Raw genomic sequence first — 53,285 nt, 5'->3', positions numbered from 1 at the left:
CAGGCCGAGCCCCGTACCGCCGGTGGCGCGGGAGCGGGCCGGGTCGACGCGGTAGAAGCGCTCGAAGACGCGCTCCTTGTCCTTGTCGGGGATGCCGATGCCCTGGTCGGTGACGGCTATCTCGATGAGGTCGCCGCCGGGCGCGGCGACCTTGCGGGCCGCGATGCCGACGCGGGTGTGGGCCGGTGAGTAGTTGACGGCGTTCTCGACGAGGTTGCCGAGGGCGGCGGCGAGCTGGCCGCGGCTGCCCCAGACCCGCAGGTCGGCGGTCCCACCGGACGCCATGGTGATCTGCTTGGTGGTAGCGGTGTGCCGGGAGCGGTCGATCGCCTCGGCGACGAGCTCGTCCACGGACACCGGCTCGGAGTCCTCCAGCGGGTCGTCGTTCTGCACGCGGGAGAGGTCGATGAGCTCCTGTACGAGGTTGGTGAGGCGGGTCGCCTCGATCTGCATGCGGCCGGCGAAGCGGGTGACCGCCTCGGGGTCGTCCGAGGCGTCCATGACCGCCTCGGAGAGCAGGGAGAGCGCGCCGACGGGGGTCTTGAGCTCATGGCTCACGTTGGCGACGAAGTCGCGCCGTACCGCTTCGATGCGGCGGGCCTCGGTGAGGTCCTCGACCAGGAGCAGCACCAGTCGCGAGCCCAGCGGGGCGACCCGGGCGGAGACGGCCAGGGCCTCGCCGCGTCCGGTGCCGCGCCGGGCGAGATCCAGTTCGACCTGTCGTATCTCTCCGTCGCGGCGGGTGTCGCGGGCCATGTTGAGCATGGGCTCGACGGCCAGCTTCCCGCCCCGGACCAGTCCGAGCGCGTACGCGGCCGAGCTGGCCTTCACCACCGAGTCGCTCTCGTCGAGGACGACCGCGGAGGAGCGCAGCACGGACAGCACGGTGTCGACGCCGGGCGGGAGCACGGCGTCGGTGTGCAGGGAGGTACGAGTGGGTCGCGCCTGGTCGCGTTCGCTCCAGCGGAACGCCAGCATGGCGATCACGCCGGTGCACACGCCGGCGATCGCGGCCAATGCGGCGACCGCCGCGTTCACGTCCATGCCCTCAAGGTTATGCGGGGCGACGGACACTCTCCCAGCCGTCCGAGTGGCTGCTCGAACAGTCGTCGCCCAGAGTTCACCGTGGAGACGGGGCTGGTTCATTTGCCCCGGTGGCCGTGGAGGCGGGCGACGCCCAGAGTTCACCTGGGGGAAAGTGCCGGTTCATGTCAGGTGTCGGAACCGGACGCGTAGGGGGCCGAACGTGGCAACGTGGGGGTCCGAAGCCCCACCCGGACCCCGGAGCATTGCGTAGAGAGGGACACCATGCGGGACGCGTACCACGAGGAACTCGACTCGATCGGCGAGAGCCTGGTCGAGATGGCCCGGCTCGTCGGGTCGGCGATCGGGCGCGCCACGACGGCGATGCTCGACGCGGATCTGAAGCTCGCGGAGAGCGTGATCGCCGCGGACCAGAAGGTCGACGACCTCCAGCACGACCTGGAGGCGCGGGCGATAGCGCTGCTCGCCCGCCAGCAGCCGGTCGCGACCGACCTGCGGATCGTGGTGACCTCGCTGCGGATGAGCGCCGACCTGGAGCGCTCGGGCGACCTCGCCCAGCACGTCGCCAAGCTGGCCCGGCTGCGGTTCCCGGACACGGCGGTGCCGCGGGACCTGCACGCCACGATCCTGGAGATGGGCCAGCTCGCGCAGCGCCTGATGGCGAAGGCGGCCGAGGTCATCATCACCAAGGACGTCGACCTCGCGCTCCAGCTGGAGCAGGACGACGACGAGATGGACCTGCTGCACCGGACGCTCTTCCAGCACCTCATGGACGACCGCTGGAAGCACGGCATCGAGACCGCCGTCGACGTCACCCTCCTCGGCCGCTACTACGAGCGCTTCGCCGACCACGCCGTCTCGGTCGCCAAGCGCGTCGTCTACCTCGTCACGGGCGAGCACGCCGACGAGCTGCAGGCCGCGGACTCGCCGGTCGAGGGCGCGTAAGGCGATCGGGGAGTGAACCGCACGGATGTGCGGGCTCCTATGCGCCGTTGATGCGCCCGCGCGGGTGGGCATGCAATGAGGGGAGGCGACGCACGCCTCGAAAGGGAGGGACCCTCATGGCCGAATCCCCGATGTCCCCGATGACGACCGAGTCCGCCGCGGAGGCACCGCGCGGGGTGGAGTTCCTGCCGGTGCTCGGCGCCTGCGGCTGCGGCTCGGGCTGCGGCTGCGGCTGCCAGTCCGGCTCCCCGTGCCAGTGCGGAGGCTGCTCGGGCTGACGGTGTGGTGGGGGGGGGGGGGGGGGGGGGGGGGGGGCCCCCCCCCCCCCCCCCCCCCCCCCACCCACCCGTCGGCTTCGGGTCAGTCGATGTCGAGGACGCCGACCGTCTGGGTGCCGCTGAGTTCGCCGGTCGGGCGGAAGCCGAGTCGGCGGTAGAACTCGCCGGGGCCGTCCTCGCCGGGTTCCCAGGTGACGTACAGGTGGTGTGCGCCGCGCCGGCGCAGTTCGTCGCGTACGGCTTCCACGGCGAAGCGGCCGTAGCCCTTGCCCTGGCCCTCGGCGGCGATGTTGAGGCGCCAGAGGCCGCTGCGGCGGTCGGTGGGGTCCTTCTCCTCGTTCCACGGGATGTCGAGGAAGGCCATGAGGAAGCCGACGAGCTTGTCGCCGTCGAAGACGAGGCGCGGCCAGGCCGTCTCGCCGAAGGCGTACGCCTCCGCCAGGGAGCGGGCGACGGGGGCGACGTTGCGCTCCTGGTGGGGGTGGACGCGCAGGTCGAGGGCGGCGTCGACGTTGGCGGGGGTGACTTGCTCCAGGCGGAGGGACGTACTCATGCGCCGGACGGTAGCGGGCTCTCGCGCTCTTCGCCCGCGTTTATCGGACCGGCCCGGACGGCGCGAAGGGGCCGAGGTCACACCTCGGCCCCTTCGCGCGAGCAGGACGCGTCCTAGCGGACGAACACCACCGAGCGGAGCTTGAGGCGGTCCGTGGCCGGGCGGCCGTGGGGGCGCAGGGTCCAGGAGTCGCCGGTGCAGTCGGGGCCGGTGAAGACGATCGCGAAGTCGTCGGTGTCGTTGTGCGGGGCGAAGGCCGGCTCGGAGGAGCCGGGGTCGGCGGCCTCGGGGATCGTGACGCACACGTCGCTCGCCGGGTCGTGGAGCGTGACCTGCTGCGGGTCGCCGCTGATGCCGACGAACCAGTAGCCGAAGTCGCCGGTGGTGGCGTGCGCGGGCGTGGCGAGGGCGGCGGTGAGGGCGAGTGCGCCGCAGACGGCGGCGGCGGAACGGCGGAGACGCACGGGGGTTCTCGTTTCGGTGTGGAGACGACCAGGTCACCCCACCCCTAACCCCCTCGTCCGCCCGCCAAGCGGCGCACCGCAGCCGGAAGGTTTCGCCCTCACCCGTCCGGCCGACGGCCCACACCGCTACGGCGTGAAGACCTCTTCGAGGTGGTGGATCGCGCCGTCGTCACCCGTGTCGTACCGGAAGACGAGACCGGAGTCCGGGTGCGCCTTCACCCAGTCGATGAGCTCCTGGACGCCGATGCGCTGGTTCTCGGTGCTGGTGACGATCGGGTTGGTCGCGGTGACGTACGCGGCCTGGTCGAGGGCGATCCGGCTCTCCTCGCCGCTCACCAGGAACGGCCCCCCGTCGGTGTCCACGCCGCCGCACCCCCAGGCACCGTGCTGGACGACGAGGTTGATCTTCCCGGTGCTGCCCGGGAGCTCCTCGATCCGGTACAGCGCGAACTCGTCGGGGTCGTACGCGTCGGGGCCCGGCGCCGTGGCGACGCAGTCCTTGGCGGGCGCGGCGGTCGTCATCCCCGGCTTCGGCTTGGGCTTCGGCGCCCCGGGCTTCTTGCTCGGGGCCTTGCTCGGGGCCTTGCTCGGCGTCTTCCCCACCGGCGTCGCCGACCCCGTCCCCGCGGACTCGTCGGGCCCCTCGGCCGGAACCTGACCCGTCTCCTCGGCCCCAGGGGCCCCGGCGGTGGCACTCGGCCCCGTCGCCCCGCCGCCCGCGGCGGCGCCACCCCCCTGACATCCGGTCAGCACAGCGGCCATCGCGACGGCGGCCAGCGCGAGAAAAGCGGGTCTGAGACGGTCGGCGTTCATCGGGAAGTCCCCCTTTTCACGGGCGGCCATCCACCTGGCCGCGCCCCTGCCCGGAACGTAGCAACGCCGCCCCCCTCCACCACAGCCCCGCGCCCCCTATGTCACCGAGCTGGTACACCCCCAGAACACCCACCACACAACACCGAACCCCCCGCCCACCGGCGAACCGGCGAACGGGGGGCTGACGTGCGCGATGCGCGGAGGGCTACTTCTTGCCCTGGTTCTTGACGGCCTCGATGGCCGCGGCGGCGGCGTCGGGGTCGAGGTAGGTGCCGCCGGGGTTGAGGGGCTTGAAGTTCTCGTCCAGCTCGTAGGAGAGCGGGATGCCCGTGGGGATGTTGAGGCCGGCGATGTCGGCGTCGGAGATGCCGTCGAGGTGCTTGACGAGGGCGCGGAGGCTGTTGCCGTGGGCGGCGACGAGGACCGTGCGGCCGGCGAGGAGGTCCGGGACGATGTTGTCGTACCAGTACGGGAGCATGCGCTCGACGACGTCCTTGAGGCACTCGGTCTGCGGGCGCAGCTCCGGCGGGATCGTCGCGTAGCGGGCGTCGTGGGCCTGCGAGAACTCGCTGTCGTCGGCGAGCGCCGGCGGCGGGGTGTCGTAGGAGCGGCGCCACAGCATGAACTGCTCCTCGCCGAACTCGGCGAGGGTCTGGGCCTTGTCCTTGCCCTGCAGGGCGCCGTAGTGGCGCTCGTTCAGACGCCAGGAGCGGTTGACCGGGATCCAGTGGCGGTCAGCCGACTCGAGGGCGAGCTGCGCCGTGCGGATGGCGCGCTTCTGGAGGGAGGTGTGCAGCACGTCGGGGAGCAGGCCGGCGTCCTTGAGCAGCTCGCCGCCGCGCGTCGCCTCCTTCTCACCCTTCGCGGTGAGGTTCACGTCCACCCAACCGGTGAACAGATTCTTCTCGTTCCACTCGCTCTCGCCGTGGCGGAGGAGGATCAGCTTGTACGGTGCGTCGGCCATGCGTACGAGCCTAATCGACCGCTGACGATTGACGCGCGTCGTCAATTCGTTGGCGTCCGGCGTATGAGATGCGTAAGTTACGAGAGCCGGACGCAGGGCTTACGCACAGCAGGGGACCGCACACACATGACCATGGATTCGCTCAGACGATCGGCCCGTACGACGGTCAGCGGCCTCCCGCAGGGCTTCTGGTGGCTCTGGCTGTCGACCTTGGTCAATCGCACCGGGGCTTTCGTCCTGACTTTCCTCTCCCTCTATCTGACGGTCGAGCTCGGGCACTCCGCGTGGTTCGCCGGCCTCGTCGTCGCCCTACACGGCCTCGGCGGCGTCGCGGGATCCCCGCTCGGCGGCGCGCTCACCGACCGCTGGGGCCGGCGCCCCACCATGGTCACGATGCACCTCGCGGCCGCCGCCTGCGCCGCCGCCCTCGCCGTCGTCACCAGCGCCTGGGCCATCGCGGCCGTCGTCCTCCTCATGGGCGTCGCCATGCAGGCCGTCCGGCCGTCCATCAACGCCACGATCGCCGACATGGTCCCCGCCCACGACGTGCGCCGGGCGTACGCCCTCAACTACTGGGCCCTGAACCTCGGCTTCGCCATCGCCTCCATCGGCGGCGGCGCCGCGGCCTTCCTCGGCTACCGCACGCTCTTCGTCGTCGACGCCGTCGCCACCACCCTGTGCGCCGTCATCGTCTTCCTCCGGCTCCCCGAGACCCGTCCCGAGGGCCGCACCGACACGGCGGGCGAGCCGGTCGTCGAGGAGAAGGTCAGCATGCTGACCGTGCTGCGCGACGCGCCCTTCCGCACGCTCGTCCTCCTCAACCTCCTCGTCTGCCTCGTCTTCACCGCTCCCTGGATCGGTCTGCCGCTGACGATGGCCGGCCAGGGCCTCGCCCCCTCCGCGTACGGCATGGTCATCGCCGTCAACGGCATCGTGATCGTCGGCTTCCAGCTGCTCGTGAACAAGCTGACCGACAAGCGCTCCCCGGTCGTCCTGCTCTCCCTCTCCGCCCTCCTCTTCGCCCTGGGCACCGGCGCCACCGCGCTGGCCGGCTCCTCCGTCGCCTTCGCCGCGACCGTGGTCGTCTGGACCGTCGGCGAGATGATCCACGTCCCCACGAACGCCGCCGCCACCGCGCGCCTCGCCCCCGAGCACGCCCGGGGCCGCTACCAGGGCGTGATGGGCATGTCCTGGGCCGTCGCCGGTTTCGTCGCCCCGATCGGCGCCGGCGCGATCGTCGGCGGGCCCGGCCCCGACGTCCTGTGGGCGGCCTGCGCCGCCATCGGCGTCCTCGCCGCCGTCGGCTACTTCACCCGCCTGCGGAAGGCCCTCGCCGAGCAGGAGCAGGAGCAGGAGGTGGAGATAGGGACCGGGACCGCGATCGCGACCGGGACCGCGACCACGGACCTCGCCGGCCTCTCCCCGCTCGCGGACCTCGCCGAAGCCGGGGCCGCCGGGGCCGAGGGCAAGGACACCGGGAAGTCGTCCCCCGTCAGCTCCTGAGCCAGCCGGTCACGGCGAAGCCCTCGCCCTGCCGGCGCACTTCGGCGGCGCCCGCTCCGCCGAAGTGGGCGGGGACGACCAGTTCCCGCTCGTCGGCGGCCCGTTCGAGGATCCGGCGGCGGCTGGTCGCGGCCCCGGCGGGGTCCAGGCAGAAGCAGCTGGCGTGGGCCGGGTCGAGGATCTGTACGGGGCTGTGGAGGAGGTCGCCGACGAAGACCGCGCGGTCGGTGCCCGAGGCGAGGCGCAGGACGGCGGAGCCGGGGGTGTGGCCGGGCGCGGACTCCAGGACGAGGTTCTCGTCGATGCGGTGCGTCCCGTCCCAGAGGGTGACGAGGCCCGCGCGGTGCACGGGCGCCACGCTGTCCTGGTAGACGAGCCGGTCCTCCTCCTGGCCGCCGCCGTACGCGTTCCCGGGGCCGAAGTGGAAGTCGTCGGCGGCCGGGAGGAGGTAGCGGGCGTTCGGGAAGGCCGGAGCCCACTCCCCTCCCGCGTCGTACGTGTTCCAGCCGACGTGGTCCGCGTGCAGATGCGTGTTGACGACGACGTCGACGTCCTCGGGCCGGATGCCCGCCCGCTCCAGACGGCCGGGGAAGTCGTCCCGCCGCCGGTGGAAGTGCGGCGACCGCGGTCGCTCGCGCCCGTCGCCGACCCCCGTGTCCACCAGGACGGTCCGGCCCCCGCTGCGCAGCACCCAGGACTGCAGCGCCATCACCGCGTGGTCGGTGTCGGGCGCCCAGTGGTCCGGCGCCAGCCACTCCTCGTTGTCCTTCCACACCTCCGCTCCGGCGTCCGGGACGAGGGTGCGGGCGGGCGCGAACGGCCCCTGCCACTCGACGATCCGGATGATCTCGACGTCCCCCAGGACGATGCTCTGTGCGCTCTCGTTCGTCATGCGATCGACAGTAGGGAGGGGTGACCGAGCCTCTCAATGCTTCTTCCGCTCTCCTGAATACGCGAGAAGCTCACTCCGGAGGGTGTGGCCGCCGGTAGGCTCCCGGCCATGGTGGACGTGGACGTGGTGAGCGACGCGATCTCGGCCGTACGCGTCGGGCGGCCCTTCTCCGACCGGGTACGGGTCTCCGGGCGTTGGTGCGCGCGGCTCGACCCGTACGAGGGGGCCGGCTTCCACATCGTCCTGCGGGGCGGCTGCTGGCTGCTGCCCGACGGCGGCGAGCCGGTCGTGCTCGGCCCCGGCGACGCGGTGCTGCTGCCGCACGGCACCGGGCACGTCATCGCCGACGGGCCGGCGGACGCGGCGACGGTGGCACGGGCGGTGTCCTTCACCCGATGGGCCGACGAGAGCCGCCCGCGGCCGCCCCGGGCCGGCGAAGGCGGGCCCGGGGTCGAGATGCTCTGCGGCAAGTACCGGCTCGACCGCAGCCACGCGCACCCGCTGCTCGCGGAGCTCCCGCCGCTGGTCCACCTGCCGGGCCACGGCGGCGCCCCCGAGCTGCGGGCCGCCATCGGTCTGCTCGGCGGAGAGCTCGACACACGGCGGCCGGGCGCGTCCCTCGTGCTCCCCGGCCTGCTCGACCTGCTGTTCGTCTACATGATCCGGTCCTGGATGGACCTGAGCACGGCCGAGAGGTGGCCGGCGGTCCTGGGCGACCCGGTGGCCGCGGCGGCGCTGCGGGCGCTGCACTCCGACCCCGCCGCCCCGTGGACCGTGGACCGGCTCGCGGCCGAGGCGGGCGTCTCACGGCCCACCCTGGCGCGCCGGTTCACGGCCCTCGTGGGCCGGCCCCCGATGGCGTACCTGACCTGGTGGCGGCTGACCCGCGCCGCCGCACTGCTCCGGGACACCGGGGAGCCGCTGGCCGCCGTCGCGCGGCGCGTCGGCTACGCCTCGCCGTACGCGCTCTCGCACGCCTTCCGCCGTGAGTTCGGCACGACGCCGGGCCGGTACCGGAGCGGGCTCGCCGTCTCGGGGTGAGCCCGGGGTCAGCCGGTGGGCTTCTGCGTGAGGTTCTTGAAGGCGTCGAGGTTGCGGGTGGACTCGCCGCGCGAGACCCGCCACGCGTACTCGCGGCGGATCGCGGAGGCGAAGCCGAGTTCGAGGAGGGTGTTGAAGTCGCCGTCCGCCGCCTCCAGGACGGAGCCGAGGAGCCGGTCGAGTTCCTCGGGGGTGACGGCGGCGAGCGGGAGCTTGCCGGCGAGGTAGACGTCGCCGAGGCCGTCGACCGCGTAACTCACCCCGTACAGCCTGAGGTTGCGTTCGAGGAGCCAGCGGTGGACGCCGGCCTCGTTCTCGTCGGGGTGGCGGATGACGAAGGCGTTGAGCGAGAGGGAGTGACGGCCGACGCGCAGGGACAGCGTGGTGAAGAGCTTGCGCGTGCCGGGGAGCTTCACGACGTAGGAGCCCGGTTCGGGGGACTCCCACTCCAGCTCCGCGTCCTTGAGCGTGTCCTCGACGACCCGCCGGATGTCCTCGGTCTCAGCCATGGTGCGAGCGTACGCGACGGCGGTTCTCGCGCAGCCGGTGGTCGTGCATGGCGGCCGTGTACACGTCCGCCGTGCCCGAGGCCGCCGTGTCCCAGCCGAAGGACCCGGCGTGCAGGGCGGCCGCCGCGCCCATCCGGACCGAGAGCTCCGGGTCGGCCACGAAACGGCCGAGCGCCCTGGCGTAGTCCGCCGGGTCGTGGCCCTGGACGAGGAAGCCGGTCACGTCGTCCCGTACGGCGACGGGCAGACCGCCGACCGCCGCCGCGACGACCGGGGTGCCGGCCGCCTGCGCCTCGATCGCTACCAGGCCGAAGGACTCGCTGTACGAGGGCATGACGAGGACGCTCGCCGCGCGGAACCAGTCCGCGAGCCGGTCCTGCCCCACCGGCGGGTGGAAGCGCACGACGTCCGCGATGCCGAGCCGCGCCGCCAGCTTCTGCAGCTGCTCCGGCTTCGCCAGACCGCTGCCGCTCGGCCCGCCGACCACCGGGACGACCATCCGGGAGCGCAGCGACGGGTCCCGGTCCAGGAGCTGCGCGGCCGCGCGCAGCAGGATGTCCGGGGCCTTCAGGGGCTGTATGCGCCCGGCGAAGACGGGGATGAAGGCGTCCTGCGGGAGGCCGAGGCGGGCGCGGGCGGCGGCGCGGCCGTCGGCGGGGCGGAAGTGGTCGAGGTTCACGCCCGGGTGGACGACCGCGATCTTGCCGGGGTCGGCGTCGTAGAAGCGGGCGAGCTCGTCGGCCTCCTCGGAGGTGTTGGCGATCAGCCGGTCGGCGGCGGAGACGATCTGCGTCTCGCCGATGACCCGGGCGGCGGGCTCGGGGGTGTCGCCCTCGGCGAGCGCCGCGTTCTTGACCTTGGCCATGGTGTGCATGGCGTGGACGAGCGGCACGCCCCAGCGCTCGGCGGCGAGCCAGCCGACGTGGCCGGAGAGCCAGTAGTGGGAGTGGACGAGGTCGTAGTGGCCGGGGCGGTGGCCGGCCCACGCCTGCATGACGCCGTGCGTGAAGGCGCAGAGCTGTGCCGGCAGCTCCTCCTTCGCCAGCCCCTCGTACGGGCCGGCGTCCACGTGGCGCACGAGCACGCCGGGGGTGAGCTCGACGACCGGCGGGAGGCCGCCGGTGGTGGCCCTGGTGAAGATCTCCACCTCGATGTCGATGGCGGCGAGGCGCTTGGCCAGCTCGACGATGTAGACGTTCATGCCGCCCGCGTCGCCGGTGCCGGGCTGGTGCAGCGGCGAGGTGTGGACGCTGAGCATCGCCACCCGCCGCGGGACGCGGTTGCGGCCGGGAAGCCGGAGCCTGGCCGGCGCCGGGTGCCGGTGCCGGGTGCCGGCGAACCGGGACACGTACTGGCTCACGTCGGCGGTCCTTCCGCTCGGGGACTGAGCTGGGGCGGTGCGGGGTCATGCCTGGTCCTGCGGGGCGTCGAGCCCTTCTCGGGCACGACTCAAGGAGGGCGTGGTACGTCCTCCACGCGCGACAACACCGGAATGGCCCCTTTCATTTCCTCCGGCGGGGGCGTTTTGCCAATTCGTTGCCGGGGCGGGCCGGACGTGCCCCACCCCTTAGGCTCAGGGCATGGCCCCGCGCACCACCCGCCCCGTCGGCACCCCGACCCGCGGGACCACCAATCCGAACCGGCTGCGGCGCATGGACCGCTGGATCGCCGCCGTCCACGGCCCCGCGCTGCGCCGCTCGCCCGAGCCGCCGCTGGCCGTCGACCTCGGGTACGGGGCCGCCCCCTGGACCGCCGTGGAGCTGCTCGCCCGGCTGCGCACCGCCGAGCCCCGCACGCGGCTGTACGGCATCGAGATCGAGCCCGCGAGGGTCGAGGCCGCGAAGCCGTACGAGCACGAGGGCCTGAGGTTCGTGCACGGCGGCTTCGAGGTGCCGGTGCCCGGCGAGGTCGCCCTGATCCGGGCGGCGAACGTGCTGCGCCAGTACGACGAGGAGCAGGTCGCGGCCGTGTGGGCGCGGCTGTGCGGGCGGCTCGCCCCGGGCGGGCTGCTCGTGGAGGGGACCTGCGACGAGATCGGGCGCCGGCACGTGTGGGTGGCGCTCGACGCGGACGGGCCCCGCACGGTGACCTTCGCGACCCGGCTCGGCTCGCTCGACCGGCCGTCGGACCTGGCGGAGCGGCTGCCGAAGGCGCTGATCCACCGCAATGTGCCGGGCGAGCCGGTGCACGCCTTCCTGCGGGACTTCGACCGCGCGTGGGCCGCCGCCGCCCCGTACGCCTCCCTCGGTGCCCGGCAGCGCTGGATCCGCTCCGTCCGCGACCTGGCCGCCGACTGGCCGCTCGCCGACGGGCCGCGGCGCTGGCGCCAGGGCGAGGTGACGGTGCGCTGGGAGGCGCTGGCGCCCCGGACCTGACAGACGTGCGGGTTCCGGTCGGCGGACCGGCGGAATCGCCAACTCCCGTCGAATTTCCGGTACGAGGGGAACGCCACGGGCGCAACACCCGTCACCCATGGGGGGAACAGGCCCGACAGGCCCCGGTTTCCCCTGTTGCTTTCCGGTTTCGCATGGCACTATCGCCAAGGTCACCGACAAGTTACTGACGGTAAATCAGATTTGTTCACCTGAGGGGGAGCTCGTGAACCGACGCCGCCACGCCACTGCCGCGATCACCCTGATCTGCGCCCTGACCGTGCTGGCCTCGCCCGCGCTCACCCTCCAGGCCTCCGCCGCGCCGCTGCCGCCCCCGCCGCCGAAGAAGAGCCTGGAGGAGGTCCGCCAGGAGATAGACGGCCTCTACCGGCAGGCGGCCGCCGCCACCGACGCGTACAACCTCGCCGAGGAGAAGACGAAGGAGCAGTCGGCCGAGATCGTCCAGGTCGCCCAGCTCATCGTGGCCGGCCGCGCCCGGATCGACGCCCTCAAGGCCAGGGCCGGCGCCCAGGCGCGCGCCCAGTACCGCAACGGCGGGCTCCCCGAAGGCGCGCAGCTCGTCCTCACCGACGACCCGCAGCTCTTCCTCGACACCGCGGGCCGGCTCAAGGCCGGGGCGAAGGCCACCACCGACCTCCTCGGCGAAATGAACCGCACCCAGGCCCAGTTGGACATCTACGCCAAGGACGCCGGCGAGAACTGGACCAAGCTGGAGGCCCAGCGCGTCAAGCAGGCCAAGGCGAAGAAGGAGATCACCGACAAGATCGCCGCGGCCAAGAAGCTGGAGTCCGAGCTCGCCGCCGAGGAGCGGGAGCGGCTGCGGCTCCTGGAGGAGCAGGCGCAGTACCGCGCCCAGACGACCTGGCTCGGCACCGGCGTCCTCGCCGGCCTCAAGGGCGACACGACGCCGGAGGCCAAGAAGGCGATCGCGTTCGCGACCGCCCAGATCGGCAAGCCGTACGAGTGGGGCGCCGAGGGACCGAGCACCTTCGACTGCTCCGGTCTGACCCAGAGCGCCTGGGGCGCGGCCGGCAAGGGCATCCCGCGCACCTCCCAGGAGCAGTGGCGGCTGCTCCCCCGCGTGGACATCAAGGACATGCGGCCGGGCGACCTGATCGTCTACTTCAAGGACGCCAGCCACATCGGCATGTACGTCGGTAACGGGGCGATCGTGCACGCGCCGCGCCCCGGGCGGAACGTCACCCTCGCGGGAGCCGGCTCCATGGAGATCCTGGGCGTCGTCCGCCCGACGTGACACGAGCCACCCCCGCGCGCCGGGAGGAACGGCCCGGGAGGCGTGACCTTTCTCATGGGCCCGGAGCCCCCCTGCGGACCGTACGGGGGCAAGTACCTCCCCTTCCGCGGCATATGCCAAGGGCGGCGCGGCCTCTCACAGGGTGATCACCATTCCCCAGCGCACCGCCGTACCGCTAGGGTCCGGGACGGGCGGGACGCCACCCGGCGCCCTGCGCACCCTCGGGGGGAGGGAAGGAAACCCGGACCGATGCCCGTATCGCTACCGCGTCAGAGAATCGTCTCTGCAGCTGCGGGACCCGGTGAGGCCACCCCTATGGACGCCACCGCTATGACAGGCACAGTCACCGTCACAGGCACCGATCGCACCGATCGAACCGATCTGACCCTCCTGGTCGTCGAGGACGACCCGGCGGGCGCCCTCGCCGTACCCGAACTCCTCGACGCGGCCGGCGGCGCCGGCACCCGGGTCCGCATCCGCACCGCCCGCAACCTCACCGAGGCCGAGCGGCTCCTCACCGACGACGTCCACTGCGTCCTCGTCGACCTCTCCCTGCCCGCCCCGCGCGTGGCCGCCGGCGAGGACCCCCTCGCCCCGCTCCGCCACATCCTCCGCCTCGCCCCGCGCCACGCCGTCCTCGCCCTCGCCGCGTCGGCGGACGCCGAGCTCGCGGCCGAGGCCGTACGCGTCGGCGCCCAGGACCACCTCTTCCGCGAGGAACTCGACGGACGGCTCCTCAGCCGGGCCATCCGGTACGCGGTCGAGCGCAAGCGCGCCGACGCCGTCCAGGTGAAACTCGCCGAGTCCCGCCTCCGCGCCCAGGAGAACGCCCGCCTGGAACGCGGGCTGCTCCCCACCCCGCTCCTGGAGGGCTCCGACCTCCGCTTCGCCGCCCACTACCGGCCCGGCCGCTCCCGCGCCCTCCTCGGCGGCGACTTCTACGACGTCGTCCGCACCCCCGACGGCACCGTCCACGCCATGATCGGCGACGTCTGCGGCCACGGCCCCGACGAGGCCGCGCTCGGCGTCGAACTGCGGATCGCCTGGCGCGCCCTGACCTTCGCGGGCCTCTGCGGCGACGAACTGCTCTCCACGATGCAGCAGGTCCTGGAGCACGAGCGGGAGAGCGAGGAGATCTTCGCGACCCTCTGCACCGTCGACATCGCCCCCGACGGCCGCCGTGCAGGCCTCTGCCTCGCCGGCCACCCCTCGCCCCTCATCGCCCGCCAGGACCACACCGCCCGGCTCCTCCCCTACGAGGACGGCGGCCCCGCCCTCGGGCTGCTCCCCCGCGCCCGCTGGCCCCGCCGCCAGGTCGAGCTCGGCGGCGCCTGGAGCCTCCTCATGTACACCGACGGCCTCATCGAGGGCCGCTCCGCCGGGCCCGGCTCGCCCCGCCTCGGCCAGGACGGCATGGTCGACATGATCAACCGCCAGCTCTCCACCGGCCTCCGCGGCGACGAGCTCCTCGAAGCCGCCGTCACCGAAGTCCGCTCCCTCAACGGCGGCGAACTCACCGACGACGTCGCCGTCCTCGCCCTGGAACGCGACAGGGCCCGGGGATGACCCCCGGGCCCTGCCCACTTCCTTCGCGGCCGAGGCCGGTGCGGCTCGGCTAGGGCCTGTCCGGTGGATCAGGGCCGGATAGGGCGCGGCGTCTGGTGCGGTGCATCGCAAGGCGCCGGAGCGCCTCGATAGCGGAGCTATTGGGGCGATTCGGCAACGCGGCGAGGTGCCGTGCCAGGCGCCGCGACCCCGGCCATGATCCGCCGGGCAGGCCCTAGCGGCCGCCGTTGTACGGGCCGTAGGGGCCGTCGCTGCTGGAGCCGCCGCCGCGGCGGCCGCCTCGCCCTCCGCCGGAGACCTGGGCGAGCGCGGGGCGTACGTCCACCATGAACACGATGGCGGCGATGAGACCCGCGATCTGCAGGAACAGCATCGGCAGCAGCAGGTTCACGACGAGGTTGATGCCCAGGAGGATCAGCCAGAACTTCTTCGTCTGCTTCTCGGCCGCGCGGTAGGCGTCCTCGCGCGCCATCGCGGCGAAGACGAGCGCGGCGACGGCGAAGCCGGTGAAGACCAGGAAGATCACCAGGGAGAGAAGGGAGTCGAATCCCGCGCGCAACATGCTGAGCACCGCCTAGTGAAGATTGTGGAGAGAGCGCCTCGCGGTCAAGGTACCCGGTACAACGCGCCAGGCACCCGCATTGGTGCCCGGACCCTTACTCCTTCTCGGCGGCGGCCTTCTTGGCGGGCGCCTTGCGGGCGGTGGTCCTCTTGGCGACGGGCTTCTCGGCGGGCGCCTCCTCGGCGGCCTCGGACGGGGCTTCGGCCTTGGCCTCCGGCTCCGTCTCGGGCTCCGGCTCCACGACGACCGCGATCTCGACGATCTCCTCCGCGGCCTCGCCACGCCAGGCCTTCACGGCCTCCTCGCCGTGGGCGGCGACCTCCTCGTACTTCTCCCGCGCCTTCACCGCGTACTCGGCGGCGACGCCCACCCCGCGCAGCGCCAGGTCCTGGGCCGTCTCGCCCAGCTTCTTCAGGTCCGTGTCGAGCCCGCCCACGACCTCCGCGAACTTCGACTGCACGGTCGCCTGTGCCTCCTTCGCCTGCGAGGTCACCTTCTCCTGCACGGCCTTCGGGTCGGTCTTCCGCACGGCCTCGATCCGCGCCGGGGCCTCCGCCGCCAGCTGCTCGATCAGGCCCGGAACCTTCTTGGCCTGCTGCGCGACCAGGTCGGCGGTGCCGGCGGCGAAGTAGAGAGGGGTACGCAGTTCGTCGATGATGGCCATGCTGTGGTCCTCCCGGAGTTGCGTGTACGTACTTACTGCTTCGAGGTCGGTCCGGCATCGGGCGCCGCGGCGGCCTCGGCAGCCGCCTCAGCAGCCGCTTCGGCGGCGTTCTCCTTGCGGAACGAGTCGTAGATCTGGAGCAGCACCTGCTTCTGCCGCTCGTTGATCGAGGGATCGGCCAGGATGACGGCCCGCGTCTCCAGCTCCTCCCGCTCCTGCTCGTCGAGGATCCCCGCCCGCACGTAGAGCGTCTCGGCCGAGATCCGCAGCGCCTTCGCGACCTGCTGGAGCACCTCGGCGCTCGGCTTCCGCAGCCCCCGCTCGATCTGGCTCAGATACGGGTTCGACACGCCGGCCGCGTCGGCCAGCTGCCGCAGCGACAACTGCGCCGTCCTCCGCTGCTCGCGGAGGTACTCACCGAGGTTCCCGACGTTGAGCGATGCCATGCTCCGACCATGCCAGCTCCCGCTAACTATTGCAAGCAGCTGCTTGCAATAGTGTTTCCCCGTGGGTGTCGGAGGGGCGTGCGATGCTGATGGGGTGACGCTTGAGGACCTGATAAGGCTGCGGCGGGCGCGGGACACGATGGACCGCGACTACGCGTCGCCGCTCGACGTGCCGGCCCTCGCGCGGGTCGCCCTGATGTCCACGGGGCACTTCACGCGCAGCTTCCGGGCGGCGTACGGGGAGACCCCGTACAGCTATCTGATGACGCGGCGGGTCGAGCGCGCGAAGGCGCTGCTGCGGCGGGGCGACCTGAGCGTGACCGAGGTCTGCTTCGCGGTGGGCTGTACGTCGCTGGGGTCCTTCAGCTCCCGGTTCACCGAGCTCGTGGGCGAGACGCCCAGCGCCTACCGGGCCCGCCGGCACGAGACCGGGGCCGCGATCCCGGCGTGCGTGGCCAAGATCCTCACCCGGCCGGTGCGCCACGGGGCGCGCCTCGGACACACCGCCTGACGCGGTCCGGCGAACCGACGCGGCTCCGGCGAACCGGTCAGGATCCGAGAAGCGGAATCCGCCGGGGCGTTTTAGGTTCGACGACATGAACGTCAAACTCTCGCAGTGCTTCATCGCCGTCGACGACCACGACAAGTCGCTCGCCTTCTACCGCGACGCCCTGGGCCTCGAGGTCCGCAACGACGTCGGGTTCGAGGGCATGCGCTGGGTGACGGTCGGCTCGCCCGAACAGCCGGACGTCGAGATCGTCCTCGAACCGCCGCTGGCCGACCCGAACGCCTCCCCCGCCGACCGGCAGGCCGTGGCGGAACTGCTCGCCAAGGGCATGCTGCGCGGCGTGATCTTCGCGACCGACGACGTCGACACCACCTTCGAGAAGATCCGCGCCGCCGGCGGCGAGGTCCTCCAGGAGCCCGTCGACCAGCCCTACGGCGTCCGCGACTGCGCCTTCCGCGACCCCTCCGGCAACATGGTCCGCTTCACCCAGCCCCGCACCTGACCCACCCCCCTACGCCGCGCTCCCCGCCCACGCGAGGAGCGCGGCGTAGTCGTTCCCCCCGAGCCCCCGCCGCGCGTCGACCCGATACAACAACGCCGCCCCCGAGTGCCGCTCCGCCACCCACGCCCGGTCCGCCGCCCCGATCTCGTCATCCACCCAAGCGAACGGCCGCCCCGCCGCGTACGGCAGCGCCGCGAGCCGCACCCCCTGCGCGGGATCGAGCCGCGCGAGCAGCGACCCCGCAGGACTCGTTCGGTTGTCGATAATCCGGAACGGATCGATGGTGGGTACGCTGGGGGGTATGACGGCCATGGCACCCACGCGCACCGAACCGGATCTGTCGTATCTGCTGGACCACACGAGTCATGTGTTGAGGACGCGGATGGCGGCGGAGTTGGGGGGGATCGGGCTGACGGCGCGGATGCACTGTGTGTTGGTGCACGCGTTGGAGGAGGAGCGGACGCAGGCGCAGTTGGCGGAGATCGGGGACATGGACAAGACGACGATGGTGGTGACGGTCGACGCGCTGGAGAAGGCGGGGCTGGCGGAGCGGCGGCCGTCGAGTACGGACCGGCGGGCGCGGATCATCGCGGTGACGGAGGAGGGGGCGAAGGTGGCGCGGGAGAGCCAGAGGATCGTCGACGGGGTGCACGAGAGCGCGCTCGGGTCGCTGCCGGAGGAGGAGCGGACAGTCCTGGTCCGTGCGTTGAACCGGCTCGCGACCGGTCATCTGGAGACGCCCGTCGAGGGCCCGAGGCCGGCGCGGAGGGCGCGGCAGCGGGGATGACGGAAGGTTCGAGCGGGGCCCGGTCGCCTGGAGCGGCCGGGCCCGACGTATGTCAGGACCCGAGGTACTCCCGTAAAAAATAGTCTGCAACAAAACCTTCTGTTAATGTCTCTCCTGTTGCCTCCCTCGGACAGGAGAGACCCGCCATGCCCAGCCCTGCCACCACCACCCCCTCCCGCCGCCTCGCTCTCGGCGCCCTCGCCACCGGAATGCTGATGACCGTCCTCGACGGCAGCATCGTCACCGTGGCGATGCCCGCGATGCAGGACGACCTCGGCTTCACGCCCGTCGGGCTGAGCTGGGTCGTGAACGCCTATCTGATCGCGTTCGGTTCGCTGCTGCTGCTCGCCGGAAGACTGGGCGATCTGATCGGACGGAAGCGGATGTTCCTCGGAGGGACGGCGGTGTTCACGGCCGCGTCGCTGCTCGCCGGTGTCGCCGCGTCGCCCGGCGTGCTGATCGCCGCGAGGTTCCTGCAGGGCGTGGGCAGCGCGATGGCCTCGGCGGTGAGCCTCGGCATCCTCGTCACCCTGTTCACGGAGCCGCGCGAACGCGCCAAGGCCATCGCGGTGTTCAGCTTCACCGGCGCCGCGGGCGCCTCGATCGGCCAGGTCCTCGGCGGAGTGCTCACCGACGCCCTCACCTGGAACTGGATCTTCATCATCAACCTGCCCATCGGCGCCGCGACCCTCCTCGTCGCCCTGCGGGCACTGCCCGCGGACCAGGGGCTCGGCTTCCGGGCCGGCGCGGACGTCCTCGGCGCCCTGCTCGTCACCTCGGGCCTGATGGCCGGGATCTACGCGGTCGTCAAGATCGAGGAGTACGGGGCCGGTTCGGCGCACACCCTGGGCCTCGGCGGCCTCGCGCTCGCCCTGCTCGCCGGCTTCCTGATCCGGCAGGCCCGGACCGCGAACCCGCTCATGCCGCTGCGCATCCTCCGCTCGCGCAGCGTCGCCGGGGCCAACCTCGTGCAGATGCTGATGGTCGCCGCGCTGTTCTCCTTCCAGATCCTCGTCGCGCTCTACCTGCAGAAGGTCCTCGGGTACGGGGCCGCCGAGACGGGCCTCGCGATGCTGCCGGCCGCCGCGGTCATCGGAGTCGTCTCGCTCGGGGTGTCGACGCGGCTGATCGCCCGGTTCGGCGAGCGGAACGTGCTGCTCGCCGGGATCGTGATGCTCGTCGGCGTCCTCGGCCTGCTGGCCCGCGTGCCCGTCCACGCCTCCTACGCCACCGACCTGCTGCCCGTGATGCTGCTCGCCGCCGGCTTCGGACTCGCGCTGCCCGCCCTCACCTCGCTCGCCATGTCGGGCGCCGACGAGGCGGACGCGGGCCTCGCCTCCGGCCTCTTCAACACCACCCAGCAGATCGGCATGGCCGTCGGCGTCGCCGTCCTCTCCACCCTCGCCGCCACCCGCACCGAGTCCCTCACCACCGCCGGCCGCCCCGCCGCCGAGGCCCTCACCGGCGGCTTCCACCTCGCCTTCGCGGTCGGCACGGGCCTGCTCCTGATCGCCCTGGCCGTCGCCGCGACCGTCCTGCGCCCGGCCACCGCCCGCGCACGGCGGAGCCCGAAGATGACCATGGCGGCCTGAGAGCCGGATGACAATGGCGGCATGAGAGCCGATCGACTCGTCGCCGCCCTGCTCTTCCTCCAGACCAGGCAGCGGGTCACCGCGGCCGAACTCGCCGCCGAACTGGACGTGTCCGAACGGACCGCCCGCCGGGACCTCGAAGCGCTCGCGAGCGCCGGGGTCCCGGTCTATTCACAGGCCGGCCAGGGCGGCGGCTGGTCGCTCGTCGGCGGCGCCCGTACCGACCTGACCGGTCTGACCGCCCCCGAGATCCGCGAACTGTTCCTGCTCACCGGGCCCGACGCCGACACGAGCCCGCGGACCAGGACCGCGCTGCGGAAGCTCGTACGGGCCCTCCCCGCACCGCTCAGGGACGGCGCGGAGGCCGCGGCCCGCGCCGGGGTCGCCGACGGCACGGACTGGACGGGCGCGGACACCGAGGAGCCGCTGCTCGGCGCGGTGCAGCGGGCCGTGATCGAGGGGCGCGAGCTGAGGATCGGGTACGCAAGGCCGGGCAGGGACCCGCACGAGCGGATCGTCGGCCCGCTCGGGATCGCCGCGAAGGCAGGCGTCCGCTATCTCGTCGCCGACACCGAACGCGGCCTGCGCACCTTCCGCGTCGGCCGCGTCACCTCCGTCGCCGAGACCGGCGCCCCCGTCGTACGGCCCGAGGGCTTCGACCTCGCCACCGCCTGGCGCACCCTCGCCGCCCGCATGGAGGACCGGATGGTCGCCGCGACCGTACGGGGAAGGGCGGCGCCCGGCACCGAGACCGTCCTCGAAGGCCTCCTCGGCGGGCGCATACGGTACGGGGAACGGGACCGGGACGGCTGGACCGCCATCGAGGCCCACGGCCCCTCCCCCGAGGTGATCGCCGCCCAGCTCGCCGGCCTCGGCGCCCGCGTCGAACTCCACGACCCGCCCGAGGCCCGCACCGCCCTCGCCCGCATCGGCGCCGAACTCACCGCGCTGTACGGCCCCGCGACCGCCTCGTGAATCAGAAGATGTCCGGCGAGAACGGCCTCAGCGGCGTGCGGAACAGCAGCTCCGCGCGGACCGCGGCGCCCGCCGTCGCCTCCTCGACGCGCCCGAGGCGGGCCAGCCGCACGGCCGACTCGTCACCGAAGACGAGCGGGGCCAACTCGGCGACGTCGAGGGCGAGATCGGCCGGCTCGGAGGTGCGGACACAGGACGCGCCCGCCGGGGAGGCGTCGAGCCGGAAGCGGCCGCCGGCGAGCCCGTCGGCGTCCCGCACGTCGAGGACGAGACCGTCCGCCACCGGGTACGTCCGGCTCTCCAGGACCCGGACGACGTCGAGGACCCGGACCCACAGCATGTCGACGTACGTCAGCGTCCGCGCCGCGCGCGGGTCGGGCAGCAGCAGCGGCAGCGGGTCGTCGGGCGCGCGGTAGCCGGTGCGGACCGTGGCGATCCAGTCGATCGAGCAGAGGTAGTGCCACAGCGCGCGCTCGGCGGCCGGCGTGACGGCGATCAGGTCCCGCACGGTCGCCGTGTTCACCGGCTGCTTGGCGTCGTCCCACTTGTCGTCGGCGCCGTAGGCCACGTACCCCTCGACCTCGCCGGACTCCGACCGGTACATCGCGTAGTACGGCTCGCGCCACGGCTCGCTCTGATGACCCAGACCGGTGCCGACCTCCCAGCCGCGCGTGTCACGGTTCGTCATGCCCGCCCGGACGCCCGCGAGCCGGCGGTACACCTCGGGGCCCGTCTTGCGGATCTCCTCGGCGTCCGTCAGGTCGATCCGGCCGCCGTCCTCCGGGCGCCCCGACCGGCGCGGGTCGAGCCCCGCCCTGCGCACGTCCACGCTCCACTCGGCGGCCCAGCTCGCCGGGCCGAAGCCGTACCGGCCGTAGATCGGGTACTCGGCGGCGATCAGGGTCGCGATCGCGTCCCCGCGCTCCTTCGCGGCGGCGAGGTCCTCGGCCATCATCCGGCTGAGCAGCCCGCGCCTGCGGTGCGTCGGGGAGACCGTCACCTGGGTGATCGCGTCGGCCGTCAGACTGCCGCCGCCGACCGTGCTGACCTCCTGCCGGAACGAACGGAAGGTGGCGACGATCCGGTCCCGGTCGAAGGCCCCAAGGGTCCGCCCGAGGTCCGCGTGCGCCAGCCGGTCCGCGGCCTCCGCCTCCGACACCACGGGCGGCCGGAGGAACCCGGTCCGCAGGGCCCGCTGCCAGTCGGGGAACTCGGATTCCGTCACCGTACGCACGTCGACCGTCATCCTCCGACCCTAAGCACGCGCCCGGCACCCCGCACCCGAGTTTCCCCGGGGCTCCGCTCAGGCCAGCAGGTCGTCGACCTGGGCCTCGCCGTCGCGGTAGCGGCGGGCGATCTCGGCGCTGCAGTCGTCGGCGGTCCGCTGGAGGTGGTGGCGGCGGCGCGAGATCTGCTGCTCGTACCCCGCGAGGCGGCCCATCGCCGCGTGCAGCTCGTCGTCCGTGCGGGCCGTCAGGTCCGAGAGCTCGACCTCCGACAGCATCTCGGCCGCCAGCCGCCGGTACTCCTCGCCGCGCGGCGTCGACAGCGTCACGTGCCGGGCCGACGTGCGGTGCCGCGACGGCACGTCGGCGAGGATCTCCGACAGCCGGTCGAGGACCGGGGCCTCCGGATCGGTCCGCCGCGCCAGCTCCGCCCGCAGGATGTCGATCCGCCCCTGGAGCATCCGCCGCACATAGCTCAGGTCCGCCTCGTCGCTCTGCGCCTCGCGGCGCAGCGTGCGCAGCTCGGGCAGCCGCAGCGCGCCGAGGTCGGGCCGCGGGCCGTCCGGCAGCGCGGTCTCGGTCCGCTGAACGGGTGGGCGCGTCACGGGACCTCCGCCCGGTCCTCCGCCCGGAAATCCGGAGCGGATCAGCGGTACGGGTCCGGACGGCGTCGGCCCGGTGCCAGGTGCACTCATGAGAATCGTCCCCTCGACCGGTGCGGAGCCGCACCGCCTCTCACGCATGGTGCCACTCCTGCACGCGCGCGTGCAGGCGCTCTGCACCCGTTCGGCCCCTCGTCCTTCGGACGGCGGGCCGCTCGGTAGGTTGGTGCGCATGCGAGCAGTGGTGCAGAGGGTCGACGGCGCGAGCGTCGTCGTCGCAGGGGAGACCGTCGGAGAGATCTCCGGCGAAGGGCTGTGCGTGCTGGTCGGGGTGACCCACGACGACACCCCGGAGAAGGCCGCCCAATTGGCCAGAAAGCTCTGGTCCGTCCGGGTACTGGACGGCGAGAAGTCGTGCTCCGACGTGAACGCGCCGCTTCTCGTCATCTCCCAGTTCACGCTCTACGGCGACGCCCGCAAGGGCCGCCGCCCCACCTGGAACGCCGCCGCCCCCGGCCCGGTCGCCGAGCCCCTCGTCGACGAGGTCGTCGCCCAGCTGCGGCAGCTGGGCGCGCACGTGGAGACGGGCCGCTTCGGAGCGGACATGCGCGTCTCGCTCACGAACCACGGCCCGTTCACGGTCCTGCTCGAGGTCTGAGCCTCCGCGGCACCCCGCCCGAGACTCCCGGGGACGGCCTACGGCTCGACGACCGTCTCCTGCGCGGCCGCCGTCGTCCCGGCGATCAGCGGGGCGTCCACCGGGACGTTCCGCTTGACCAGGGCGAGGGCGATGGGGCCCAGCTCGTGGTGGCGGACGGCGGTGGTCACGAAGCCGAGCTGGCGGCCCTCCTCGCCGTCCGCGGCGAGCCGCACGGGCGTGCCGTGCGCGGGCAGCAGCACCTCGCTGCCGTCCAGGTGGAGGAAGACCAGGCGGCGCGGCGGCTTGCCGAGGTTCTGCACCCGGGCGACGGTCTCCTGACCCCGGTAGCAGCCCTTCTGGAGGTGGACGGCGCTGCCGATGAGGCCGAGCTCGTGCGGGATGGTCCGGTGGTCGGTCTCGAAACCGAGCCGGGGCCGGTGGCCCTCGACCCGCAGCGCCTCGTACGCGAGGATGCCGGCGGCCGGAGCGTGCGCGGCGGCGAAGGACTCCAGCTCGGCGCGGGGCAGGAACAGGTCGCGGCCGTGCGCGGTCTCCCGTACGGCGACGCCCTCGGGCGCCTCGGCGACGGACCCGGCCGGGAGGTGGACGACCGCGAAGTCGTCCGTACGGTCGGCGACCTCCACCCGGTAGAAGAACTTCATCGACTCCAGGTACGCGAGGAGCTCCTCGCGCGTGCCCGGCTCGACGTGCGCCCACACCGTCTCGCCGTCGTCGACGAGGTACAGGGCGTGCTCGATGTGGCCGTTCGCGGAGAGGATCAGCGCGTCGGTCGCCCGCCCGGCCGGCAGGTCGGTCATGTACTGGGTGAGGAGCAGGTGCAGCCAGCTCAGCCGGTCGTCGCCGGTGACGGTGACGACACCGCGGTGGGACAGGTCGACGAAACCGTCGCCGGCGGCGAGGGCGCGCTGCTCGCGGAACAGGTCGCCGTAGTGCGCGGCGACACCTTCGTCGCGGCCTTCGGCGGCGACGGCACCGGGCAGGGACAGCAGAGGGCTCTTCATGAAGAAAAGCCTACGACTCGGCGGCCGCGGCCTTCCCGGCGCAGTCCTCGCACCTGCCGAAGATCGCGAAGTGCTTCATGTCCGTCTCGAAGCCGAAGGTCTCCCGGAGCTTCCCGGTGAACTCGGCGGCCACCTCGACGTCCGCCTCGATCACCCGGTCGCAGTCCCGGCACACCAGGTGCAGATGGTGGTGCCGGTCGGCGAGGTGGTACGTCGGGGCTCCGTGACCCAGATGGGCGTGGCTGACCAGGCCGAGCTCCTCAAGGAGCTCCAGCGTCCGGTACACCGTCGAGATGTTCACCCCCGACGCGGTCCTGCGGACCTCCACCAGGATCTCGTCCGGCGTCGCATGCTCCAGGGCGTCGACCGCCTCAAGGACAAGCTGGCGCTGCGGCGTCAGCCGGTAACCCCGCTGCCGCAGGTCGCTCTTCCAGTCGGTGCTCACCACGCCCCCCAGTGTAGGAGGGCGCGGCGCGCCGGGGGCTTCTTGCCGGGGAACGGCTTCTAGCGGAAGAACGCGATGCCGTCGTCGGGCATGTCGGGCAGGTTGCGGGCCATCTCCGCGACCTCTTCCGGCGTGACGACCTTCTTGAGGTGGGCCGACATGTAGGGGCGGAGCGGGACCTCGGGGGTCGCCTTCTCGCCGACCCACATGAGGTCGCTCTTCACGTAGCCGTAGAGGCGCTTGCCGCCGCTGTACGGGCCGGAGGCCGCGGTGCGGGCGACGGCGTCCGTCGCCAGGTCGATCTGCGGCTTCTGGTCGGCGAGCTCGCCGTACCAGACCTCGACGACGCCGTCGTCGCGGACCATGACGACCTCGACCTTGCGGTCCTTGTCGATGCGCCAGAAGCCGCTCTCGCTCTCCAGCGGCTTGACCTTGTTGCCGTCGTTGTCCAGGACCCACGAGTGCGAGTGGTACTCGATGAAGTCCCGGCCGTCGTGGCTGAACGTCACGGTCTGGCCGAAGTTGCACTTCTCGGCGCCGGGGAAGTCGGAGACGCCCGCGCCCTCCCACGTGCCAAGGAGGAACGCGAGGGGGACGAGGCCCGGGTTGAGGTCGGAGGGGATCTCGATCATGAGCAGCTCTGGCGTTCTCTAGAAGTGGTTACCGCTGGCCCTGGTACAGCTTCTTCACGGCGAGACCGGTGAAGGCGAGCACGCCGACACAGACGAGGACAAGCAGAGCTTCGAAGAAAACGATCACGGGATGCTCCTCGGACGAGCGGTGAAGGCAGTAAGGGCCGGACCCCAGCTTAGTAGGCGGGGGCCCGGCCCACTCGGTGAGGTGGGTCTCGGGCGCCGGCGCTACCCCAGCAGCTGGTTCTGCAGCGTGACCGTCTGCTGGAACGGCACCGCGAGCGCCTCCCCCTTCCGCGTCTGCGTGATCAGCGCCAGCGTGTCCCCCGCCTGCACGTAGGCCCACCGGGTCTGCTCGGGCCCGTAGGGCTTCTGCTCCCGGTAGGCGTGCGCGCGCGTCGACGGAACGCCGATGTCGTCCGCGAACGTCTCCGCGTCCACCCGCTCCACACCGTCGGGCAGGGCCGTCGGACCGTCCGTGCTGTCCACCTCCACGGCTCCGCGCAGGTACTCCTCCGCGTACGCCACCGAGCTGAAGCGCAGCAGGTGGACGCTGGTGCGGGTGCCGTCGGGGGTCGTCCACCCGCGGGCGGCGATGTGCCGCAGGGTGGAGTCCGCGAGGGTCTTCCGCAGATCGCCGCGGAACTCCTTCCCGTAGAGCGAGAGGTACGCCTCCGTGGACACGAACCCGCCGTTCAGCTTCGGGTCCGGCGTCGCACCGGCCGGCGCGGGCAGCAGCAGCTCGCGCAGGTCGGCGTAGTGCACCTCGCCGTCGTTGCCGTCGGTGAAGGGACGCGGCTTGTCCGCCGGCAGCGCCGGCAGCTTCAGCCGCGGGTACTCCCAGCGCCCGTCGCTCTCGGTCGCGAGCCCCGGCACGTCCTCCCGGTCCAGCGCGGTGATCCCCATCGCCGTACCGGCGCCCACGCCTCCGCACACGACGACGGCGGCCGTCCAGCGGGCGACGGCCCACAGGACCCGCCGAGACCTGCGCGGAGCCGCGGACACGGCGCCGACGGCGGTCTCGGGCTGCGGCTCGGTCGGCGTGTCGGTCGGCGTGTCGGAAAGCTGCTCGGTCGGCGTCTCGGCCTGCGTCTCGGCCTGCGGCTCGGTCAGTGGCTCGGTCATACGTACTCCCCCGGAGACGCGATGTGGCGGAGCTGCTTCTCGACGAGGTCGGCCACGGCCTTCCGGTCGAAGGGCGGAGACCCGTACGCCCGGACGGTGATCATGAACTCGCCGTCGTACGCGGAGCAGACCATGTCCTGGAGGTCCGGATTCCGCTGGCCGCCCTCGCGCGCCTTGGGCTTCTCGGGCTCGGGCCCCAGGAAGCAGGCGGAGTTCTTCGCGTACTCCTTGATCTTCGGGCCCTTGCGCAGCTCCAGGAGCTCGGAGATCCTCTTCCGGACCTCGAAGAACTTGCGGACGGTGGTCTTGTCCTTCATCCGCAGGATGAGCACCTCGGCCTGGTAGGTGCCCGCGTCGTCGGCGTACGAGCGCATCGCCATGCCCTGGATGCCGAGCCGGTCGACCTCCTTCTCGTAGGCACGGCGCTCCTTGCCGTAGTAGCCGCTGCCCGTCAGCTTCAGCAGGGCCCTGGCCTGCTTCGCCGACACCTCGGCGTCGTTGCCGTAGCCCTCGATGTCCGAGCCGAGGACATGGCCCTCCGGCACCGGCAGGAGCAGCTTGCTCAGCGGCGTCGACGCCAGGCCCCGCTGGAAGCCCTCGGCGGGGTCCTTCGGGGTCGCGCTCGCGCTGGGCCCCGCCCACGCCACCGTGGGCGCGGTCCGGTCGGCGTTCTGAGCGGTGACGGCGGTGTACGCGACCCCGCCGCCGACGGCCCCGAGCACGAGCGCGGAGACCACGACGTTCTTCAGGACCCGGCGGGTGCGGCTCCCTGACTTCTCGCTCACAGGCGCCCCAGCTGCCGCTCGGCCAGAGAGCGGATCTCACTCTCGGCGATCTTGTGTGTGTCGTACAGGATGATCGTGACCGCGATGTCGCCGCGCTGGATGAACGCACGGGCCTCGTACGCGTCCAGGTATCCGGCCTCCCGGCGCACCGGGTAGACGTAGTAGCGGCCGTTCGTGGAGCCCTTCACCTCGTGCCCGAGGGAAGCGGACTTGTCGTCGCTCGCGGCGAGGCGCTGCTGTTCCGTCACGAACTCGAACGCTCCGAGCCGGGAGTCCGCCCGGTACTGCACGAGCTCGACCTGGACCCTCTTGTACTCGCCCACCCGCCACGCGCGCGTGGCGACGCGGCGGACACCCGAGGTGAGCGCGTCCTCGAGCCTCCTGTCGGGCAGGGTGAAGGAATCGGCGTACGCGTCCAGCGGCTGCCACCCGTCCCTCCCGTCGGCCCGCGCCCCCCTTCGGCTTCGGCAGCAGCAGCTTCCGCAGGTCCCCCTGCGCCTTCGACTGCAGGTCCTCCTTCGCGGAGAGCGGCTCCGGCCCCTCGCCCTTGGGCAGCGGCTTGGCCGGGTAGGCGAGGCCGACCTGGTTGAGGGCGGGAAGCGGGGTGGGTTCGCGGTCGGCCTGAATGCGGTAGCCGACGGCGGTGCCCCCGACGACACCGAGCACGGCGGCGACGGCGACGAGCCCGACGGTACGGAGGACACGGCGCCGCGGCCGGACGACGGCGTCGGCCACGGTCTCCTCCATCCCAGGATTCACGACCGGAGCCGCTGCTTCCGGATCGCCCATGCGCTCCGGCGGTGGCGCTGTTCCCTGGTTTGGGATGGTTTCTTCGTTGCTCAAGAGTCCCCCCACGAGACCTGAAGCGCGGATTCCGTCATCCGCGCATCCACCTGACACGCGAGAGGCGCATGGGGTTGCGACGGAGCGCATTACAGTTCGGTATATGGCGAAGAAGCTCGTGATCAAGGTGACCGCAGGGGCCGACGCCCCCGAACGCTGCTCCCAGGCCTTCACGGTGGCCGCCGTCGCCGTCGCCAGCGGCGTCGAGGTCTCCCTCTGGCTGACCGGCGAGTCCTCCTGGTTCGCCCTCCCCGGCCGCGCCGCGGAATTCGACCTCCCGCACGCCGCGCCCCTGCCCGACCTGATCGACTCGATCCTCGCCGCCGGCCGCATCACCCTCTGCACCCAGTGCGCCACCCGCCGACAGATCACCGAGCACGACGTCCTGAACGGCATCCGCATCGCCGGCGCCCAACTCTTCGTCCAGGAAGCCATGACCGACGACACCCAGGCCCTCGTCTACTGACCCCCGACGCACCCCGGGTCCCGCCGGACAGGCCCTAGTCCCGGTCCCGGCGCTTCTTGCCGTCCAGTTCGTCCCACCAGTCGTCGGACTGGGGGTCGCCCGATGGGTCGTCCCACCAGCGGTCGTCGGGGCCGCGGCGGTTGGCGACCATGGCGGCGATGGGGGGGATGACCATGGCGACTACGCACATGCCGATGGCTACGGGCATGGAGAAGAGGCGCACTACAGCCCAGGCGCCCACGAAGAGGACCAGGCAGGCGCCCATCATCCAGAAGTAGACGTGCCGACGCCGCGCGTACACACCTCTAGGGTACGCGCGGAGAGGGCAAGCCGGAGGGCCGTGCCTCGGTCCTGGTGTGGCGTCCAACCCCCCAGGAGGCACGGCCCTCCGGCCGTTCAGTGGTGAACGTCAGACCGCGATGGCGACGTCCGTGAGGCTGCCGGCCTCGGTGACGACGACCTTGCGGTCGGCCTGGGCACCGGGGACGAGGGCGCGGAGGGTCCACTCGCCGGTCGCCGCGTAGAAGCGGAACTGGCCGGTGGCCGAGGTGGGGACCTCGGCGGTGAACTCGCCGGAGCCGTCGAGGAGGCGCACGTAACCGCTGACGGGCTCGCCGTCCTTGGTCACCTGGCCCTGGATGGCCGTCTCACCGAGCTTGAGCGTGCTGACGTCGGGACCGCCGACCTGGGCTCCACACATGTTCGCTGTCCTGTCCTGGGGAAGAAGTGGGGTTACTTGTTGGCGCCGAGCTCGATCGGCACGCCGACGAGGGAGCCGTACTCGGTCCAGGAGCCGTCGTAGTTCTTGACGTTGGAGACCTCGAGCAGCTCGTGCAGGACGAACCAGGTCAGCGCGGAGCGCTCACCGATGCGGCAGTAGGCGATGGTGTCCTTCGCCAGGTCGACCTGCTCGTCCTCGTAGAGGGCCTTGAGCTCGTCGTCCGACTTGAAGGTGCCGTCGTCGTTGGCGTTCTTCGACCACGGGATGTTGCGGGCGCTCGGCACGTGGCCGGGGCGCTGCGACTGCTCCTGCGGGAGGTGCGCCGGGGCGAGCAGCTTGCCGGAGAACTCGTCGGGCGAGCGGACGTCGACCAGGTTCTGGGAGCCGATCGCGGCCACGACGTCGTCGCGGAAGGCGCGGATGGAGGAGTCCTGGGCCTGGGCCGTGTAGGTGGTGGCCGGGCGCTCGGTGACCTCGCTGACGAGCTCGCGGGCGTCGAGCTCCCACTTCTTGCGGCCGCCGTCGAGGAGCTTGACGTCCTGGTGGCCGTAGAGCTTGAAGTACCAGTAGGCGTAGGAGGCGAACCAGTTGTTGTTGCCGCCGTAGAGGACGACCGTGGTGTCGTTGCCGATGCCCTTGGCCGAGAGGAGCTTCTCGAAGCCGGCCTGGTCGACGAAGTCACGGCGGACCGGGTCCTGGAGGTCCTGCGTCCAGTCGATCCGGATGGCGTTGCGGATGTGGTTCTTGTCGAAGATCGACGTGTCCTCGTCGACCTCGACGATGGCGACCTGCGGGTTGTCGAGGTTGGCCTCGACCCAGTCCGCGTCGACCAGTACGTCGCTGCGAGCCATGCTGTTCTCCTCCGGGGCAGTGTGCGGCGGTGTGGTGCGGGTGGTGCGGGTGTGGTGCGGTACGCGTCGTCGCGTGCGTTCGGACATGCGGAAACGTGCGTACGGCTTGCACAGGGCGGCCCTGAACCTCGACGGGGAGGGCCTGAGGAATGGCGGGGGTGGCGAGTCCCGCTCAGACGGAGCGACAGAGCATGGCGGCGACGCGGCACAGGTCTACTGCCCGCCGCTTCGTGAGATCCGCCTGTCGCTTCATGCCCTCGATCGTAGGGACGGACAGGCGGCCGTGTCACCGGTGTGTCGTATTTTGAGACGCGATCGTCCGAGATGCGAGATGGGATCACCGTACGGAGGGGGTGCGGGCGTCTCCGTACCCAGGTGTCCGGCTTCTCCATCTACGGAGCGGACGGCCCCGTCTCACCATGTGGCCAGAGGCCCGTTCCGGGGCGGGCTCAGCCCGCGAGGACGACGTCCTTGCCGGTCACCATGACCGCGAGGCCGTCCGGGCGGGGCTCGACCTTCTCGACCTTCATGCCGGCGATCATGCCGATCGGGCGCTCGAAGTCGGTGCGGGCGCGGACCAGTTCCTCGATGCCGGGGAGGCCCTCGCCGGGCACCTCGTCGGCGCGGACGCGGATCGTGCCGCCGTCGACGACGGTCACGGTGGAGAGGACCGTACGGGTCAGGGTGCGGCCCATGATCCGGACACCGCCGGTCACCTTCACCTTGCCGTTGCCGCCGTAGGCGACGGTGGCGCCCTGGTCGGCCGCTGCGGCGGTCAGGTCCGCGTACGAGATGAGGGCGGTGCCGGAGGCGGTGCCGGCCTTCGCGCCGGCCCAGTCGCCGGTGACGGTCACGTCCCGCAGGACGGCGGTCAGTTCGCCGACCCGGATGCGCTTGGAGCCGGCCGTCGCCTGCACGCCCTTCGCGGTCACGTCGACCTCGTCGAACCGCTTGCCGGCGACCTGGGTGAGGAAGGGGAAGCCCTTGATGTCGACCTCGATCGACTCGCTCGTCGCGGCCGACAGCTTCACCCGGCTCGACGCCTCCGACTCGGCGTAGGCCACGGCGAGACGGTCGATCCCGACGAAGATCCCGCCCAGCACGACGGCCAGGATCAGCAGAATCCGCAGTGCTCGCATGGGATGTGGGTCCCCCCGGTAGAAAGCTTCGGCGTGGCGGACCCGCGACGGCGCGGGAGCCCGGTGCGGAAAGTCCTCGGCCCCCCGACACGAAGATCGACGTGTCGGGGGGCCGGATGGTTCCCGGGGCCGGGGCGGGCCCGGCCGGGCGGGGCTCAGGCCAGGGCGCGGCCGAGCAGGTAGACGGCGGGGACGGCGGCCGTCAGCGGCAGCGCAACCCCGGCGGTCATGTGGACGAAGCGGGACGGGTAGTCGTAGCTCGCCGCCCGCAGGCCGACCAGCGCGCAGACCCCGGCGCCGAGGCCGAGCAGCGCCCCGGAGGTGCCCAGGTCGGTGAGGCCGCCGGCGGCGACTCCCGCGCCGGCCGCCGCGAGCAGCGAGACCACCAGGGAGACCGGGCCGGGCAGCGGCAGCGCGCGGGCGATGACGGCGGCGGCGACGGCGACCCCGCCGACGATCACCGCGTCGGACGCGGCACCGAGGTACCCGGTGGCCACGACGGTCAGCGCGGCCGAGGCGACCGTGGCCATCAGGCCGTACATCCGCTCGTCCGGGTCCGCGTGGCTGCGCAGCTGGAGGACCAGGCAGAGCAGCACCCACGCGCCGAGCGTGCCCAGGATGGCGGGGGCAGCGTTCTCCCGGCCGGTGGCGAGCAGCGCGGCGTCCGCGACCAGTCCGCCCGCGAACGCGAGCGCGATGCCCTGCCGGGCCGGCCACATGCCGTTGAGCCGGAACCAGCCCGCGGCGGTCAGACCCTGGAGCAGCACCAGCGGGACGAGCAGGCCGTACGAACCGAGGGCCGCGCCGCCCGCGAGGAGCAGTCCGAGGACCGCCGTCAGCGCCGCCGGCCGCATGCCGGGCTCGATGATCGGCGACCGGCCCTCGGCCCGCGCCCGCTGCGCGTCGGTGATCCGGGTGTTCCCGGCCGTCGTCGGCGAGGAGTACGAGGGCCCGGCCCCGTCTCCCGCCGCGTCTCCCGTCGCGGGGGCGGGCACGGGGACGGGCGCGGGCGCCTGCTGCGGTTCGCCGTAGTGACCCGCCGGGCCGCCGTGCGAGGCGTACGGCTCGTACGGCTGGGGCTCGGCGTACGAAGGCTGCTCGGCGTACGGCTGCTGCTGGGCGTACGGCTCGTACGGCTGCGGCTCGGCGTAGGGCTGCGGCTGCGGCTGCGCGCCGCCCCGTGCGGCCTCCTCGTAGGAGACGGCCGGCTGGTACTGGGTGTCCCAGGTCTGGCCCTCCCACGTCTGCGTGACGTCGGCGGGGTGCTGGGGGGTGCCGTACGGGTCGTACTGCTGCCCGCCGTAGTACTGGTCGTTGCTCATGGTGTGGGGGTCACCCTCCTGCGAACGGGGGGAGCACTTCGACCGTGCCGCCCTCGGCGAGCCGTACCGTCTCATGGCTCCGGGTCCCGACGGGGTCGCCGTCGACGAGGAACGAGCACCGGCGGAGGACCTGGGTCAGCTCGCCCGGGTGCTTCGCGCGGGCCGCGTCGAGGGCCTCGGCCAGGTTCTCGGCGGCGTACGGCTCCTCGGCGACACCGGCGGCTGCCTTGGCCGCGGCCCAGTAGCGGATGGTTCCCGCTGCCATAGCGGCGCTCCCTTCGTTCGTGTGCGCGCCGCCCCCCATGATGGGCTATGCGCGGGTGAGCCAGTCGCCGAGCCGGGCGAGGAGACCCTCGTCCGCCGCGTTCTCCGCGTGGCCCATGCCGCGCTCCACCCAGAGCTCCGCGTCGCCGGCGCCGGCCAGCATGCGCGGATGGTCGAGCGGGAAGTACGCGTCCCGGTCGCCGTGCACGATCAGCAGGGGGGTCGGCGCGATCAGGGGCACCGCCTCCACCGGGGAGAGGGGTACGGGGTCCCAGGAGCGCCGGTCGATGCGGGTGCCGAAGCCGTAACGGCCGACGAGGCGGCCTGCGGGCCGGGTGACGAGCCAGTGGACGCGGCGCATCGGGGCCGTACCCCGGTAGTACCAGCGGGCGGGCGCGGAGACGGCGGCGACGGCGTCCGGGCCGCTGGGCGTGTCCCGCTCCAGGGCGGCGTGGCGCAGGACGACGGAGCCGCCCATCGAGAAGCCGACCGTCGCCACGCGCGCGTGGCCGAGGTCACGGGCCCAGCGGACGGCGGCGGACAGGTCGAGTACCTCGCGGTCGCCGACGGTGGAGAGGCCGCCGGAGCGGCCGTGGCCCCGGAAGGAGAAGGTGACGACGGAGGCGCCGCGCTCCTGGAGGACGCGGGCCGCGCGGCGGACGGCCGGCCGGTCCGCGGCCCCGGTGAAGCCGTGGGCGAGGACGACGGCCGTACCGGTGACGGCCGAATCGGTGACACTTGCCCATGAGGGTTCGTAAACCGCCTCGATCCGGACACCGTCATCGGTACGCAACATCGCACGCCGCGACATCCGGTGGTGGACGGAAGTGAGCGAGGAAACATCCAGGATGTGAAATCGACCCTCTGCCTCGGAACTCATGTGGGCTATTCTGCTTGCCAGAGGATCCGGGCAACGCAGCCCCCGGGTCCTTTTGTGTTTTCCGACCGTTGTTACGGACGGATGAACAAAAGCTCTCAGGCGCGAGAGAGCCAGCGTGAGCACACATAGACGTCCTCGCAGGGACCGAGGAGGAACCGACGTCATGGACGAGCGAACGACGCACTACCGACCGACGACCCATGTAGGTGGGGAGCGATGAGTTCTCTGCTGCTCCTGACCAACGCCCTCCAGCCGTCGACCGAGGTGCTGCCCGCACTCGGCCTGCTGCTGCACAACGTCCGGGTCGCCCCGGCCGAGGGCCCCGCCCTCGTGGACACCCCCGGCGCGGACGTGATCCTCGTCGACGGCCGGCGCGACCTCCCGCAGGTCCGCTCGCTCTGCCAGCTGCTGCGCTCCACGGGGCCCGGCTGTCCGCTGATCCTCGTCGTCACGGAGGGCGGTCTCGCGGCCGTCACCGCCGACTGGGGCATCGACGACGTCCTGCTCGACACGGCGGGCCCCGCCGAGGTCGAGGCGCGGCTCCGGCTCGCGATGGGCCGCCAGCAGATCGTCTCGGACGACTCCCCGATGGAGATCCGCAACGGCGACCTGTCGGTCGACGAGGCGACGTACAGCGCGAAGCTCAAGGGCCGGGTCCTGGACCTGACCTTCAAGGAGTTCGAGCTCCTCAAGTACCTGGCCCAGCACCCCGGCCGGGTCTTCACCCGCGCCCAGCTCCTCCAGGAGGTGTGGGGATACGACTACTTCGGCGGCACCCGTACGGTCGACGTCCACGTGCGGAGGCTGCGGGCGAAGCTGGGCCCGGAGCACGAGTCGCTGATCGGCACCGTCCGCAACGTCGGCTACCGCTTCGTCACCCCCGAGAAGGTGGAGCGGGCCGCAGAGGAGGCACGCGCGAAGGAAGAGGCCCGTGTGGCGGCCCGCGTCAAGGACGCCACGGGGGATGTCACCCCCATGGCGGACACGAACGTGGCGGATGCCACAGTGCGACCTGCCGGTAGGTAGGTCGCCACGCGTAGACTTCCGCGCGTGGCCAAGGTGACGCGGGATGACGTAGCGCGACTGGCGGGTACTTCTACCGCGGTCGTGAGCTACGTCATCAACAACGGACCCCGGCCGGTCGCCCCGGCCACGCGCGAGCGTGTCCTCGCAGCCATCAAGGAGCTGGGCTACCGCCCCGACCGGGTGGCCCAGGCGATGGCGTCCCGGCGCACGGACCTCATAGGCATGATCGTCCCGGACGCCCGGCAGCCGTTCTTCGCGGAGCTCGCGCACTCGGTCGAGCAGGCCGCCGCCGAGCGCGGGAAGATGGTCCTCGTCGGCAACTCCGACTACCGCACCGAGCGCGAGATCCACTATCTGCGCGCCTTCCTCGGCATGCGGGTCTCCGGACTGATCCTGGTCAGCCAGGGCATGAGCGAGCAGGCCGCGAGCGAGATCGAGGCCTGGGACGCGCGCGTGGTGCTGCTGCACGAGCGGCCCGAGGCCATCGACGACGTCGCCGTCGTGACGGACGACGTCGAGGGCGCCCAGCTCGCCACCCGGCACCTCCTGGACCACGGCCACCCCTATGTCGCCTGCCTCGGCGGCGTCCCGAACACCCCGGCCGTCGGCGACCCGGTCGCCGACCACGTCGAGGGCTGGCGGCGCGCCATGCGGGACGCCGGCCTCTCGACCGAGGGCCGGCTCTTCGAGGCGCCGTACAACCGCTACGACGCCTACCAGGTGGCCCTGAAGCTGCTCGCCGGCCCGGACAGGCCGCCGGCCATCTTCTGCTCCACCGACGACCAGGCCTTCGGCGTCCTGCGGGCCGCCCGCGAACTGCGCATCGAGGTCCCCTCGGAGCTGGCCGTCGCCGGCTTCGACGACGTGAAGGAAGCGGCCCTCACCGACCCGCCCCTCACCACCGTCGCCTCCGACCGCCCCGCCATGGCCCGCGCCGCCGTCGACCTCGTCCTGGACGACTCGCTCCGCGTCGCCGGCTCCCGACGCGAGCGCGTCAAGCTCTTCCCCTCCTCCCTGGTCGTGCGCCGCTCCTGCGGCTGCCACGAGTAGCCCCCCCCCGCTCCCGGGCCCGCCCGAGCCGTCTTTACATCGGGCATACAGGGTTCTGTCGGGCTTCTCAGCCGGTCCTCAGACGGTTCTCATGGAGCGGTCCGAGAGTCGGGGGCATGACGGACTTCCAGCAGCAGCCGCAGCAGCCCTCCTACCCGCCGAGGCCGCCGTACGAGCCGACGCAACCGATCATGACCGAGCCGGGGACGACGATCTGGCCCTCGGGCGGGCAGGTGCCGCCTCCCGTGGAGCCGCCGGTGGCGGTCGCGCCGGCCGGGGCGCCCGGGTCGCGGCGCCGGGCGAAGCGCGGGGTCGGACTGCTCGTGGCGGTGGCCATCGCCGCGGCGGCGGTCGGCGGCGGGACGGCGACGCTGGTCCAGCAGCTGGGGGCCGACGACCCGGCCACGGCCTCGTCGGCGGTGAACGGGACGAACGTGTCGGCGAGCAGCAAGGGCACGGTCGCGGGCGTGGCGGCCGCGGTGTCGCCGTCGATCGTGGAGATCTCCGCCACGTCGAACGCGGGCAAGTCGACCGGCTCGGGCGTGATCATCACGGCGGACGGCGAGATCGTCACCAACAACCACGTGATCTCGGGGGCCTCCTCGGTCACCGTGCGGCTCAGCGACGGGAAGACGTACCAGGCGAAGGTCGTCGGTACGGACCCCGACAAGGATCTGGCGCTGATCAAGCTGGAGGGCGCTTCGGGCCTCAAGGCGGCGACGCTCGGCGACTCGTCGAAGGTGCGGGTCGGCGAGGAGGTCGTGGCGATCGGCTCGCCCGAGGGCCTGACGGGCACCGTCACCAGCGGCATCGTCTCGGCGCTCGACCGGGACGTGACGGTCGCCAAGGACGACGACAGCCGGCAGCAGGAGCAGCAGCAGTACGACCCGCGGCAGGGCTGGCCGTTCGAGTTCGGCGGGCAGCAGTTCAATGGCGACACCGGCTCGTCGAAGACGACGTACAAGGCGATCCAGACCGACGCCTCGCTGAACCCGGGGAATTCCGGCGGCGCGTTGATCAATATGAACGGCGAGATCATCGGAATCAATTCGGCCATGTATTCGCCCAGTTCTTCGAGCGGTTCCACCGCGGGCAGCGTCGGTCTCGGATTCGCGATCCCGGTCGACACGGTGAAGGCCGATCTCGACGCTCTGCGCGCGGGCGGCGGGAACTGACCGCCGAACGGACGGCGTGCGACGCTGATCGCATGACGGGACAGCCCATGACGGGACAGCAGAACGAAGCCGAGCGCATCCTCGTCGTCGACGACGAGCCCGCCGTACGGGAGGCGCTGCGCCGCAGCCTCGCCTTCGAGGGGTACGGGACGGAGGTCGCCGTCGACGGTCTGGACGCGCTCGGCCGGATGGAGGCGTACGCCCCCGACCTCGTCGTCCTCGACATCCAGATGCCCCGCATGGACGGGCTGACGGCGGCCCGCCGCATCCGGGCCTCCGGGTCGACCGTGCCGATCCTGATGCTCACCGCACGGGACACCGTCGGCGACCGGGTCACCGGGCTCGACGCGGGCGCGGACGACTACCTGGTGAAGCCGTTCGAGCTGGACGAACTGTTCGCCCGGATCCGGGCGCTGCTGCGGCGCAGCTCGTACGCCTCGGCCGCGGCGCCGGGTCCCGCCGAGGGCGACGTGCTGTCCTTCGAGGACCTGCGGATGGACCTGGCGACCCGCGAGGTGACGCGGGGCGGGCGGACGGTGGAGCTGACCCGGACCGAGTTCACGCTCCTGGAGATGTTCCTGGCGCATCCGCGGCAGGTGCTGACCCGCGAGCAGATCCTGAAGGCCGTGTGGGGCTTCGACTTCGAGCCGAGTTCCAACTCGCTCGACGTGTACGTGATGTATCTGCGGCGCAAGACCGAGGCCGGCGGCGAGCCGCGCCTGGTCCACACGGTGCGGGGCGTGGGCTACGCGCTGCGCGGAGGAGGCGGGGAGTGACGGAGCACCGGACGGGGCGTCCGCGGGCGCCGCGGCCGCTGGCGTGGTTCCGCTCGCGGCCGCTGCGGTCGCGGCTCGCGCTGCTGACCGCGCTCGCGGTGGCGCTCGCGGTGGCCGGCGTGTCGCTGGCCTGCTGGTTCGTGACCCGGGCGCAGCTGGAGGCGGAGATGGACGCCTCGCTGCGCAGCACCCGACTCGACGCGAACGGCGTGCAGAGCCTCCTTGCGCTGTGCCGGCAGGGCACGACGCCGCCGCCGGTGGCGGGCTCGTACACGGTGCAGGTCATCCTGGCCAACGGCAGCGTCTGCACCTCGGGGAAGGCCGCGATCCCGGCCGGCACGGGCGACCTCGCGGTGGCACGGGGGCAGCTGGAGTACACCCTGCACACGGTGAAGGACGACGCCGGGCGGGAGATGCGGGTCTACACCTACCCGCAGGACGGCCCGATCGGCCTCGCGGTCTCGGTGGCCCGCCCGCTGGCCGAGATCGACAACTCGATGTCCACACTGCGCTGGGTGCTGCTCCTGGTCTCCGGGATCGGTGTCGTCGGCGCGGGCGCGGCCGGACTGTGGGTGGCGCGGACCGGCCTCGAGCCGGTGAACCGGCTGACGGAAGCGGTCGAGCACGTGGCCGCGACGGAGGACCTGACGGTCCGTATCCCGGTCGAGGGCGAGGACGAGATCGCGCGCCTCTCCCGCTCCTTCAACGCGATGACGGCCGCCCTCGCGACCTCCCGCGACCGGCAGGCGCGGCTGATCGCGGACGCGGGCCACGAGCTGCGGACGCCTCTGACCTCGCTGCGGACGAACGTCGAACTCCTGGCGCGCAGCGAGGAGACCGGCCGGGCGATCCCGCCGGACGACCGGCGGGCCCTGATGGCCTCGGTGAAGGCGCAGATGACGGAGCTGGCCGCGCTCATCGGCGACCTCCAGGAGCTGGCCCGCCCCGACACGGTGCGGCCGGGCCCGCTGGAGGTCGTACCGCTGCACGGCATCCTGCGGTCGGCCCTCGACCGGGCGAAACTGCGCGGTCCCGAGCTGACGTTCGTGACGGACCTGGCCCCCTGGTACGTACGGGCGGAGCCGGCGGCGCTGGAACGCGCGCTGGTCAACGTCCTCGACAACGCGGTGAAGTTCTCGCCGCCCCGGGGCGAGGTCGAGGTGACCCTGATGCGGGGCGAGCTCACGGTCCGGGACCACGGGCCCGGGATCTCCCCGGACGAGCTCCCGCACGTCTTCGAACGCTTCTGGCGCTCCCCTTCGGCCCGCAGCCTTCCCGGCTCCGGCCTCGGCCTATCGATCGTGGCGCGTACCGTGCGGCAGGCCGGCGGCACGGTGGCGCTGTCCCCGGCGGAGGGCGGCGGCACGGTGGCCCGGCTGCGCCTGCCGGGGGCACCGACGCCGCCGCCCGAGCTGTCAGTTGTGCCGGAGGAGGGCCTCGACGAGGCCTGAGCGGGTGTTCGGGTAGTCCATCGGGACGATCCCGAGCCCGGTGCGTCCGGCCAGCTCCGCGCTGTCGAGGAAGCCGTGCACCCAGGGGTTGAGCCGGTCGGAGTTCCAGCGCGGCGGCAGGTACGCGGAGGTGCTGACGAAGTTCACGTAGAGCCGGCCGGGCTGTGCGACGGCGGCGCGGAAGTGGGCCTGGATCTTCGGGTACTTGGCGTCGGGCAGCGCGTTCCAGTCGTCCTGGATCGCGAACGCGGGCCCGCCCCAGCGCAGCCCGGGCAGTCCGCCGTTGTCGGCGAGGAGCACGACCCGGCCGCGGGCCTCGCCGAGGAGGGGAAGGGTGTCCCCGATGCGGAAGAGGGAGCGCCAGCCGCGCCGGTCGAGGTAGTCGTCGAAGACGGCCCGGAAGGTGGCGTCCGACTCCTCCGAGTACTCCTGCCTGACCCGCATGAGGACGGTCTCGGAGGGGTGCGCGGCGAGGAAGGCCGCGCAGGCGACGAGGACGTCGCCGAACATCATGTTCTGGTACGAGGCGCCGTGGTGGATCGCGAACGAGCCGCCCGTCACCCGGCACCGTACGTCCAGGAAGCGGATGCCGCTGTCCAGCTGCTGGGCGATGGTCGTGTTCTGGCACTCGCTCCACGCGCCGCCGAACCGGGCTCCCGAGTCGTGCGTCCCGGGGATGGTCAGCCGCCGCAGGTCCGTCCCGTCCCCGTGCGCCCCCATCCATGCCCGTACGTCCACGGCCGAGGCACCGGGCGCCCCGGCGAACAGCGCGGCTCCGGCCCCGAGGGCCCCGAGAAGTAAGCGTCGTCGCTCCATGACCCGGCACTATGTCAGGTCCACATCAACTCCACCAGAAGGCGTACGAAGAAGGGGGCGACGGCCCGCCGAAACGGGTCCGCCGCCCCCTGCTCAGGGGTCCGCGAGGACTACTTCACAACCGTGATCCGGTCCGCCGCCGGGACCTGCAGCGGGGCGGTGGCCGAGGAGTTCTTGGCCAGGTAGGCGTTGAAGACGTCGAGGTCCGAGGCGCCGACCAGCTTGTTGGTGCCGGTGGCCAGGGCCGCGAAGCCGTCGCCGCCGCCCGCGAGGAACTCGTTCATCGCGACGCGGTAGGTCTTCGACGGGTCGATCGCCGCACCGTTCAGCTTGACCGAGCCGTCGACGACGCGGTCCGCGCCCGTCTTGGTCATGTCGAGCGTGTAGGTGAGGCCCTTCGAGACCTGAAGGATCTTGATGGAATTCAGGTTCGAGCCGCTGACCTGCTGCTTCAGCGCGGTGATCAGGTTCGCGCCGGTCAGGTCCACCACGTTCATCATGTTGGTGAAGGGCTGCACGGTGAACGACTCGCCGTAGGTCACCACGCCGTCGCCCTCGGCGCCGGACGCCTTGTAGACCAGGTCGGAGCGGATGCCGCCCGGGTTCATCAGGGCCAGCTGCGCGCCGCCCTTGTCCGCCGGGGCCAGGCCCTCCAGCTGCGCGTCGGCGATCAGGTCGCCGAGCGGCTTCTCGTACGCCGTGGAACCGCGGCCGTTGATGTCGGCGGCGATGAAGCCCTGCGGACGGTTCGCGACCGGAGCGGCGAGCGCCTTCCAGTCGGTGATCAGCTGGGTCAGGTCCGCGGCCTTCGGCACGTCACGCGAGACGACGTGGTTGGCCGAGTCCACCGCCGTACGGACGATGTCCTTGGTGGCGCGGTCGTACGTCAGCGTCGTGTCGGTGTAGAGCTTGCCGAAGGAGGACGCCGAGGTGACCAGCCGCGGGTTGCCCGCCGGGTCCGGGATGCTGCAGACGTACGCCTGGTGGGTGTGGCCCGTGACCAGCGCGTCGACCTGCGGCGAGACGTTCTTCGCGATGTCGACGATCGCGCCGGAGACGCCCTCGCCGTCACCGTCGCCGTCACCGTCGCAGTTGTAGTTGTACGAGGCCGAGGCCGGCATGCCGCCCTCGTGGACCAGGGCGACGATGGACTTGACGCCCTTGCGCTCCAGGACCTTCGTGTACTTGTTGATCGTCTCGACCTCGTCGCCGAACTTCAGGCCCTTGACGCCCTCGGCGGTGACGACGTTCGGAGTGCCCTCCAGGGTCACGCCGATGAAGCCGATCCTGACGCCGTCCTTCTCCCAGATGAAGTACGGGTCGAGCAGCGGCTTGCCGGTCTTCTCCTTCGTCACGTTGGCCGCGAGGTACGGGAAGTCGGCCCCCTCGAACTCCTCGCCCTCCACGAAACAGCCCGCCGTCGGGTGACAGCCGCCGTCCTGCATACGGGCCAGCTCGACAGCGCCCTCGTCGAACTCGTGGTTGCCCACCGAGGTGACGTCCAGGTCCAGCTTGTTCAGCGCCCCGATGGTCGGCTCGTCGTGGAACAGACCCGACAGCAGCGGCGAAGCGCCGATCAGGTCACCGGCGGCCGCCGTGATGGAGTAACGATTCCCCTGCCGCGCCTGGCGCAGGTGCGTCGCCAGGTACTCGACACCGCCCGCGTCGATCTTCTCGGTGGTGCCGTCCTCCTTGGTCCGCGTCACCTGACCCGACGAACCGGCCGGCGGCTCCAGGTTGCCGTGCAGGTCGTTGAAGGACAGCAGCTGGACGTCCACCATCCGCCCCCAGCCCTTGCCGTTCGTCCCCTGCCCCGCGGCGTACGCGTCACCCGCCGCACCGGCCGTCGGCATCGCCGCGACCAGCGCGCCGACCGTGACGAGCCCGGCCCCGGCGGCCAGAATCCGCCGTGCCGTCTTCTTCTTCCCAGTCGTCGCTGCCATCTCTCCCACTCGTCCCCTTGCCCCGTTTCGCGGCCTTGATCTACACCCCCGTTGCGCGTGCAGCCTAGAGTCAACGCGCGTAGCGCAACAGGGGGTGGCTGGTTACAAGACAGTTGCCTCTTGCTGACGAGTCGTCGCCGTAGGCTCGTAGCCATGACTTCCGACGCGGCGCCGGCCCTCGAACCAGGACGGCAGATCCACACGTATGACGAGCTCACGCCGGAGCAGGTCCAGGACGTACTGGACCTGCTCGAGGCGGCCGACCACGCCGACGGGCTGCACGCCGTGTCCGAACAGGGGCGGCTCTACCTGCGCCACGGCCGGCGCGAGGGGGTGACCCACTTCCTGCTCACCGTCGGCCCGAACCTCTACGGCTACGCGCAGCTGGAGGAGACGGACCCCATCGAGGCACCCGCCGCCGAACTCGTCGTCCACCCGGCGAACCGCGGCCGCGGCCACGGCCGGGCGCTCGGCACGGCCCTGCTCACCGCCTCCGGCAAGCGGCTGCGGGTCTGGGCACACGGCGGCAAGTCGGCCGCCCGGCACCTGGCCCAGGTCCTCGGCCTGACGCTCTTCCGCGAACTGCGCCAGCTGCGGCGGCCCCTGGTGCCGCTCGACATCCCCGAGCCGGTGCTGCCCGAGGGCGTCACCGTGCGGACCTTCACGCCCGGCCAGGACGACGCGGCCTGGATCGCCGTCAACGCCGCCGCCTTCGCCCACCACCCCGAGCAGGGCTCGCTCACCCAGCGGGACCTCGACGACCGGATGGCCGAGCCCTGGTTCGACCCGGAGGGCTTCTTCCTCGCGGAGAAGGACGGCCGCCTCATCGGCTTCCACTGGACCAAGACGCACGCCGAGGAGCAGCTCGGCGAGGTCTACGTGGTCGGCATCCTCCCCGAAGCCCAGGGCGGCGGCCTCGGCAAGGCCCTCACCGCCATCGGCCTGCGCCACCTGGCGGCCCAGGGCCTCCCGACGGCCATGCTGTACGTGGACGCCGACAACACGGCCGCGGTGCGCGTCTACGAGGGCATCGGCTTCGCCACGCACGAGGTGGACCTGATGTACCGCACGGAGTCCTGAACACACAAGTGACAGGGGGCGGTTGACACCGCCCCCTTCTTTCCACCACCCTTTCACTACTTGATTAGTGAAAGGGTGGTGGAAGGGATCGTGGTCGAGTACCGCATCGACCGGCGCAGTGGCGTCGCCACCTACCTCCAGATCGTCCAGCAGACGAAACAGGCCCTCCGGATGGGCCTCCTGGAACCAGGCGACCGACTGCCCACCGCACGCGAGGTCGTCGAAGCGACGGCCATCAACCCCAACACGGTCCTCAAGGCCTACCGCGAACTCGAACGCGAAGGCCTCGTCGAGGCCCGCCGCGGCCTCGGCACCTTCGTCCGCGCCACCCTCGGCACCGGCCCCGCCGACTCGCCCCTGCGCGGCGAACTCGCCGACTGGGCACGCCGGGCACGGGCCGAGGGCCTTGAGCGTGAGGACGTGGCCGCGCTCTTCACATCCGTACTGAAGGAACACTTCGAGGGGGACGACGAACGATGACGAAGGACACCGCCCTGGAGGCGGACCTCCTGGGCCTGCGGTACGGGGGAAGAGGCCGCGGCTGGGCCCTGCGCGAGTGCGACTTCACGCTCCCCGCCGGCCGGATCTGCGCCCTCGTCGGCCCCAACGGCGCCGGCAAGTCCACCCTCCTCGCCCTCGCCGCCGGCCTCCTCCGCCCCACCGAGGGCACCCTCAAGGCCCCCGCACGCGAGCGCGTGGCGTACGTCGCCCAGGACAAGCCCCTGCACCCCCGGCTCACCGTCGCCGACACCCTGCGCATGGGACGCGAACTCAACCCCGACCGCTGGGACGAGACCGCCGCCGAACGGGTCATCGCCGGCACGCTCGACCCGCACTCCCTCGTCCGCGACCTCTCCGGCGGCCGGCGCACCCGCGTCGCCCTCGCGCTCGCCCTCGGCAAACGGGCCGAACTCCTGCTCCTCGACGAGCCGATGGCCGACCTCGACCCGCTCGCCCGCCACCAGCTGATGGGCCTGCTCATGGCCGACGCCGCCGACCACGGCACCACCGTCGTCATGTCGTCGCACATCCTCACCGAGCTCGAAGGCGCCTGCGACCACCTGATCCTCCTGCACGGCGGCAAGGTCCGCCTCGAAGGCTCCGTCGACGACCTCCTCGCCGCCCACACCCTCCTCACCGGCCCCATCGCCGACCTCGCCCCCCACACCGTCGTCGAATCCCGCACGACAGGCCGTCAACTCACCGCCCTCATCCGCCCCCAAGGCCCCCTCGAAGGCCCCTGGCAGACCACCACCCCCACCCTCGAAGACCTCCTCCTCGCCCACCTCCGCACCCCCGAAGGAACCCCGGCATGACCAGCCTCGCCCTCAAGGGCCCCTACTGGGTGACGATCCGGCAGTACCGGCGCAGCCTGTGGCTGGCGGTCGCGGCGGTGGTCGCGTCCCTCGCCGTGATGGGCGGACTGCGCTACCTGGACGGCGTGACCGTCGGCACCAACCAGGACAACGGCCACGCGGTCCTGCGCTTCGCCGTCGAGGCGGCCTCCGGCGCCATGGGGCTCCTGCCCCTGCTCGTCGGCGCGTTCGTCGCGGGACCGATGGTCGCCCGCGAGCTGGAATCAGGGACGTACAAGGTCGCCCTGACCCAGTCCGTGAGCCCCGCCCGCTGGCTCGGGACGAAGCTCCTGGTCGCCGGTGCCGTCACCGTCGTCGGCACGCTCGGGCTGATCGGCGCCTACCGGCTCGGCTGGGCGAACTTCGCCGACAGCTGGTCCTTCCTCTGGTACGAGCCCGGCACGTACGCCGCCACCGGCCCCGTCCTGGTCGCCCAGGCGCTGCTCGCCCTCGCACTGGGCGCCCTGATCGGCCTGCTGGCGCGCCGTACCGTTCCCGCCATGGCCCTCACCGGCCTCGTCACCGGCATCACCCTGCTCCTGAGCGGCGGGCTCCGCTGGTCGCTCATGCCGGTCGAGACCCTGACGCGGCCGGTCTCCCCGGGGATCAGCGCCGCCCTGCCCGTCAGCTACCGGGAGACGGCCACCGGGCTGATCACCGGATCCGGCGAACGGCTGCCGCTCACCGCCTGCTGGGAGCGGACCGAGAACTGGGAGATCTGCCCGCCCGACCTGGACGTCGTCGGCCAGTACTGGGACTACCACCCCCAGTCCCACTACTGGCCCATCCAGCTCATCGAGTCCGGCATCCTGCTCGCGCTCGCCGCGCTCGTCGTCTACGCCGCCTTCCGGGTGCTGCGCGCCCGGCATCCGTAGGGGCAGCGGCGGGGGACGGCCGAAGAGGACACGCGTAGACGGAGCGGGGGCGGGGAGGCGTACAAGGCCCTGCCCCCGATTCCCGTACGACATGTCGTCGTTACCGGCCATTCAGACGCGCTTGCGACGCTCACGCAATGAAGCGCTCCGTGTCCAGCCTTCCCAAAGGGAGGCTTCCCAGCCCCACGGCCCGCTCCGACGCGCCCGACCACCCCTTCGCGCGGAAGAATGGGCCCATGAGCCAGCAGCCCGCCGAGGTCCCGGTCCAGTCCTCCGCCACGTCGCCCGTCCAGCCCTCGCTCGGTTCCATAGCCGCGCACCGCCCGCTCGTGGTCAACGCGAGCGCCGTCGCGGACCTGGACCACGACCTGGACTCCGATCCCGACGCGTACGAGGACGACGGAAGCCTGGGCGACGCGCTGCCGCAGGGGCGTTTCCTCGACCGGGAGCGCAGCTGGCTCGCGTTCAACGAGCGCGTCCTCGAACTGGCCGAGGACCCCACGACCCCCCTCCTCGAACGGGCGAACTTCCTCGCGATCTTCGCCTCGAACCTGGACGAGTTCTTCATGGTCCGGGTCGCCGGCCTGAAGCGCCGCATCGCGACCGGCGTGGCCACCCGCTCCGCCTCGGGCCTCCAGCCCCGCGAGGTCCTCGACCTCATCTGGACGCGCTCGCGCGAGCTCATGGCCCGGCACGCCGCCTGCTACCAGCAGGACGTGGCCCCGGCCCTGGCCGACGAGGGCATCCACCTGATCCGCTGGCCCGAGCTCACGGAGAAGGAGCAGGCGCGCCTCTTCACCCTGTTCCGGCAGCAGATCTTCCCGGTCCTCACCCCGCTGGCCGTGGACCCGGCCCACCCCTTCCCGTACATCTCCGGCCTGAGCCTCAACCTCGCCGTGGTCGTCCGCAACCCGGTCAGCGGCCACCGCCACTTCGCCCGGGTCAAGGTCCCGCCCCTCCTCTCCCGCTTCCTGGAGGCCTCCCCGCAGCGGTACGTCCCCCTCGAAGACGTGATCGCGGCACATCTGGAGGAGCTGTTCCCCGGCATGGAGGTGCTCGCGCACCACATGTTCCGGGTGACGAGGAACGAGGACCTGGAGGTCGAGGAGGACGACGCCGAGAACCTGCTCCAGGCCCTGGAGAAGGAACTCATGCGGCGCCGCTTCGGCCCGCCGGTGCGCCTGGAGGTCGAGGAGTCCATCGACCCGTACGTCCTCGACCTGCTCGTCCGCGAGCTGAAGATCTCCGACGCCGAGGTGTACCCGCTGCCCGGCCCGCTCGACCTCACGGGCCTCTTCGGCATCGCCGGGCAGGACCGGCCCGAGCTGAAGTACCCGAAGTACGTGGCCGGCACCCACCGGGACCTCGCCGAGGTCGAGTCGGCGTCCGCGCCCGACATCTTCGCGGCGCTGCGCGAGCGGGACGTGCTCCTGCACCACCCGTACGACTCCTTCTCGACCTCCGTCCAGGCCTTCCTGGAGCAGGCGGCGGCCGACCCGGACGTCCTCGCGATCAAGCAGACGCTGTACCGGACCTCCGGCGACTCGCCGATAGTGGACGCCCTCATCGACGCCGCCGAGTCCGGCAAGCAGGTCCTCGTCCTGGTCGAGATCAAGGCCCGCTTCGACGAGCAGGCCAACATCAAGTGGGCCCGGAAGCTGGAGGAGGCCGGCTGCCACGTCGTCTACGGCCTGGTGGGCCTCAAGACCCACTGCAAGCTCTCCCTGGTCGTCCGCCAGGAGGGCGAACTCCTGCGCCGCTACTCGCACGTCGGCACCGGCAACTACCACCCGAAGACCGCGCGCCTCTACGAGGACCTCGGCCTGCTCACCGCCGACCCGCAGGTCGGCGCCGACCTCTCCGACCTGTTCAACCGGCTCTCCGGCTACTCCCGCCGCGAGACCTACCGCCGTCTGCTCACGGCCCCCAAGTCGCTGCGCGACGGGCTGGTCTCCCGGATCACCAAGGAGATCGCCCACCACCGCGCCGGCCGGCCCGCGTACGTCCGGATCAAGGTCAACTCGATGGTCGACGAGGCCGTCATCGACGCCTGCTACCAGGCCTCCCGGGCCGGAGTCCCCGTCGACATCTGGGTCCGCGGCATCTGCGCCGTACGCCCCGGGGTCACCGGCCTCTCCGAGAACATCCGGGTCCGGTCGATCCTCGGCCGCTTCCTGGAGCACTCCCGGGTCTTCGCCTTCGGCAACGGCGGCGAACCCGAGGTCTGGTTCGGCAGCGCCGACATGATGCACCGCAACCTGGACCGCCGCATCGAGGCCCTCGTCCGCGTCACCGACCCGGCCCACCGGGCCGCGCTCACCCGGCTCCTGGAGACCGGGATGTCCGACACCACCTCCTCCTGGCACCTCGGGCCCGACGGGAACTGGACGCGCCACGCGACCGACCCCGAAGGCCGCCCCCTGCGGCACGTCCAGGAGATGCTCATCGACGCGCGGAGGCGCCGGCGTGCACAACCCTGACCACTCGGCGGACATCACGGCGGGCGACGTCCTCGCCCCCTATCTGCACGCCCGGGCCGCGGACTTCCTCCGCGGCCTGCGGCTGCACCACGAGAGCGGCTCCGACACCGCCGGAGCGGAGGAGGCCGCCCGCACGCTCCGCGCCGCCGCCCGCCGCATCAGCGCCACCCTGCACACCTTCCGGCCCCTCCTCGACAGCACCTGGGCCGACCACCTCCGCGCCGAGCTCGCCTGGCTCTCCGGCACCCTCGCCCTGGAGCACGCCTGCACCTCCCGCCTCGTCCGCCTCGTGGACGCCCTGTCCCGCCTGACGAACGGACCGGCCCCCACCGGCCCCGGCGCCGCGGCCCCCACCGCCCCCGGCGCCCCCCGCGGCGGCCCGCCTGTCCCCGCCGCCCGGGGCAGCGAGGCGCACGGACTCACCGTCGGCGCCGCCCGCGCCGGCGCCCTCCTGGAACGACAGCTCACCCTGGCCCGTACGCGCGCCCACTCGGCCGCGCTCCAGGCGCTCGGCTCCTCCCGCTTCCACGCCGTCGCCGACGCCGTCGCGCTCCTCGCCTCCGAGGTGCCGCTCGGCCCCGTCGGCGCCGGCCCCGCCGTCGAGGTCCTCGACGGCCCCGCCGAGGCCGCCGAGCGACGCCTGCTCGACGCGGTCGCCGCCCTCCCGCTGACCCGGGCGGCCCACCCGTACAACGCCGCGGCCCTCGGGCTCGGCGCCGGCGAGATCCAGGACGCGCCCTGGCACCAGACCCGGCTCCTGCTGCGCCTGCACCGGTACGCCTCCGAGGCCCTGCACACCGGCGGCGAACCCGACTCCGCGCTGTACGAGGCGGCCCGCGCCCTCGACCGGCACCGCGACGCCGCCGAGGCCGCCACCGCCGCCGCCACCGCGGCCCGCACCCCCCGGATCGCCCCCGCCACGGCGTACGCCCTCGGCGTCCTCCACGCCGACCAGCGCCACGAGGTCGAGGCCGCCCGCTTCGCCTTCCAGCACGCCTGGCGCCGCACCACCGCCCCCGTCCCATGACCTCCTCCCCCGCCCCCTCCCCGGCCCCCGTCCTCGCCGCCGGCTGCGTCCTCTGGCGCCCGGCGCTTTCCGGCCACGGCATCGAGATCGCGGTGGTCTACCGGCCGAAGTGGGCGGACTGGTCCCACCCGAAGGGCAAGCTGAAGCGCGGCGAGGGGGCGCGGGCGGGGGCCCGGCGCGAGGTCCGGGAGGAAACCGGCATGAACTGCGCGCTGGGCACCGAGCTGCCCACCGTGCGCTACCGGGTCCAGGGCCGCCCCAAGGAGGTCCGCTACTGGGCGGCCCAGGCCACCGCGGGCTTCTTCGCACCGAACCGCGAGGTCACCCGGCTGCTCTGGCTCCCCCCGCGCGCCGCGCGCGCCCGCCTCACCCAGGACCGGGACAGGGAACTCGTCGACGCCCTCCTCGGCGCGCTCGCCTCCGGCACCACGTCCCCCGGCAGCACGACGACCTGAACCGACGACCTGAACCGACCACCTGAACGGACCACCGCCAGGACCCCGCACCCGGGCTTACGGCACGGTTCACTTTCCGTTCACTCTCCTCCGTCGACCGCTTCACCTGTTCTGCCTAATTTCGGCCTTACACGGTGCACGGAGCACAGCGATGCACCCACCAAACCGACACACGCCGTCGTAGAACGTTCAGGACAACGGGTCCGCGACAAGACGGCTTCTGGAAGGAACACCCGAAAGTGAAGCTTTCGCGCAACAACGGGCTTCGCGCCTCCGCGATCGGTGCCCTCGTCGTCTCCGGCGCGCTCGTCCTCTCGGCGTGTGGTTCGGACAACAACACGGAGACCCCGACCAAGGACGGCTCCACCAAGACCACCGCGGCCGCGTCGAACATCGCCTGTGACGGCGCCAAGGGCCAGCTCCTGGCCGCCGGCTCCAGCGCGCAGAAGAACGCCATGGACCTGTGGGTCAAGAACTTCCAGGCCGCGTGCTCCGGCGTCGAGGTCAACTACCAGGCCATCGGCTCCGGCGGCGGCATCACCAAGTTCAATCAGGGCCAGGTCACCTTCGCCGGCTCCGACTCCGCCCTCAAGGACGAAGAGGTCGCCGAGTCGCAGAAGATCTGCAAGGGCGGCAAGGGCATCAACCTGCCGATGGTCGGCGGCCCCATCGCCATCGGCTACAAGCTGGACGGCGTGGACAACCTCGTCCTGGACGCCCCCACCCTGGCCAAGATCTTCGACACGAAGATCACCAAGTGGAACGACCCGGCGATCGCCAAGCTGAACCCGGGCGCGAAGCTCCCCGACACCACCATCCAGGCCTTCCACCGCTCGGACGAGTCGGGCACCACCCAGAACCTCGGCAAGTACCTCTCGGCCACCGCGAAGGCCGACTGGAAGTACGACCCGAAGACGAAGTCGTGGCCCGCCCCGGGCGGCCAGGCCGCCAACGGCTCCTCCGGTGTCGCCACCGCGGTCAAGGACGCCGAGGGCTCCATCGGCTACTTCGAGCTCTCCTACGCCACCGCCAACAAGATCTCCACGGTCAGCATCAACACCGGTGCCGCCGCCCCGGTCGCCGCGACCACCGAGAACGCCTCGAAGGCCATCGCCGCCGCCAAGGTCAAGGGCACCGGCAGCGACCTGGCCCTCTCCCTCGACTACACCACCAAGGCCGAGGGCGCCTACCCGCTGACCCTGGTCACGTACGAGATCGCCTGCGACAAGGGCAACAAGGCGGAGACCCTGCCGACCCTGAAGGCGTTCCTCACCTACACCGCCAGCGAGGAGGGCCAGAAGGTCCTCTCCGACGCCGGCTACGCCCCGCTCCCGGCCGAGATCGCGGCCAAGGTCCGCGCGATCGTCCCGACCCTGTCCTGACCCCCGGCCGGGTCCGGCCCCCCGCCCGACGGGGGGGCCGGACCCGGCATCCGGTGCACCGCCGCCAGGAGCCCGCACACGCCGTACGGGCACCGCAGACCGGAGAAGCAGATGGCTACCACCACACCAGACATACAGAGGAGCCGGCGCGCCAAGAGCGCGACCCGCCCCGGGGACCGCATCTTCAGCGGCCTGTCCCGAGGCTCCGGCATCACCCTCCTCGTGATCATGGCCGCGATCGCCGGCTTCCTCACCTACCGCGCCGTCCTCGCCATCTCGAAGGACAGCACGAACTTCTTCACCACCTTCGAGTGGAACCCCGCCGCGAACCCGCCGGTCTTCGGCATCGCGGTCCTCGCCTTCGGCACCGTCGTCTCCTCGGTCATCGCGATGCTCATCGCCGTGCCCGTCGCGATCGGCATCGCGCTCTTCATCTCGCACTACGCCCCGCGCAAGCTGGCCAAGCCGCTCGCGTACGTGGTCGACCTGCTCGCCGCCGTGCCCAGCATCATCTACGGCCTCTGGGGCGCGATCTTCCTCGTCCCCTACCTGGACGGCCTCAACAAGTGGCTCGACCAGTACCTGGGCTGGACGTACATCTTCGACAAGTCCAGCGACGGCGTCGCCCGCAACCTCTTCACCGTGGGCATCCTGCTGGCCATCATGATCCTTCCGATCATCACCAACGTCACCCGTGAGGTCTTCCTCCAGGTCCCCCGGATGCACGAGGAAGCCGCCCTCGCCCTCGGCGCCACGCGCTGGGAGGTCATCCGCATGTCGGTGCTGCCCTTCGGCCGCTCCGGCATCATCTCCGCCTCCATGCTGGGCCTCGGCCGCGCACTCGGCGAGACCATGGCCGTCGCCGTGGTCCTCTCCCCCAGCTTCCTCATCTCGGGCCACCTGCTCGACCCGGGCGGCGGCACCTTCGCGCAGAACATCGCCGCCAAGTTCAACGAGGCCAACGAGTACGGCCGCGACGCCCTGATCGCCTCCGGCCTCGTCCTCTTCGTCATCACCCTGCTGGTCAACGGCGCCGCCCGCTGGATCATCGGCCGCCGCAAGGAGTACTCGGGGGCAGCGGCATGAGCCACGCCATACAGGATCGTCCGGTCACGGCGGCCCCGCGCCGCCGCTCCCTCTCCCACGCCCGGCTCCCCCGCTGGACCCCGGCCGCCATCGCCGCCGGCTCCCTCGCCGGAGGCATCGGCATCGGCCTCGCCGCGGGCTGGCACAGCAAGGTCCAGTGGGGCCTGATCGCCGCGCTGCTCTTCGTCCTCGTCACCTTCGCCGTGACCACCAAGGTCGAAGGCCGCCGCCAGGCCAAGGACCGCGTCGCCACCAGCTTCATCTGGGTCTCCTTCGTCCTCGCCGTCATCCCCCTGCTCTCCCTCGCCTGGGTGACGATCAGCAAGGGCATGGAAGTCCTCGACGTCTACTTCCTGACCCACTCGATGAACGGCGTCCTCGACGCCGAGGCCGGCGGCGGCGTCTACCACGCGCTGCTCGGCACCATCGAACAGGTCGGCATCGCGACCCTGATCGCCGCGCCGATCGGCCTCCTGACCGCGGTCTACCTCGTCGAGTACGGCGGCGGAAAGCTCGCCCAGGCCGTCACCTTCTTCGTCGACGTCATGACGGGCATCCCGTCGATCGTCGCCGGCCTCTTCATCCTCTCCACCTGGACCCTGATGCTGGACTTCGGTCCCTCCGGGTTCGCCGGAGCGATGGCCCTCGCCATCCTGATGATGCCGGTCGTGGTCCGCTCCACCGAGGAGATGCTCAAGCTCGTCCCGAACGAGCTCCGCGAGGCCTCCCTCGCCCTCGGCATCCCCAAGTGGCGCACCATCCTGAAGGTGGTCCTGCCCACCGCGATCGGCGGCATCACCACGGGCGTCATGCTCGCGGTCGCCCGCATCACCGGTGAGACGGCCCCCGTACTCCTCCTCGTGTTCGGTACGAAGCTCATCAACCCGAACCCCTTCGAAGGCGCCCAGTCCTCCCTGCCGCTCTACGTGTACGAGCAGTACGCGGTCGGCACCGACGCCGCCGTGGCCCGCGCCTGGGCCGCCGCACTCGTCCTGATCGCCTTCGTCATGATCCTCAACCTGGTGGCCCGCGGCATCGCCCGCTGGAAGGCCCCCAAGACCGGCCGCTGACCGCGGCATCATTGGAAGTAGTGATTCACATGGCCAAGCGAATCGACGTCAGCGGCCTCTCCGCCTACTACGGCGCCCACAAGGCGATCGACGACATCTCGATGACCGTCGAGCCCCGCTCCGTGACGGCCTTCATCGGCCCCTCCGGCTGCGGCAAGTCCACCTTCCTGCGCACCCTGAACCGCATGCACGAGGTCACCCCCGGCGGCCGCGTCGAGGGCAAGGTGATGCTGGACGACGAGAACCTGTACGGCTCCCACGTCGACCCCGTCGCCGTGCGCCGTACGGTCGGCATGGTCTTCCAGCGCCCCAACCCCTTCCCCACCATGTCGATCTTCGACAACGTGGCGGCGGGCCTGCGGCTCAACGGCAGCTACAAGAAGTCCGAGCTCAACGACATCGTCGAGCGGTCCCTCAAGGGCGCCAACCTCTGGAACGAGGTCAAGGACCGCCTCAACAAGCCGGGCTCCGGCCTCTCCGGCGGCCAGCAGCAGCGCCTCTGCATCGCCCGCGCCATCGCGGTCGAGCCCGACGTCCTCCTGATGGACGAGCCCTGCTCGGCCCTCGACCCGATCTCCACCCTCGCCATCGAGGACCTGATCGGCGAGCTCAAGGAGCGCTTCACGATCGTCATCGTGACGCACAACATGCAGCAGGCCGCCCGCGTCTCCGACCGCACCGCGTTCTTCAACCTCGCGGCGGTCGGCCAGCCCGGCAAGCTCATCGAGCTCGACGACACCGAGCGCATCTTCTCCAACCCCAGCGTCCAGGCCACCGAGGACTACATCTCCGGCCGCTTCGGATAACCCATACCCCATGCGGCTCCGCCGCGTGGCCGTCTTGTGGTGCTGCATGGCGGTGCCACCACAAGACGCAGGGCCCGGGTCCCCCCCAGGGGGGGGGGGCCCACTTCCCTCCGCTTTTTCCCCCCTCCCCCCCCCCGCCCAAAAAAAACCTCCCCACGGAAGCACCCCCCCGCCCTACCACCACCCCCGACGAAAGTGGAACGACGCCCCCCC

General features: G+C 72.0%; 60 protein-coding genes (1 of these 60 only partly in view). 30 read left to right on the top strand and 30 right to left on the bottom strand.

What is annotated here, in order from left to right; translation table 11 throughout:
* Positions 1-1,044, bottom strand: the 5' portion of a protein-coding gene (gene phoR / locus ACZ7G1_RS30000; protein WP_470878707.1) for a two-component system sensor histidine kinase PhoR. Its footprint begins 186 nt before the window's first position; the window shows 1,044 of its 1,230 coding nt (coding positions 1-1,044); its start codon is at positions 1,042-1,044; its stop codon lies beyond the left edge, outside the window.
* A 264-nt stretch (positions 1,045-1,308) separates the two neighbouring features.
* Here phoR and phoU point away from each other — a divergent pair, with 264 nt between their 5' ends.
* Both phoU and ACZ7G1_RS29990 read left to right on the top strand, forming a co-directional pair.
* Positions 1,309-1,989, top strand: a complete 681-nt coding sequence (gene phoU / locus ACZ7G1_RS29995) for a phosphate signaling complex protein PhoU (protein WP_367824702.1) — start codon at positions 1,309-1,311, stop codon at positions 1,987-1,989.
* A gap of 116 nt (positions 1,990-2,105) precedes the next feature.
* A complete protein-coding gene (locus tag ACZ7G1_RS29990; RefSeq protein WP_470878705.1) occupies positions 2,106-2,267 on the top strand; it encodes a hypothetical protein in 162 nt (53 codons plus the stop codon).
* A gap of 82 nt (positions 2,268-2,349) precedes the next feature.
* Here the strand turns inward: ACZ7G1_RS29990 and ACZ7G1_RS29985 are convergent, their stop codons facing one another.
* The 4 genes from ACZ7G1_RS29985 to ACZ7G1_RS29970 form a co-directional block, all read right to left on the bottom strand.
* Positions 2,350-2,820 carry a GNAT family N-acetyltransferase gene (locus tag ACZ7G1_RS29985; protein WP_470880480.1) on the bottom strand — a complete coding sequence of 157 codons (471 nt, stop codon included), beginning with the start codon at positions 2,818-2,820 and terminating at the stop codon, positions 2,350-2,352.
* 113 nt (positions 2,821-2,933) lie between these two features.
* Positions 2,934-3,284: a hypothetical protein gene (locus ACZ7G1_RS29980; RefSeq protein WP_470880478.1), complete on the bottom strand. Its 351-nt coding sequence runs from the start codon at positions 3,282-3,284 to the stop codon at positions 2,934-2,936.
* A 126-nt stretch (positions 3,285-3,410) separates the two neighbouring features.
* A complete protein-coding gene (locus ACZ7G1_RS29975; RefSeq protein WP_470880476.1) occupies positions 3,411-4,097 on the bottom strand; it encodes a hypothetical protein in 687 nt (228 codons plus the stop codon).
* Positions 4,098-4,302: 205 nt separating this feature from the next.
* A complete protein-coding gene (locus tag ACZ7G1_RS29970) occupies positions 4,303-5,061 on the bottom strand; it encodes a phosphoglyceromutase (protein WP_470880474.1) in 759 nt (252 codons plus the stop codon).
* 132 nt (positions 5,062-5,193) lie between these two features.
* On the opposite strand from ACZ7G1_RS29970, the gene ACZ7G1_RS29965 reads away from it, so the two are divergent.
* The gene (locus tag ACZ7G1_RS29965) at positions 5,194-6,564 is read left to right on the top strand and encodes an MDR family MFS transporter (protein ID WP_470880472.1); all 1,371 of its coding nucleotides are present in this window, start codon (positions 5,194-5,196) and stop codon (positions 6,562-6,564) included.
* Here the strand turns inward: ACZ7G1_RS29965 and ACZ7G1_RS29960 are convergent.
* A complete protein-coding gene (locus tag ACZ7G1_RS29960; RefSeq protein ID WP_470880471.1) occupies positions 6,554-7,456 on the bottom strand; it encodes an MBL fold metallo-hydrolase in 903 nt (300 codons plus the stop codon). The genes ACZ7G1_RS29965 and ACZ7G1_RS29960 overlap by 11 nt on opposite strands.
* A gap of 117 nt (positions 7,457-7,573) precedes the next feature.
* On the opposite strand from ACZ7G1_RS29960, the gene ACZ7G1_RS29955 reads away from it, so the two are divergent.
* Entirely contained in the window at positions 7,574-8,497 is a 924-nt protein-coding gene (locus tag ACZ7G1_RS29955; protein WP_470880508.1) for an AraC family transcriptional regulator, read from the top strand.
* 8 nt (positions 8,498-8,505) lie between these two features.
* On the opposite strand, the gene ACZ7G1_RS29950 is transcribed toward ACZ7G1_RS29955, so the two are convergent.
* Both ACZ7G1_RS29950 and mshA read right to left on the bottom strand, forming a co-directional pair.
* Entirely contained in the window at positions 8,506-9,006 is a 501-nt protein-coding gene (locus ACZ7G1_RS29950) for a type III secretion system chaperone family protein (RefSeq protein WP_470880470.1), read from the bottom strand.
* On the bottom strand, positions 8,999-10,366 hold the full coding sequence (gene mshA / locus ACZ7G1_RS29945) for a D-inositol-3-phosphate glycosyltransferase (RefSeq protein WP_470880468.1): 1,368 nt from the start codon (positions 10,364-10,366) through the stop codon (positions 8,999-9,001). The genes ACZ7G1_RS29950 and mshA overlap by 8 nt, the downstream gene beginning before the upstream one ends.
* A 220-nt stretch (positions 10,367-10,586) precedes the next feature.
* Between mshA and ACZ7G1_RS29940 the strand changes: the two genes are divergently transcribed.
* The 3 genes from ACZ7G1_RS29940 to ACZ7G1_RS29930 all read left to right on the top strand — a co-directional run bounded on the left by ACZ7G1_RS29940 (position 10,587) and on the right by ACZ7G1_RS29930 (position 14,220).
* Entirely contained in the window at positions 10,587-11,381 is a 795-nt protein-coding gene (locus ACZ7G1_RS29940) for a class I SAM-dependent methyltransferase (protein ID WP_470880466.1), read from the top strand.
* Between the two features lie 223 nt (positions 11,382-11,604).
* Positions 11,605-12,654 carry a C40 family peptidase gene (locus tag ACZ7G1_RS29935; protein WP_470880464.1) on the top strand — a complete coding sequence of 350 codons (1,050 nt, stop codon included), beginning with the start codon at positions 11,605-11,607 and terminating at the stop codon, positions 12,652-12,654.
* A 330-nt stretch (positions 12,655-12,984) separates the two neighbouring features.
* On the top strand, positions 12,985-14,220 hold the full coding sequence (locus tag ACZ7G1_RS29930) for a PP2C family protein-serine/threonine phosphatase (RefSeq protein WP_470880462.1): 1,236 nt from the start codon (positions 12,985-12,987) through the stop codon (positions 14,218-14,220).
* 214 nt (positions 14,221-14,434) lie between these two features.
* Here the strand turns inward: ACZ7G1_RS29930 and ACZ7G1_RS29925 are convergent, their stop codons facing one another.
* The 3 genes from ACZ7G1_RS29925 to ACZ7G1_RS29915 all read right to left on the bottom strand — a co-directional run bounded on the left by ACZ7G1_RS29925 (position 14,435) and on the right by ACZ7G1_RS29915 (position 15,892).
* Positions 14,435-14,782: a DUF2516 family protein gene (locus ACZ7G1_RS29925; protein ID WP_470880460.1), complete on the bottom strand. Its 348-nt coding sequence runs from the start codon at positions 14,780-14,782 to the stop codon at positions 14,435-14,437.
* A 94-nt stretch (positions 14,783-14,876) separates the two neighbouring features.
* Entirely contained in the window at positions 14,877-15,446 is a 570-nt protein-coding gene (locus ACZ7G1_RS29920) for a hypothetical protein (protein WP_470880458.1), read from the bottom strand.
* Positions 15,447-15,478: 32 nt separating this feature from the next.
* Positions 15,479-15,892: a helix-turn-helix domain-containing protein gene (locus ACZ7G1_RS29915; RefSeq protein WP_470880457.1), complete on the bottom strand. Its 414-nt coding sequence runs from the start codon at positions 15,890-15,892 to the stop codon at positions 15,479-15,481.
* Positions 15,893-15,986: 94 nt separating this feature from the next.
* On the opposite strand from ACZ7G1_RS29915, the gene ACZ7G1_RS29910 reads away from it, so the two are divergent.
* Positions 15,987-16,403: a helix-turn-helix domain-containing protein gene (locus ACZ7G1_RS29910; protein WP_470880455.1), complete on the top strand. Its 417-nt coding sequence runs from the start codon at positions 15,987-15,989 to the stop codon at positions 16,401-16,403.
* Positions 16,404-16,488: 85 nt separating this feature from the next.
* Complete coding sequence (locus tag ACZ7G1_RS29905) at positions 16,489-16,902, top strand: VOC family protein (protein WP_470880453.1); 414 nt, start codon at positions 16,489-16,491, stop codon at positions 16,900-16,902.
* Between the two features lie 9 nt (positions 16,903-16,911).
* On the opposite strand, the gene ACZ7G1_RS29900 is transcribed toward ACZ7G1_RS29905, so the two are convergent.
* On the bottom strand, positions 16,912-17,214 hold the full coding sequence (locus tag ACZ7G1_RS29900; RefSeq protein WP_470880452.1) for a hypothetical protein: 303 nt from the start codon (positions 17,212-17,214) through the stop codon (positions 16,912-16,914).
* Between ACZ7G1_RS29900 and ACZ7G1_RS29895 the strand changes: the two genes are divergently transcribed.
* The 3 genes from ACZ7G1_RS29895 to ACZ7G1_RS29885 all read left to right on the top strand — a co-directional run bounded on the left by ACZ7G1_RS29895 (position 17,204) and on the right by ACZ7G1_RS29885 (position 20,256).
* Complete coding sequence (locus ACZ7G1_RS29895; RefSeq protein WP_470880450.1) at positions 17,204-17,689, top strand: MarR family winged helix-turn-helix transcriptional regulator; 486 nt, start codon at positions 17,204-17,206, stop codon at positions 17,687-17,689. The genes ACZ7G1_RS29900 and ACZ7G1_RS29895 overlap by 11 nt on opposite strands.
* Before the next feature lie 146 nt (positions 17,690-17,835).
* Positions 17,836-19,281 (top strand): MFS transporter, encoded by a 1,446-nt coding sequence (locus tag ACZ7G1_RS29890; RefSeq protein WP_470880448.1) that lies wholly within the window; start codon positions 17,836-17,838, stop codon positions 19,279-19,281.
* Positions 19,282-19,302: 21 nt separating this feature from the next.
* Complete coding sequence (locus tag ACZ7G1_RS29885; RefSeq protein WP_470880446.1) at positions 19,303-20,256, top strand: helix-turn-helix transcriptional regulator; 954 nt, start codon at positions 19,303-19,305, stop codon at positions 20,254-20,256.
* A 1-nt stretch (position 20,257) separates the two neighbouring features.
* Here ACZ7G1_RS29885 and ACZ7G1_RS29880 read toward each other — a convergent pair whose 3' ends face one another.
* Complete coding sequence (locus ACZ7G1_RS29880; protein ID WP_470880445.1) at positions 20,258-21,502, bottom strand: GNAT family N-acetyltransferase; 1,245 nt, start codon at positions 21,500-21,502, stop codon at positions 20,258-20,260.
* Between the two features lie 57 nt (positions 21,503-21,559).
* Positions 21,560-22,177 carry an RsiG family protein gene (locus tag ACZ7G1_RS29875; RefSeq protein ID WP_470880444.1) on the bottom strand — a complete coding sequence of 206 codons (618 nt, stop codon included), beginning with the start codon at positions 22,175-22,177 and terminating at the stop codon, positions 21,560-21,562.
* 139 nt (positions 22,178-22,316) lie between these two features.
* On the opposite strand from ACZ7G1_RS29875, the gene dtd reads away from it, so the two are divergent.
* Entirely contained in the window at positions 22,317-22,742 is a 426-nt protein-coding gene (dtd, locus tag ACZ7G1_RS29870) for a D-aminoacyl-tRNA deacylase (RefSeq protein WP_470880443.1), read from the top strand.
* A 38-nt stretch (positions 22,743-22,780) separates the two neighbouring features.
* Here dtd and ygfZ read toward each other — a convergent pair whose 3' ends face one another.
* The 6 genes from ygfZ to ACZ7G1_RS29840 form a co-directional block, all read right to left on the bottom strand.
* Positions 22,781-23,746 carry a CAF17-like 4Fe-4S cluster assembly/insertion protein YgfZ gene (gene ygfZ, locus ACZ7G1_RS29865; RefSeq protein WP_470880442.1) on the bottom strand — a complete coding sequence of 322 codons (966 nt, stop codon included), beginning with the start codon at positions 23,744-23,746 and terminating at the stop codon, positions 22,781-22,783.
* Between the two features lie 10 nt (positions 23,747-23,756).
* Complete coding sequence (locus ACZ7G1_RS29860; protein ID WP_470880440.1) at positions 23,757-24,194, bottom strand: Fur family transcriptional regulator; 438 nt, start codon at positions 24,192-24,194, stop codon at positions 23,757-23,759.
* 56 nt (positions 24,195-24,250) lie between these two features.
* Positions 24,251-24,823: a heme-binding beta-barrel domain-containing protein gene (locus ACZ7G1_RS29855; RefSeq protein WP_470880438.1), complete on the bottom strand. Its 573-nt coding sequence runs from the start codon at positions 24,821-24,823 to the stop codon at positions 24,251-24,253.
* A gap of 228 nt (positions 24,824-25,051) precedes the next feature.
* The gene (locus ACZ7G1_RS29850; protein ID WP_470880437.1) at positions 25,052-25,948 is read right to left on the bottom strand and encodes a hypothetical protein; all 897 of its coding nucleotides are present in this window, start codon (positions 25,946-25,948) and stop codon (positions 25,052-25,054) included.
* Positions 25,945-26,733, bottom strand: coding sequence for a hypothetical protein (locus tag ACZ7G1_RS29845; protein ID WP_470880435.1), 789 nt, complete (start codon positions 26,731-26,733; stop codon positions 25,945-25,947). The genes ACZ7G1_RS29850 and ACZ7G1_RS29845 overlap by 4 nt, the downstream gene beginning before the upstream one ends.
* Positions 26,730-27,056 (bottom strand): hypothetical protein, encoded by a 327-nt coding sequence (locus ACZ7G1_RS29840; protein ID WP_470880433.1) that lies wholly within the window; start codon positions 27,054-27,056, stop codon positions 26,730-26,732. Before ACZ7G1_RS29840 ends, ACZ7G1_RS29845 begins: the two co-directional genes overlap by 4 nt.
* Positions 27,057-27,679: 623 nt before the next feature.
* Here ACZ7G1_RS29840 and ACZ7G1_RS29835 point away from each other — a divergent pair.
* Entirely contained in the window at positions 27,680-28,042 is a 363-nt protein-coding gene (locus ACZ7G1_RS29835) for a DsrE family protein (RefSeq protein ID WP_470880431.1), read from the top strand.
* Between the two features lie 34 nt (positions 28,043-28,076).
* Here the strand turns inward: ACZ7G1_RS29835 and ACZ7G1_RS29830 are convergent, their stop codons facing one another.
* The 8 genes from ACZ7G1_RS29830 to ACZ7G1_RS29795 all read right to left on the bottom strand — a co-directional run bounded on the left by ACZ7G1_RS29830 (position 28,077) and on the right by ACZ7G1_RS29795 (position 33,219).
* Positions 28,077-28,343, bottom strand: a complete 267-nt coding sequence (locus ACZ7G1_RS29830; protein ID WP_470880429.1) for a DUF3099 domain-containing protein — start codon at positions 28,341-28,343, stop codon at positions 28,077-28,079.
* A gap of 108 nt (positions 28,344-28,451) precedes the next feature.
* Positions 28,452-28,742, bottom strand: a complete 291-nt coding sequence (locus ACZ7G1_RS29825; RefSeq protein WP_470880428.1) for a DUF1416 domain-containing protein — start codon at positions 28,740-28,742, stop codon at positions 28,452-28,454.
* A gap of 32 nt (positions 28,743-28,774) precedes the next feature.
* Positions 28,775-29,614 (bottom strand): sulfurtransferase, encoded by an 840-nt coding sequence (locus ACZ7G1_RS29820; protein WP_470880426.1) that lies wholly within the window; start codon positions 29,612-29,614, stop codon positions 28,775-28,777.
* 172 nt (positions 29,615-29,786) lie between these two features.
* Complete coding sequence (locus ACZ7G1_RS29815) at positions 29,787-29,867, bottom strand: putative leader peptide (RefSeq protein WP_350497993.1); 81 nt, start codon at positions 29,865-29,867, stop codon at positions 29,787-29,789.
* A 196-nt stretch (positions 29,868-30,063) separates the two neighbouring features.
* Complete coding sequence (locus ACZ7G1_RS29810) at positions 30,064-30,753, bottom strand: LmeA family phospholipid-binding protein (protein WP_470880424.1); 690 nt, start codon at positions 30,751-30,753, stop codon at positions 30,064-30,066.
* Positions 30,754-30,908: 155 nt separating this feature from the next.
* On the bottom strand, positions 30,909-32,075 hold the full coding sequence (locus tag ACZ7G1_RS29805; RefSeq protein WP_470880422.1) for a hypothetical protein: 1,167 nt from the start codon (positions 32,073-32,075) through the stop codon (positions 30,909-30,911).
* Positions 32,076-32,085: 10 nt separating this feature from the next.
* Complete coding sequence (locus ACZ7G1_RS29800) at positions 32,086-32,340, bottom strand: MoaD/ThiS family protein (RefSeq protein ID WP_470880420.1); 255 nt, start codon at positions 32,338-32,340, stop codon at positions 32,086-32,088.
* A 45-nt stretch (positions 32,341-32,385) separates the two neighbouring features.
* Positions 32,386-33,219 carry an alpha/beta hydrolase gene (locus ACZ7G1_RS29795; RefSeq protein WP_470880418.1) on the bottom strand — a complete coding sequence of 278 codons (834 nt, stop codon included), beginning with the start codon at positions 33,217-33,219 and terminating at the stop codon, positions 32,386-32,388.
* A gap of 216 nt (positions 33,220-33,435) precedes the next feature.
* On the opposite strand from ACZ7G1_RS29795, the gene ACZ7G1_RS29790 reads away from it, so the two are divergent.
* The 5 genes from ACZ7G1_RS29790 (at position 33,436) to ACZ7G1_RS29770 (ending at position 38,697) form a co-directional block, all read left to right on the top strand.
* Positions 33,436-34,245 carry a response regulator transcription factor gene (locus tag ACZ7G1_RS29790; protein ID WP_470880417.1) on the top strand — a complete coding sequence of 270 codons (810 nt, stop codon included), beginning with the start codon at positions 33,436-33,438 and terminating at the stop codon, positions 34,243-34,245.
* 24 nt (positions 34,246-34,269) lie between these two features.
* A complete protein-coding gene (locus tag ACZ7G1_RS29785) occupies positions 34,270-35,295 on the top strand; it encodes a LacI family DNA-binding transcriptional regulator (RefSeq protein ID WP_470880415.1) in 1,026 nt (341 codons plus the stop codon).
* A 116-nt stretch (positions 35,296-35,411) separates the two neighbouring features.
* Positions 35,412-36,470, top strand: coding sequence for a S1C family serine protease (locus ACZ7G1_RS29780; protein WP_470880413.1), 1,059 nt, complete (start codon positions 35,412-35,414; stop codon positions 36,468-36,470).
* Between the two features lie 47 nt (positions 36,471-36,517).
* Positions 36,518-37,246, top strand: a complete 729-nt coding sequence (locus ACZ7G1_RS29775; RefSeq protein WP_470880507.1) for a response regulator transcription factor — start codon at positions 36,518-36,520, stop codon at positions 37,244-37,246.
* Positions 37,243-38,697 carry a sensor histidine kinase gene (locus ACZ7G1_RS29770; protein ID WP_470880412.1) on the top strand — a complete coding sequence of 485 codons (1,455 nt, stop codon included), beginning with the start codon at positions 37,243-37,245 and terminating at the stop codon, positions 38,695-38,697. The genes ACZ7G1_RS29775 and ACZ7G1_RS29770 overlap by 4 nt, the downstream gene beginning before the upstream one ends.
* On the opposite strand, the gene ACZ7G1_RS29765 is transcribed toward ACZ7G1_RS29770, so the two are convergent.
* The gene (locus ACZ7G1_RS29765; protein WP_470880410.1) at positions 38,662-39,513 is read right to left on the bottom strand and encodes a phosphatidylinositol-specific phospholipase C; all 852 of its coding nucleotides are present in this window, start codon (positions 39,511-39,513) and stop codon (positions 38,662-38,664) included. The two genes, ACZ7G1_RS29770 and ACZ7G1_RS29765, sit on opposite strands and share 36 nt — an antisense overlap.
* Before the next feature lie 110 nt (positions 39,514-39,623).
* Positions 39,624-41,456 carry a bifunctional metallophosphatase/5'-nucleotidase gene (locus tag ACZ7G1_RS29760; protein WP_470880408.1) on the bottom strand — a complete coding sequence of 611 codons (1,833 nt, stop codon included), beginning with the start codon at positions 41,454-41,456 and terminating at the stop codon, positions 39,624-39,626.
* A gap of 153 nt (positions 41,457-41,609) precedes the next feature.
* Between ACZ7G1_RS29760 and mshD the strand changes: the two genes are divergently transcribed.
* From mshD to pstB, 11 genes are all read left to right on the top strand, one after another.
* Complete coding sequence (mshD, locus tag ACZ7G1_RS29755) at positions 41,610-42,536, top strand: mycothiol synthase (protein ID WP_470880406.1); 927 nt, start codon at positions 41,610-41,612, stop codon at positions 42,534-42,536.
* Positions 42,537-42,626: 90 nt separating this feature from the next.
* The gene (locus ACZ7G1_RS29750) at positions 42,627-43,016 is read left to right on the top strand and encodes a GntR family transcriptional regulator (protein ID WP_470880505.1); all 390 of its coding nucleotides are present in this window, start codon (positions 42,627-42,629) and stop codon (positions 43,014-43,016) included.
* Positions 43,013-43,852, top strand: a complete 840-nt coding sequence (locus tag ACZ7G1_RS29745) for an ATP-binding cassette domain-containing protein (protein WP_470880404.1) — start codon at positions 43,013-43,015, stop codon at positions 43,850-43,852. Before ACZ7G1_RS29750 ends, ACZ7G1_RS29745 begins: the two co-directional genes overlap by 4 nt.
* Positions 43,849-44,766: an ABC transporter permease gene (locus tag ACZ7G1_RS29740; RefSeq protein WP_470880402.1), complete on the top strand. Its 918-nt coding sequence runs from the start codon at positions 43,849-43,851 to the stop codon at positions 44,764-44,766. The genes ACZ7G1_RS29745 and ACZ7G1_RS29740 overlap by 4 nt, the downstream gene beginning before the upstream one ends.
* Before the next feature lie 236 nt (positions 44,767-45,002).
* Positions 45,003-47,246 carry an RNA degradosome polyphosphate kinase gene (locus ACZ7G1_RS29735; RefSeq protein ID WP_470880400.1) on the top strand — a complete coding sequence of 748 codons (2,244 nt, stop codon included), beginning with the start codon at positions 45,003-45,005 and terminating at the stop codon, positions 47,244-47,246.
* Positions 47,233-48,273, top strand: coding sequence for a CHAD domain-containing protein (locus ACZ7G1_RS29730; protein WP_470880399.1), 1,041 nt, complete (start codon positions 47,233-47,235; stop codon positions 48,271-48,273). Before ACZ7G1_RS29735 ends, ACZ7G1_RS29730 begins: the two co-directional genes overlap by 14 nt.
* Positions 48,270-48,728 carry an NUDIX hydrolase gene (locus ACZ7G1_RS29725; RefSeq protein WP_470880398.1) on the top strand — a complete coding sequence of 153 codons (459 nt, stop codon included), beginning with the start codon at positions 48,270-48,272 and terminating at the stop codon, positions 48,726-48,728. Before ACZ7G1_RS29730 ends, ACZ7G1_RS29725 begins: the two co-directional genes overlap by 4 nt.
* A 239-nt stretch (positions 48,729-48,967) precedes the next feature.
* A complete protein-coding gene (pstS, locus tag ACZ7G1_RS29720) occupies positions 48,968-50,110 on the top strand; it encodes a phosphate ABC transporter substrate-binding protein PstS (RefSeq protein ID WP_470880396.1) in 1,143 nt (380 codons plus the stop codon).
* Positions 50,111-50,221: 111 nt separating this feature from the next.
* Positions 50,222-51,196 (top strand): phosphate ABC transporter permease subunit PstC, encoded by a 975-nt coding sequence (gene pstC / locus ACZ7G1_RS29715; RefSeq protein WP_470880395.1) that lies wholly within the window; start codon positions 50,222-50,224, stop codon positions 51,194-51,196.
* Positions 51,193-52,266, top strand: a complete 1,074-nt coding sequence (pstA, locus tag ACZ7G1_RS29710; protein WP_470880393.1) for a phosphate ABC transporter permease PstA — start codon at positions 51,193-51,195, stop codon at positions 52,264-52,266. The genes pstC and pstA overlap by 4 nt, the downstream gene beginning before the upstream one ends.
* A 29-nt stretch (positions 52,267-52,295) precedes the next feature.
* Positions 52,296-53,072 carry a phosphate ABC transporter ATP-binding protein PstB gene (gene pstB / locus ACZ7G1_RS29705; protein ID WP_470880391.1) on the top strand — a complete coding sequence of 259 codons (777 nt, stop codon included), beginning with the start codon at positions 52,296-52,298 and terminating at the stop codon, positions 53,070-53,072.
* The last annotated feature ends 213 nt before the right edge of the window (positions 53,073-53,285 follow it).

It is taken from the genome of Streptomyces sp. NPDC037273, from assembly GCF_055603625.1.
Note: the sequence above shows the minus strand (reverse complement) of the source record. Positions and strands in the feature narration are given on the sequence as shown.

Excerpts from the sequence above, each read along its gene's own strand:
- phoU (WP_367824702.1), top strand. The coding sequence starts at position 1,309 with ATGCGGGACGCGTACCACGAGGAACTCGACTCGATCGGCGAGAGCCTG.
- ACZ7G1_RS29990 (WP_470878705.1), top strand. The coding sequence starts at position 2,106 with ATGGCCGAATCCCCGATGTCCCCGATGACGACCGAGTCCGCCGCGGAG.
- ACZ7G1_RS29985 (WP_470880480.1), bottom strand. The coding sequence starts at position 2,820 with ATGAGTACGTCCCTCCGCCTGGAGCAAGTCACCCCCGCCAACGTCGAC.
- ACZ7G1_RS29975 (WP_470880476.1), bottom strand. The coding sequence starts at position 4,097 with ATGAACGCCGACCGTCTCAGACCCGCTTTTCTCGCGCTGGCCGCCGTC.
- ACZ7G1_RS29970 (WP_470880474.1), bottom strand. The coding sequence starts at position 5,061 with ATGGCCGACGCACCGTACAAGCTGATCCTCCTCCGCCACGGCGAGAGC.
- ACZ7G1_RS29965 (WP_470880472.1), top strand. The coding sequence starts at position 5,194 with ATGGATTCGCTCAGACGATCGGCCCGTACGACGGTCAGCGGCCTCCCG.
- ACZ7G1_RS29960 (WP_470880471.1), bottom strand. The coding sequence starts at position 7,456 with ATGACGAACGAGAGCGCACAGAGCATCGTCCTGGGGGACGTCGAGATC.
- ACZ7G1_RS29950 (WP_470880470.1), bottom strand. The coding sequence starts at position 9,006 with ATGGCTGAGACCGAGGACATCCGGCGGGTCGTCGAGGACACGCTCAAG.
- ACZ7G1_RS29940 (WP_470880466.1), top strand. The coding sequence starts at position 10,587 with ATGGCCCCGCGCACCACCCGCCCCGTCGGCACCCCGACCCGCGGGACC.
- ACZ7G1_RS29930 (WP_470880462.1), top strand. The coding sequence starts at position 12,985 with ATGACAGGCACAGTCACCGTCACAGGCACCGATCGCACCGATCGAACC.
- ACZ7G1_RS29925 (WP_470880460.1), bottom strand. The coding sequence starts at position 14,782 with ATGTTGCGCGCGGGATTCGACTCCCTTCTCTCCCTGGTGATCTTCCTG.
- ACZ7G1_RS29920 (WP_470880458.1), bottom strand. The coding sequence starts at position 15,446 with ATGGCCATCATCGACGAACTGCGTACCCCTCTCTACTTCGCCGCCGGC.
- ACZ7G1_RS29915 (WP_470880457.1), bottom strand. The coding sequence starts at position 15,892 with ATGGCATCGCTCAACGTCGGGAACCTCGGTGAGTACCTCCGCGAGCAG.
- ACZ7G1_RS29905 (WP_470880453.1), top strand. The coding sequence starts at position 16,489 with ATGAACGTCAAACTCTCGCAGTGCTTCATCGCCGTCGACGACCACGAC.
- ACZ7G1_RS29895 (WP_470880450.1), top strand. The coding sequence starts at position 17,204 with ATGACGGCCATGGCACCCACGCGCACCGAACCGGATCTGTCGTATCTG.
- ACZ7G1_RS29900 (WP_470880452.1), bottom strand. The coding sequence starts at position 17,214 with ATGGCCGTCATACCCCCCAGCGTACCCACCATCGATCCGTTCCGGATT.
- ACZ7G1_RS29890 (WP_470880448.1), top strand. The coding sequence starts at position 17,836 with ATGCCCAGCCCTGCCACCACCACCCCCTCCCGCCGCCTCGCTCTCGGC.
- ACZ7G1_RS29885 (WP_470880446.1), top strand. The coding sequence starts at position 19,303 with ATGAGAGCCGATCGACTCGTCGCCGCCCTGCTCTTCCTCCAGACCAGG.
- ACZ7G1_RS29880 (WP_470880445.1), bottom strand. The coding sequence starts at position 21,502 with ATGACGGTCGACGTGCGTACGGTGACGGAATCCGAGTTCCCCGACTGG.
- ACZ7G1_RS29875 (WP_470880444.1), bottom strand. The coding sequence starts at position 22,177 with ATGAGTGCACCTGGCACCGGGCCGACGCCGTCCGGACCCGTACCGCTG.
- dtd (WP_470880443.1), top strand. The coding sequence starts at position 22,317 with ATGCGAGCAGTGGTGCAGAGGGTCGACGGCGCGAGCGTCGTCGTCGCA.
- ygfZ (WP_470880442.1), bottom strand. The coding sequence starts at position 23,746 with ATGAAGAGCCCTCTGCTGTCCCTGCCCGGTGCCGTCGCCGCCGAAGGC.
- ACZ7G1_RS29855 (WP_470880438.1), bottom strand. The coding sequence starts at position 24,823 with ATGATCGAGATCCCCTCCGACCTCAACCCGGGCCTCGTCCCCCTCGCG.
- ACZ7G1_RS29850 (WP_470880437.1), bottom strand. The coding sequence starts at position 25,948 with ATGACCGAGCCACTGACCGAGCCGCAGGCCGAGACGCAGGCCGAGACG.
- ACZ7G1_RS29835 (WP_470880431.1), top strand. The coding sequence starts at position 27,680 with ATGGCGAAGAAGCTCGTGATCAAGGTGACCGCAGGGGCCGACGCCCCC.
- ACZ7G1_RS29825 (WP_470880428.1), bottom strand. The coding sequence starts at position 28,742 with ATGTGTGGAGCCCAGGTCGGCGGTCCCGACGTCAGCACGCTCAAGCTC.
- ACZ7G1_RS29820 (WP_470880426.1), bottom strand. The coding sequence starts at position 29,614 with ATGGCTCGCAGCGACGTACTGGTCGACGCGGACTGGGTCGAGGCCAAC.
- ACZ7G1_RS29815 (WP_350497993.1), bottom strand. The coding sequence starts at position 29,867 with ATGAAGCGACAGGCGGATCTCACGAAGCGGCGGGCAGTAGACCTGTGC.
- ACZ7G1_RS29810 (WP_470880424.1), bottom strand. The coding sequence starts at position 30,753 with ATGCGAGCACTGCGGATTCTGCTGATCCTGGCCGTCGTGCTGGGCGGG.
- ACZ7G1_RS29805 (WP_470880422.1), bottom strand. The coding sequence starts at position 32,075 with ATGAGCAACGACCAGTACTACGGCGGGCAGCAGTACGACCCGTACGGC.
- ACZ7G1_RS29800 (WP_470880420.1), bottom strand. The coding sequence starts at position 32,340 with ATGGCAGCGGGAACCATCCGCTACTGGGCCGCGGCCAAGGCAGCCGCC.
- ACZ7G1_RS29795 (WP_470880418.1), bottom strand. The coding sequence starts at position 33,219 with ATGAGTTCCGAGGCAGAGGGTCGATTTCACATCCTGGATGTTTCCTCG.
- ACZ7G1_RS29790 (WP_470880417.1), top strand. The coding sequence starts at position 33,436 with ATGAGTTCTCTGCTGCTCCTGACCAACGCCCTCCAGCCGTCGACCGAG.
- ACZ7G1_RS29780 (WP_470880413.1), top strand. The coding sequence starts at position 35,412 with ATGACGGACTTCCAGCAGCAGCCGCAGCAGCCCTCCTACCCGCCGAGG.
- ACZ7G1_RS29775 (WP_470880507.1), top strand. The coding sequence starts at position 36,518 with ATGACGGGACAGCAGAACGAAGCCGAGCGCATCCTCGTCGTCGACGAC.
- ACZ7G1_RS29765 (WP_470880410.1), bottom strand. The coding sequence starts at position 39,513 with ATGGAGCGACGACGCTTACTTCTCGGGGCCCTCGGGGCCGGAGCCGCG.
- ACZ7G1_RS29760 (WP_470880408.1), bottom strand. The coding sequence starts at position 41,456 with ATGGCAGCGACGACTGGGAAGAAGAAGACGGCACGGCGGATTCTGGCC.
- mshD (WP_470880406.1), top strand. The coding sequence starts at position 41,610 with ATGACTTCCGACGCGGCGCCGGCCCTCGAACCAGGACGGCAGATCCAC.
- ACZ7G1_RS29745 (WP_470880404.1), top strand. The coding sequence starts at position 43,013 with ATGACGAAGGACACCGCCCTGGAGGCGGACCTCCTGGGCCTGCGGTAC.
- ACZ7G1_RS29740 (WP_470880402.1), top strand. The coding sequence starts at position 43,849 with ATGACCAGCCTCGCCCTCAAGGGCCCCTACTGGGTGACGATCCGGCAG.
- ACZ7G1_RS29735 (WP_470880400.1), top strand. The coding sequence starts at position 45,003 with ATGAGCCAGCAGCCCGCCGAGGTCCCGGTCCAGTCCTCCGCCACGTCG.
- ACZ7G1_RS29725 (WP_470880398.1), top strand. The coding sequence starts at position 48,270 with ATGACCTCCTCCCCCGCCCCCTCCCCGGCCCCCGTCCTCGCCGCCGGC.
- pstC (WP_470880395.1), top strand. The coding sequence starts at position 50,222 with ATGGCTACCACCACACCAGACATACAGAGGAGCCGGCGCGCCAAGAGC.
- pstA (WP_470880393.1), top strand. The coding sequence starts at position 51,193 with ATGAGCCACGCCATACAGGATCGTCCGGTCACGGCGGCCCCGCGCCGC.
- pstB (WP_470880391.1), top strand. The coding sequence starts at position 52,296 with ATGGCCAAGCGAATCGACGTCAGCGGCCTCTCCGCCTACTACGGCGCC.